This window comes from Butyricimonas sp. (assembly GCF_019423355.1).
In the GTDB taxonomy this organism is placed as follows: Bacteria; Bacteroidota; Bacteroidia; order Bacteroidales; family Marinifilaceae; genus Butyricimonas; species Butyricimonas faecihominis.
In genome coordinates this window covers 57672-115342 of sequence record NZ_JAHZBP010000002.1, presented here as the reverse complement: position 1 = coordinate 115342, position 57671 = coordinate 57672, and the positions used below count along the sequence as shown (strand labels likewise).

The window sequence follows — 57671 nt, the reverse complement described above, 5'->3', positions numbered from 1 at the left end:
GGGAATCGAGAGGCTTAATTCTTCGGGAGTGGCTCCCATCGGCATCAATAGGATGTCTTCGTTTACCCATCCATCCAGTTGTTTTAAAAGTGCCTGTATTTCGAGTACGTCGTTTTCCCCGGAGTAAACGAATTTTAGTTGAAAGTCTTTTTTGTTTTTACGGGCATACGTGATAAATGATTGTATAGCCGGGATATTAATGCGGGTCTTGTTGTGGTGGTCCATATGAGGTGCAGGGGGAACAGAGCCGGATAATTTTGGGGAAAGACTAAAAAAGTCGATCATCTCGGCACATTCTTCTACATAAAGCGTGGCGTTGGTTTCGACGGTAATATGAAAATGGGACTCTTTTTTTAATTGTAGGCACAATGCCCGGACTTTATCCGCTTGCAAGAATGGTTCGCCACCTGTGATTACGATATGATCTATGTTTCCCCGGTTATGCCCTATAATTCGCACGATCTCTTCCACGGGCAGGGAGAACGAATTCTCTACTTTAAAGGCTGCGTATGCCGTGTCACATTCGCAAGTATTCCCGGCAAGTGTTTTCCACGTGCAATGGAGGTTACATCCGGCTAACCGAATAAACAGGGAAGGTACACCGTTTAATTTTCCCTCGCCCTGTATCGTTCCTGCAACGTGCAATCCCGAGGCGGGCAGTTCCTTTAGCAATTTACCGTCCTTGTCTTTCGTGATCGGGAAAATACCATCCTTTGCCAAATGTAACATACGTGAGTTTCTTAGTTTTTATCTTTTATCTTAATTCCTTCCCACCACTGATCATTTTTCCATTCTTCCCGGATTGCCTCGGAAAAACGGATGTCGTGAACATTGAAATTCACGAGTTTCAAGTCTTCCCGGAAAGCCTCGGCATACCCGGTTGCCGTTTCATGTACCCGAACGGAGGAGAGTTGTACGTTTCCTTCCCCGTTTTTATGCTCCGTGTTTTGCAGGATTTTGTCGATTAGGTAAAGGAATAACAATGCATATCCTTCAGCAGAAGGAGAGACGGGTATTTCAGCTACCCGGCGGTTGTATTTGTATACAAAAGTCTTCAACTCGTCGGATTCTTCCTGCCACAACGAGTAGGTATGGTCGAAACTATCCACGAGTTCCTTCACCTTATCCAGTAGCACGAAGTCCATCACCATGTATCCCCGGTCCAGCTTGTCGGACGTGATAAATACTTCCACGATATACGAATGTCCATGAATGTTCTCCCGGCAACGGTGTGAAGAACAATTCCGCACGATGTGTGCCCCCTCGAATTTGAATAACTTTCTAATTACCATTTATCAATTTTAAATTTTAAATCCTACTAATTTATTGATTTTAGATTTTAGATTTCCACCCACGAAGTCCACGCTTTTTCAATCGTAAATCGTAATTCATAAATCATAAATTAAATCGGTTTTTTCATTTTCAATTCTCCATTTTTCATTTTCAATTAGACAACGGGTCTTTTATTCCCGCCTCTTCAAATGCTTTGGCCCGGAGAAGGCAGCTATCGCAGGTACCGCAGGGTTTTTCGTCGCCGCGGTAACAAGTCCAAGTGAGGCTGTAATCAACTCCTAAACGATTCCCCAGACGCACCTCGTCGGCCTTGGTCATGTGCATGAAGGGAGCGTGAAGGGTGATTTTTTGTTTTTTCTCGGCACCGAGAACAGTTCCTAGGTTAATGGTTTGTTCCATGGAACGGATGAATTCTTCCCGACAATCCACGTACCCGGAGTAGTCAACCTCACTGACCCCGATAAAGATGTCGGTGATGTCGAGGGCGTCCGCGTAGGAGGCCGCCACGGAAAGAAATACCATGTTCCGGGCAGGAACGTACGTGTCCGGAATGGTGGTTCGATTTATATCCCCATCGTGAATGTCCATCTTCTCGTCCGTGAGGGAACAACCATCCCATTGATTCAGCATGATTTTCACGAATTTGTGTTCTTTCACTCCGGCGGCTTTTGCCACGGCTTTTGCCGCTTTTATCTCTTTATCATGTTTTTGCCCGTACTCGAAAGTGATGGCGTATAATTCATTAAATCCTTGCTCTTTGGCAACGTATAGGGCTGTCGTGGAATCCAGTCCCCCGGATAATAAAACAAGCGCTTTTTTCATGATGTTCTTTTCTCCTGTTATTTATAAATACAAAGGTAATATATTTCGGGTTACGATCAACAGAAAATGAAGAGGGGGATAAACAAGACTTTTTGTCAGTTTTTCGATAGTCGTGAATCTTGCCGTGCAGTATTATTCCCGTTCGTTTCGGTGTTCTTGTCATTATTTTTACTTATGTAAAACTTTTTTTATTTACTATTTTTTGTCGACAGTGTGTTCTATTTTTCACCTATTTATTTTATATTTGTCAGATACTAATATTTGAAAATCGAAGAGTGTTCATCTTTTTAATGACTAATTCATATTTGATATGTTTGGAAAGAAAAAGAATGAAGATGACACTGAAAAAGTAATGAAAGTCAGTGCTGACAACCTGACAATGATAACAATAGGGACGATAGTGAAAGGGATAATCACTATTGCTGGAGGATTACATCTGGAGGGAACGTTAGAGGGAGACATTATTTGTAAGGGAAAAGTTGTGATTGGTCCACAAGGAAAAGTCAAGGGAAATGTGAACTGTGATACTGCGGTGTTGTATGGTTTGTTGCAAGGAGATATTCGTGCGACGAATGAGCTGTACATGAAATCCGGGTGCATGGTGAAAGGTGATGTTTACACGCGTAAGCTGGAAATAGAGCCGAATGCCGGGTTCGATGGTGTTTGTAATACCACCGGGATGAATGCACCCGTGAAGGAAAAAAACACCAAAATGGAAAAGGTCTTGGTGGTAGAGGAGAAGTAGCCCTAGACTGTATTCTCTTAAAAATAGACTTTTAATTTTCTCATGGTTTGGATGTACGATTTTATGACAAGTGAATGGTCGGTTGTTGAAATGTTTGCATAAATAGCTAGTTGGCACGTGTTTGGTCACGTGTCAATTGGGGGTAAATTATAAAACACTTAAATTGAAATCTAAACAGATAGAAAATGAAACGAGAATTTTTAACACAGTTTATGGAGCGACTTATTGTCGAGTTGGAACGGGAGCAGCGGGATGGTACTGCTCATGTTTATCAGAGTACTTTGAAACGGTTGAAGAAATTTGCGAATGGACGTGAAGTTAGTTTTAAGCAATTGACCCCGGAGTGGTTGTCTCAATTCGAGCGGAAACTGTTGTCCGACCAGTTGAAGTGGAATTCTATTTCAACGTATATGCGGACGCTGAGATCTGTTTATAATCAAGCGGTTGAGCGAGGGATAGCCTCTTATATACCCCGTCTTTTCAGCCGGGTGCATACCGGGATCGATTGTCAGGTGAAAAGGGCGGTTTCCCCGGAGGTAATCTGTCGGTTGATGACAGATAAAAAGCCTTTGCCTGAACGGCTTTCTTTTACCCGGGATATGTTTGTCCTGCTGTTTTTGCTTCGAGGGATGCCTTTTGTTGACTTGGCATTCCTGCGTAAATGTGATTTACAGGGGAACGTGATTGTCTATCACCGGCACAAGACGAGACGAAAACTAACTGTTGTGGTTTGTCCGGAAGCGATGGCCATTATAGAGAAATACAAGGACATGTATCCTGATTCTCCTTATTTGCTCCCTATTATTCAAGATCCCAAGCAGGACGAGTACCGGCAGTATTCTCGGATGTTGCGCCTGCATAACTACCGGTTGCGGCAGGTGGGATATTTCTTGAAGATCAGAGAGCAATTGAGTACTTACGTGGCACGTCATACTTGGGCAACCACGGCGTTGCGACAAAATTATAATTCCAGCCTGATCTGTGACGCGATGGGGCATTCATCGGTAAAGGTGACCGAGACTTATTTCCAGCGTTACCGGGAAGATGAGGTAAACCAATTGAATAATGCACTTGTGGCCTTTGTTTTATCAAAGAAGGTGTTGTGTTGAGAATAATATAGGAATTATGTGATATCAAGAAGGTAAATGTCTGACAATTAGTCAGAAAAAAATCCGTTACTTTGTAGGTAACGGAATCTTTTAATGAGTGCAAATTTATATATATATTTTTATTATTTCAAATAATGCGACGATTATTTTTCAATAGATGGTAAAATAATTCAATTTTTTTTGCGTGATAGTTTTTTTGGAGACAAAAAAACTATTACCCACCTCGATTTTCTGAAAGATGGGCGGAGTTTAGATCGCCTTCCTCGGACTACAAAAATTCATTATATAAATAATAACCCGCCGAAAGACCCCTTTTTATTTTAAATTTTATGTTTTACCGTTACCTACAAAGTAACGGTAAATTTAAATAGTGTGTAGTAAAAATTTTTGATGACATTCTGTCAGATTTCAAATGTTAGGTAATTTTAAAGAATGGGTTATGAAAAAAAGATTTAGTTTATTATGGTCATTGCTTGCAATGGTAGTAGTGTGTGCTTGTTCAAAGAGTGGTGGTTCGGATTATCCGGATCCAGAAAAAGCCGGTTTAACGTTTCAAGTTACTTTTGACAAAACCGGAATGGAAGGTAGAGCTCCGCAATCCACGGCAATTCCAGAAACTTCATGGTCAAATATCAAACAATTACAATTCTTATTGTACAACACGTCCGGTCAAGTGGTTTATTCAACCATCGTGAACCCGACAAGTGCATTGACTACTTTCACGTACACGGACGTACCGGTAGGTACCGGTTACACGTTAGTTGCTGTTGCGAACGTGAAAAGTTCTTCCGATGCAATTACCACTTATTTAGATGGAGGTACAACTCCAACGGAATGGACCATGTGGAATGTGCGTCAGAAGACTCTCCCGAATTTGGTGATAGAGCATAAAGCGGGAGACTTCCCGACATTCTGTTCGTCTAAATTGACCACCGCGGGTAATACTGCTTATACCGAGCCGTCAGAAATTTTCATGGGAGCATCAGCGAGTTTTGATGTTACAACCGGAATTACTACTACAGTACCGGCCATTGCTCTGAAGCGCGAAGTTGCCATGTTGCGTGTTCGTTTGAACGTGAAGGATAGCGAGACGGATAATTTGAACACGGTTGATTTCACGAAAGACGCGTCTATCATGATCTATCGTTTACCCGACAACATGAAAGTTGGGGCTGCAAACGCAGGTGGTGTGAGTTCAACGTCAACCGATGCCAATATATTGGCCGTGAAGGACGGTACTATTTTCAACACGGCTAATCCTACTTCAGGATATGATCCGAAGGTTATTTTGGGTGGTAATTTCACCATGTGGAGAGATATTATCGTGTGGCCGAATAATGGAGGACGTGCTGTTAATGGTGCATCAACAGCGGAAGCATCTACCGATCGGCAGTACTTTATCGTTGTTTCCGGACGTGGAGCAACGGGTCATATTTTGGCAAACGGGGATGAAATGGCCGCTGACGGTCCGGTTTACTGGTCCGGTTTGATCAAGGAGAATTTCACGCCGAACACGATTCGCGAAGTGAATCTGACCTTGCGTTCAGGAGGTACCACGGACGTACCGACCAAGCCTAGAGAAGAAGGTGGTTTGACAATCAGTGTCGGTACGCCGGAGGCTTGGAGTAGTAATATCGTGGAATCAGCACTTACACTGTAAAAGAATTCCTTTTTATACACTCAAGATGATTGCCTGGGAGCGGGATCCTCTGCTCCCGGGGAATCTGAAATCAGTGTAAAATCAACAAAAATATTAAATATGGGAAAGAACAGACTTCTCATAGTATTTACGGGTGTGATTATCCTGCTCCTGCTTGCGTCATGTACCTATGATTATTTTAAAGATGAAACCAATTACCAAGTTTACGTACCCGAAGTGGTGGATAATAAGGTTAGTGACTGTCGTGTACTGGTTTATGACGAGACCGGAGTGTTGGTGGGAGCGCGTTACGAGGCTGCCCCGTGGAAAGATCCCCGTATGAGAGCAGGGTTGTTTAGTTTTAGATTACCCCCCGGTGAATATAAAGTCTATTGTTATACCAACACGGATAGTCTTTCATTTGTGGATGAACAACAACTGGAAACCTCTGCTTTTATGTTGAATAACAGCGATTCCGGGGAGAATCATTACGTGCATCCTTCGGACGTGTTGTTCCAGAAGTTTGTACCTGTGATTGATCATCCGGGAATTTTGCGTACTGACACGGTCGAGTTGGAATATTACACGGGACGTGTAACCGTGCGTTTTAAAAATTTTCCGGGTGATGTGTCTCGCATAGCAAACGTGCAATTGTTGGCAGAAGGGGCATCCACCGTGCAGTATTTGAAACATGATACGATAGCCGGTCGGCAGACCTCGGATGACCACATGTTTCATTTCGGAGAGTTACCGGCACAGACGACTGCTGATTACTTAGAGGTGGATCATCGTTATTTACCGTCTGTAGAAGGCGAATTTATGAGACTGAATTATACATTCCTTGATAGTGACGGTATTGCTGTCAATCATTTACCGGTGGAAGTGAAAGATAAACTGACCGGGTTGCCACTCAGGTTATTACATGGTCAACGAATCATTATCGAAATCGATTCTTACACCGTGATTAAAGTTACGATCGTGGGATGGAATGAAGATATAGAGAGTGGTAATACAAACATGGAATGATGCAATATTCATGAATAAAGAGAATACTATGAAACCAGTTGTACGATATATTTTACTTGTTTCCGTTTTACTTTGCTTGTTTGGTGGGGTGCGGGCGCAAAGTGTCAAGGTAAATATACCTTTATGGTTGACCGGTTCACCTAATATCGGTTTTGAATACACGTTAACGCGACAACTTACAGTGAATGCCGAGGGGGCATGGTTACCGTACATGTTTAAAAAGAACGAGGAGGTTTTCCGCGTGTTAATGGGAGCCGCGGAGTTGCGGTATTATTGGAACCCGCAAAATTTTTACACGAATGATTCATGGGATGGATTTTATATCGGTCCTTACGCCATGTATGGCAATTTTAATATCGGGTTATTGAAGCATAATGACCCGCTTCGAAGCCATCGCCGGAAAGGATGGGGGGTATCGGGAGGTATTACTTTCGGGTACAAGTTTGCTTTTAATTCCCGTTTGGGACTGGATTTGAATCTCGGTGTGGGGTATGCTCATTTCCAGTATGATAAATATAAACTAGGAGGAGAATACGTGAAGTTCCCGCTGGAACTCAAGAAGACCAAACAATGGATTGGTCCGACGAAGTTCGGAGTGAGTCTTACATACAATATATTCCGCTAGTATTACAGATAAAATGTTGCTGAAAATGAGAAAAAAGAAGATACACATTCTCTTGTCGGTTGCCGTGTTCCTTTTCTTGATGGACGGGGCAATTCCAGTCGAGGCGCATGAACGAAAGCTGGGACGGGTGGAGAGACGGGCTGACCGTAATTTTGTTAGACAGAAGTTTAATAAAGCGATGGCGCAGTATGAAACGGCTCTTAAAAAAGAAGAGAATCTGCAAAATCAAGCCGCTCTTCACCTGAAGATCGCACGCTTGTATTTCATGGTACGGGATTATAGTTGGGCTATCGGGCATTACGAGAAGGCGATGGAGCTGGAACGGGATTTGTTCCTCGTGGATGACGTGTGTGATTACATTGATGCGTTGCGTTTCCAAGGTCAGACACGGAAAGCCGAGGCGATTTGCTTGGATAATGCCTATAAAGATCAGTATAGCAGGTACCAACGCTACCAAAATACACTGGAGGCTCTTGCCATGCGTCATTCCGTGCAGGAATTTCCCGGGTTCACGGCCAAACGATTGGCTTTGAACACGCCGAATGCCGAGTTCTGGATCGGGAATTACGGGGAACAACCTTTCTATGCCATCAGTTACAGTAAGTTTAACGATCCCGGGAAGTTGTTTTTCCATCGTACTCACTATTACGAGTTGAAGGAGGCCGGGGAGAAAGTGATGTCACAGAAATCACCGAGATATTCCGATTATTTCCGGAGGATTCCGGTGGATTTGCAGAATGGACCGGTGACGTTTTCACCGGATATGCAGTTGATGGTGACCACGGTGATCGAGTACGATAAAAAGAATGTATCGGTGGAGATGGTGGACAAAAAGCATCGTCCTTTCCGGACTAAATTGTATTATTCGGTGATCAAGAACCAGAGTAAACGTTTTGGAAAGTACATTCCGGTTTTCCCGCAAGACCCAGAAAATTCGTATGCTCATCCTTACTTGTTTAATGACGGAAAATCATTGTTGTTCACTTCTGATATGCCGGGAGGATTCGGTGGATTTGACTTGTACGTCGTTCATTGGGACGAGGAGACGCAAGAGTGGGGAACCCCGATGAATTTGGGGGCGGATGTCAACACGGAAGGGAACGAGATTTTTCCCTTGCTTTACGAGGGACGTCTTATTTTTTCATCTAACGGGTTACCGGGTTTCGGTGGGTATGATCTGTTCAATGCCAACTACGATCACGAGGGAGTAGTTCCGGGCAGCGTGCGTCATTTCCCTTATCCGGTGAATTCGGTTTTCAACGACTATTTTATGTGTCCGCTGGATTTGCGAACCGCTTATTTCGTTTCGGATCGGGAAATGGAGTCCCGGGATGATATTTATTATCTGCAAACCGATGAAGATTTGGGGACCCAACAAGGAGACCCTCATTTCGGGATGAGCGAGGAAAACGCGATTTTGGGCGGGGCTTTGTTACTGAACGGGGCCACGGAAACGGTTACCAAGGAAACTATTTCACTAAAACGATATGCACCGGAAGGTTTGCTAATGACTCTTTATTTTGATTTCGATTCGGACAAATTGACCCGAGAATCCACTCAATGCCTAGAGCAGTTTATCAATGAAATGGGTACCTACTATTTCACCGAGTTGAGATTTGACGGTTTCGCGGACGAGATGGGTAGTGATAATTACAACTATGCCCTGTCGGCTCGAAGAGCAAAGAGCGTGGCCGAGTTTTTACGGGATCATGGTGTAAATATACAATTCAATATAAAGGCTCACGGCAAGGTGAAACTTTCTCCAGAAGAGATGAAGGAAGAAATGGGAACTCAGTCGGAGGGAAATATTGACTGGATCCAAGTGAATCGTCGGGCAAGACGTGTTGAGATATATCATAAGAGGTAGAATTAAAAAGTAAACGATAATATGAAGAAGACAAGAATTCATGGAGTGTGGATATTGTTCCTGTTGAGCGTTGTCACTTGTTTGCAGGTGAAAGCTCAATATATGCCGGTGGTGTTCGATAAGGTGTATGGTGATAAAAATCAGATTCAACTGGTTTGTCCGCTGCCCGGTGATGAAGTAGCTTTAGTAGGTAAAGAAGGTCAGAAATATAACCTGACATGGGTGGAACGGGAAGGAGACGTGGTCTTTTCACTTCCTTTGACGGGTTTTACCGCCGTGAACGAGATAGCGGAGTTGGATAACAACCGGGTTTTGGTGGTAGGACAGTCTACGATGCCGAATGTTAAAGGTAAAAAAGATAGAATCACGTTGTGCGGGCGTATCGCTGTGGTTGAACGCAACGGACGTATCGTTACCGATATTTATGCCGGGGATCAGGGCAGTAATTTCCTGAAAGGGATGTTGTTGCGGAGCGGGGCGTTCGTGGTGTCCGGTTCGGAGCCGAAAGGAGCGGACGGTCGTCAGGGAATCCTATTGAAACTGGACCCGACGGGTAGCGTGGTTTACCAGTATAAAAATGCCGGGGGTGGTTATTGCGACCAGTTCGCGGTGATGGGAAATTCGATTGAATACATTTGTGCGGCGTTCTCTGCCGGAAAGGATAAGGAGCAGGCTCTCGTGGTTCGTCTGGATGATAAGGGAAAACCTTATTACATGACGGCGATCCCGGCAAAACAATTTGTCGTGACCGGGTTGAATGCCAATATTAATGACGGTTCGGTACTGGTGATCGGTAATTCGCCGACAGACGGGGGGATTATTTACAAGATTCGTCCGGAGGGGGACATCGTGTTTGCGAAGAATATGATTCCCGCCAACCAAGGGGCCGCTATGCTAGATCATCTTCAGGTGGCTCGTAATGGTAACATTTTGGTTGGAGGTAGTGGAAGTCAAGGATATTACGCTTTGTTGCGTAATGACGGAACAGCCTTATATTCGGGTACGTCCAAGGGGAATGTACGGGGAATTGGGATGAACCCGGCAACCGGGGAGTCCGTGGTGACGACATACGACATGGGTGGACGTAGAGGTACGTTTATACGTATTCACCCGACCGGGAAAGTGGAGTTCGAGCGTTCACTGGATGGTAATTTTGACAAAATGAAAGTGACTAACAGCGGGGAGATTTTATTGTTATCTTCTTCTGAAGGACGGGTTTGTATGTTTTCGTCCACGGGTGAAAAGGAGTTTGACCGTTACGTGACGGATAATAAACCGACGGCTTATCGTCAGGCATATACCGCTTCATCCGGGGAGTTACTTTTCCTAGGAGCGGGAGGTCGTCTCGTGAAACTGGGACATGGTCTTTATGTTTCGGACGTGAAGATCACGAAACCGGTGAACGGAATAGCCACGGCTATTTTTACCGTGACTCTGACCGGGTATGCCACGACGAAAGAAGGCGCACCAATTCCGGTAAGCGTGGGATATGCTACCCAAGAGAAAACGGCTAATATCGCGAATAATTTTACACCGGTGAAAGGAAAGCTTTCGTTTACCCCATCTCGGGGAACGGCTGACCGTTATCTGGTAAAACAGGATATAGAGGTGTCCGTGAAAGCGAATAATTTGATCGAGGGGATGAAAGAGTTTGAACTCGTACTTTCGGATGCACAGCAAAGTTATCTGGTGAAACCCGTGGGTAAAGCGGTGATCGAGGATCAACAGGCTGTTGTTAAGATGGTTCGTACGGAACAGGGAGAAGAGGGAACAAAAGATATTTTATACGAACTTGGATTATTCAAACCGGATGGAACTCCTTTGACGAACTCGACGGGAGCCAATATCATCGTGGATGGTATCTACGGGGAAGGAACAGCCGATGCTCTTGACTTTGATATGGGATTAACCCCGAGAGTGATGTTTGCCAATGGATCACAGAAATCATCGTTCTCTGTGAAAACGTTAGAGGATACCCGTTATGAATTACCCAAGACGGTCGTGATTAACTTTAACAAGGTACATTGCCTGAGTGGTTCGAACGTGGCTTTTGAAGGGGAGTTGTTGAGTTGTAGCGGGGTGGTTGTCGATCAACCGGCACGTTTAATGATTGCTTCCCTTGGCGATCACAGATTGAACAATAACGTTGTATCGGGATTCTTCACGGTGTCTTTGGTGCGGGCTTCTGACGGGGCTTTGCTTACGAATGCTACCGGAAGTGATGTTATCGTGAATTGTGTGACGGTTCCTGATGCTTCGGCTAAAGAAGGTAAAGACTTTGTATTCACGAATATGCATGATCTCCGCATCAGTGGTGACGGGAATCATAGTTCCGCGAACGTGTATGGTGTGGTGCTATATAGTACGGATGCAGCGGAAAAACAAGTGAAGTTGAAGATCAAGTCTGTAACTCAACCCACGGGTGCGCAACCGATCAGTGTTTCGGATGCGGAATCCTCGGCCGAGTTCACGATCCGTAAATAAACAGATTCTACTCCCTTCGGGGAGGTAGTGAATGAAAAAAGAGAATTATGGCAGGAAAATATATAAACATATTGTTAGCGGGGTTATTGACTATTCTCCTATCAGCTTGCTCGGACGACAGGGATTCCCTGTCCGGGCAAGCGAGTGGAGATCCTCTACTGACTTTCAACATGACGAGAGCGGGAGGGGATATTGTCAGTAACACGTTGGTCTATCTTTTTGATGGACAGGGAAGTGATGCCGGAAAGTTCAACCATAAGGTTCAAGAGGTAACTTACGGCCCGGATCAACTTTCGATGACTGTTGCTGCCGGGACGTGGAATATAGCTTTGGTGACTGCCAATACTGATTTTAGCAGTGGATTGATACAACCCGTGTGCAGTGTCGCTCGCGAGGATTCGAAGATGTGGGAAACACAACCGGTGGGAGGAACATTGCCTTCCATGCCGGAATTACGTACGGCCAGCATTGACGGACAATTGGTTGTTGGCGGGCAGGATAATTCGGTTGCGGGAACGACGATCTTGTCACGGAATGTGGCCTTGGTGAAGGTGGTTATTGCGGATGCGGGCGGATTGGATGTGAACGGGACGCATAATTTTGAATTAAAAGATGTCCCGACTACCCTGAACTGGGAAGGCGGGTTATTCCCGACGGCAAAGAATCCTAGGGTAAGCACGGTGCCGATGACCGGGATTTTCCGGGTCAAGGATAGCACCTCGTTACCGGGACACCAGCGTAGTGACACGTTGTACTTCATTATCCCGGCCCATAAAGGGAACGATTACTTGAATGCTAACCCGAAGGACACGACGGAGAGCCACATGAAGGTGAGTGTCGACTTGGCTTGTGAGGGTGGAAGTCGCTTTCAAAAAACAGATGTGGTCATCCCGCGGGTTCCCCGTGTAAACGGAATATTACTCGTGCGTCTTCTGGTAGGTGGAAAGTTGGATGTGACGGCTGATGTTTTGGGTTGGGAGGATGTAGAATTGAATGCCGACTTGTCCCAAACCCAGCTTTACACGGACAAGGCGTCCGTGGGACTATCGCATAAAGATACGCTTTACGTGAACACGAATGCCCCGGATTTCACGGTGGATTACCCGGCAGGAGGTTGGATTACTTCCGTCCGGAAGATTGCGGATAACGGGGTTGAGATCACGGCTAACGTGGATACTTACGTGGATGGGCAGCCTCGTAGTTCTTATATCACGGTCAAGGCGAATAACGTGACGAAAAAGATTCCTGTGACGCAAAGACCGGACGAGGGAACGATTACAGTGAATAACAAACGATTGGTTTTCTGCCCGAATCTTCACACGAGCAAACAAGTCGAGATCACGAGTACCGGCGGTAACTGGAAATTCCTGACCACGAATCCCAGAAAGGCTACCGCAAACGTGCAGAGTGGAAATGCCGGGATAAGTAACGTTAACTTCACCCGTTCTTCTGTTGCTTATAACAAAACTTTGGACGAGGGACACCTTGTTTATGGCGATACGCTTGTCATCGTGAAGAATGTTATGACGTTGGATACAGATACGATTCGATTGGTGAATTGTTATATCTACGTGGATAATGATAACACGATTGACGCTGTTGCCCCGCAAGGAACAGCAACGCAAGCCGTGACGAACTCGCAAGATGTGATTGTATATGGTGGAACAAAGATGATCGAGAATTTTAATCCTCAACAAGCTTGGATTCATGATATTTCTTGGGATCCGATCGGGCAAATACTATCATTCACGACGGATCGTAACACGGGAAATGCTAACCCAGAGGATGACGATGAACCTCGTTCGGGAACCATGACATTCAGACATGCTTCGTGTCCGGATTATGTAGTAACGGCTAATGTTTATCAAGATATAATCGTGACGATACCGCCTTTCCATTACTTTGTTGTGAAGTTCACTTGGAGTGGTTCTACGGATGTTGATATTGCCGTGGAGTTTACCGGAAATCATCTTACAAATGTAGGTAATAATAATAGTCTATATGATAAAATACCTGTTGGATTTGGTATGCAAGCTAATAATCCCGGAAAAGGGGTCACAGGACCAGGTGGAGGTGATAATAATGGAAGAGAGTCTTTTGCTTATAATGGAGGAACTCTCTTGGAATGGGGGGGAGATGCCACGAAGGGACAAGGAGAAACAACATTTTTCAATGCTCCATTATTTGAAGGGGATGCTAATTCTCCTCGTAAAATAAAATTGGAGGTTTATGCTATTTGGTATACTTCAAGTAAACCATCCAATACGGCTATGAATTTTCATATGTACGCATATGAGAATGGTACGATGGAAAGGGGTACGAATGCATCTGGAGATAATAATAAGTTTAATTTTTATAATAGGGGAGGTACTCTCCTGTATTCAGAAGGTTATGCTATAACCGTTGCAAGTTATGGGCAAAGTAAAGCTAAAACTTACACAACTTCCTATGGGCATATAGCTACAATTACTTATGATAGGGTGAAACATTCGGCTTCGGTTTCTGTGCATGTTCCTAACACGAAATTGACGACTACTAGGAGTATGAATACGAATGTGGTTGAAACTTCAAGTGAAGAGGTGATTGTAGAACCTGAAATGATTGGACGTGATGAAAATGAGAAAACCATTTATGCTGAATAAATGTTGTAATTAAATTAATGGAATAATACTATGAAATCATATCTCAAAATAATACCATATTTAATATGCATATTATTCGCCTCTTGTGCCAGTGATGATAGTCATCCTATACAGACACCTCGTCAAGTGAATGTAGCTCTTACTGTGACTCTGCCAGAGCCGGAAAACGTACAGTCGCTTGCTCGTTCCTACACGGACAGCGAGATCCGGAATGTGGACGTGCTGGTGTTCGACGAGGATGGGAAGTTCATGGAGCGGGTGAAGGTGGATGGCGGGGAGTTGACACCCAGCGGGACGGAAATTTCTTTCTCGATACGTTTGGATGCTACTTCGAAACGACGTGTTATCCATCTGGTGCCTAATGGGCGGACTCCTGACGGGGTGACTGACCGGCTGAATTTCGGAGACATTACCCCCACGATGACGGAAAGTGCGGCCATGCTTGCGCTAAAGACTTCGACGTTTGCGGGAACTCTGGTGGATAACGTGATGCCTTTGATCATGTGGGGACGTGTTGAACTACCGACGGGAATTAATATCGTGACGAAGGCGGATAACGTGAAGTTGTTACGTGCCGTGGCTTGTGTACAGGTAAAAAAAGGTGCGGTTGACGCCACGAACGGATTGAATGATTTTACCGTTCAAAGTATAACCGTGAACAAGGGCGCCGATTGCGGCTACTTGACCCCGACGAATTATTCAACAACTATTACTCCCGTGACGGGACGTCCTCTTTCCGGTAGTACGTTGAATTATGCGAATGGATGGTCGGACGGGGAAACCCCTTCCTTGTATATTTACGAGCGGAATTGTACGTCGGGCGATTACATGGGCGTAATCATTAAGGCCAAGTATAAAGGGAAAGAGGGGTATTATAAAGTGGTGATGGTAGATAATGTAGGTACTCCCTTGAATGTCGTGCGGAATCATCGTTATATCATCACGGTGGTCAGCGTGAACGGTCCGGGATATGCCAGCGTGACTGATGCGATCAATTTTGCCCCGTCAAATGCCTTGAAGGTGGAATTGACGGATGAAGACGCTGATTTCCCTTGTATCGTGGCTGACGCCCAACACCGGATGACGATGTCGAATAACGTGTTTAACTTGTATGGTACAAACCAAACGACCTCTGTTGCTAACGGTATTGAAATTTGCACGGTGTATTCGAGCCGAGGTGTCACGCCCGTGGTGACGGGAGGAACAACTTGGCTTACCGGTTTACAAGTCCAACCGTTGGGAGGTAACAAATACAAGATTGTCGGAAACTTCGTGGGAACGTCTACTCTTGTATCCACAACTTTGACAATTACCTGTGATAACTTGTCCCTGTCTGTTGAGGTTAGTTGGAACCCGGAAATCTCCACTCAAAAGGATGGGGATTCGTATGTTCTGGATTTAGTAAATACAACAAATCATAACTGGACCATACAGATTATGAATCCATTGTCTACTACCTGGTTGGCTTTGCATCCTACCGCCAGCTTGCCTGTAGCCTTCCCGGGTGTAGACGGTTTTTTATCGGAGCTTAATAGTAATTATTATACTCATGCTTACCTGCATATCGGCTTTGGAAGTAACAGGAGCGGGATGGTGCAGATGAGTTCGGTTGTTGGCGGTAAGACAAAAGCGTGTAAAATAATCATTGTTCAATAAAATTCATATGTGTATGGAACTGGAAGAGATATTGCAAAAGGAAAAACGGAATGAAGAATATATTTTTCTTTATCAAGAGGATGGGAATTGGTATGCTTACGAGCATTCTGCCTTTTATTGTTATTCTCTTCTGGGGATGTTCGATGTGGATTGGTTGACGTGTACTACCGGGGTGTCTGAACAAAGGATTATCCGGATACGTGTTAACAACTTGGATCGACTTTTATACACTTCTTCGTTACAATTGATCCGGAAACAGACAACGGAATGCGTGCTGATGTGTAAGATTTTGTGTGGAGGTTTCCATTATTGGCGGGGAATGATCGAGATGAAATTCCAAGGATTACAAAAAGAACGGGTTTAGACGTTAATAAGATCTTCGTAGTTTACATAGTTGAAGGACTGGTTTCTATATAGTATAGGAATCGGTCCTTTTTTTACCCGATCATTTTATGATAGAGGATAATTTTATTTTTTATGATTCATAGGTTTGTTCATTTGAATTTCTAATTTTGTGATTGGATTGAAAATTGTATTGATGCCAAAGAGGGAAGAACAGTTCTTACAACGGATAAATGCGAAGCAGCCGGAAGCTTTTCGTGAATTATTCAGCGAGTTTTATAATTCGCTGGTTCTTTTTGCGATGGGGTTTGTCGAGCAACAGGACGTGGCGGAGGATATTGTGCAGGAGGTGTTTATTGCCGTTTGGGAACGGGATGCCCAATATCCGACTTACAATGCTTTTCGTAGTTTCCTCTATAATTCGGTGAAGAATGCCGGTTTGAATCATTTGAAACACAAGAACGTGGAGGAGAAATATCTTGCCTCGTTGAATCTTGAGGATGAAGGGGATGATATTGATTTGAAAATGATGGAGGAAGAGTTGTATCGCTTGCTATTCAAGACGATAGATGAACTTCCGGATAAATGTAGAAATATTTTTCTATTGCACTTGGAGGGAAAGGGAAACGAGGAGATCGCTCTTTTGTTGAATTTATCCATATTAACGGTTAAAACACAGAAAAAACGGGCCATGTCATATATTCGGGAACGTTTGGGACGGGTGTATTTCGTGATGATGTCTTTGGGAATAATCTGATTTTTTTTGTTTGGTAATCTATTGAAAATGAGTTGTCCGTAAAGAATTTTGCTTTTTGGATGAAATTTCTTTTATTTTTTGTACCTCTCTTGAAATAGGTTGTTGTTCTAATTATAGAAAAAGGATAAGCAATGGATGATTGTAAATTTAGAATGGTTGAAATAATGTATCTTTATTTGTCCGGGGCAATTACGGATGAAGAGATGCAGGAATTGCAAAAATGGTTGGATGCGGCACCGGAAAACCGAGCCATGTTTGACAGGGTTTGTAAGGGAAAGGATATTTTATACAAGTATAGAATGTACAAGAAAATTGACCATAGAGCAGCTTACGAACGTTGTGAAAAACGAGCCGGTATAAAGAGAAAGAGTATCGGAGTGTGGTTGAAATATGCGGCGATGCTATTACTTCCTTTGGGGACGATCTTCGTGCTATTAAGAAATAATGAACACGAACAACCCGTGGAGGTTGCTACCGTGGATATTCTTCCGGGAGAAACGAAGGCAACCCTGATTCTGGCAGATGGGAAGTCGGTGGTGTTACAACATGATACGACCCGTGATATCATCGTGGGTGAGGGAGTGAACGCGAAGAATTCCGGTAGCGGGATCGTGTATTCTGCAAATGGAAATGAGAAGAGGAATTTACAATATAATGTATTACAAACACCGAGGGGTGGGGAGTACCAAATCACGTTGGCAGACGGTTCGATGGTTCAATTGAATTCTGGCACTCAATTGAAGTTTCCGGTGGTGTTTGATAAAGAGAAAAGAGAGGTATATTTAACGGGGGAGGCCTTTTTTGAAGTGCAGAAAGATGAAAAGCGTCCTTTTTACGTGATTGCAGACGGAATCAAAATCCGGGTGTACGGGACGTCTTTTAACGTGAACACGCATGATAAAGAACGAGTGCAGACGGTATTGGTGGAAGGATCGATTGGATTGAGCGCTGAAAAGGGAGGGCCGGAATACCGGATGAAACCTTCACAACTGGGAGAATACAGGCGGACGGATGCATCCGTGAACGTGAAAACGGTAGATATTGAACCTTATGTTTCTTGGAAAGATGGCTTTTTCGTGTTTGAAAATCAAACCATGGAACAGATCATGAACACGCTTTCTTTGTGGTATGACGTGGATGTTTTTTACACGAACGAGCAATTAAAGAATTTGCATTTTACGGGACACGTGAAACGTTATGATCAGATTGATAATATTTTAAAAGCAATTAAAAGTGCGGTTGGCGTCACTTTTACAATAAAAGATAGAACGATTTGTATTTCTAAATAAAAAACACCGGAAGGTGTTCGAGACCTTCCGGGTATTTTGATAACCTTGATAAGTCATGTTGGCGCATTTCTTATCACTAAGTAAAAATTTATAATGTTCAAAGTTATGAAAAAAAAATCAATTATGTCCTTTTTTTGGCGACATGGAGGACAAAAAAAATGGTTAGTTATGAAATTGACTGCACTATTTATTTTTGTGTTCTCGTTCACCCTTGTTGCTAATACAAGTGCGCAGCAAGAACGAGTAAATTTGAATTTAAAGAATGTGTCTATCCGGACCTTGTTCGGAGAGATTCAAAAACAAACGGCTTTGTCTTTCGTGTATAACATGGAACTGACACAACATTTGGGACAGGTATCTGTGAAGGCAAAACAGGAGGCCGTGGAAAGTGTTTTGAATCGGGTTTTAGCGAACACGGGGCTTTCCTACAAGTTCGAGGGGGACATTATTGTGATTTGTGAATCAATCCCGACACAGCCCGTGCCAAGCGAGCAGAAGAAAGAAATTGTCATTGAAGGGAAAGTGGTGGATAAAGATTCAATGGCAATTATCGGGGCAACCGTTTTGGTGAAGGGTACGACCTTGGGTGCTGCAACGGATTTGGACGGTAATTTTAAATTGACCGTGCCGAGTGCCGAGAGCATCGAACTGGAGTTTTCATTCGTGGGAATGAAAAAACAATTTGTGAAAGTGAAAGGTTTGTCGAATCCTGCCCCGCTGAAAGTGGTCATGGAGGACGAGGCTGTCGGTGTAGACGAAGTTGTGGTTGTTGGATATGGTGTTACTGCAACAAGAGATTTGACCGGACAGGTGGCCTCTTTGAACGAGGAACAATTAAGTAAGAAAACCGCAACCAATGTGGAGACCATGTTGCAGAATGCGGCAGCCGGGGTTGTTGTTTCTCTGGCATCATCCAATCCGAGCGAGAAGATTCGGGTACGGGTTCGTGGTGAGGCTTCGTTGACGGGAGATAACGAGCCTTTGTACGTGGTGGATGGTATGCCCGTGACTTCCGACGTGATGAGTGCGATCTCTCCATCGGATATTCAATCCATGGACGTGTTGAAAGATGCATCTGCAGCAGCGATTTACGGTTCCAGAGGCGCTAATGGTGTGGTCATCGTAACTACGAAACGCGGTAAAAGTGGAAAGCCGGATCTGAATGTAAATTATGCTTTTAGCGTGGATTCGAGAATTAATAATTTCTCCACGTTGGATGGGGATGAGTTTCGTGAGTACGTGCGTTATGTGGCAGAGCAGACACTAAAAGTGGACCCTTCCAATAAAACGGCAAATTCTATATTGAAAGAGGGTAGTACGGATTTGAAGTCCGGTAACACGGATTGGTATAAAGAGTTGAAACGTCCTTCTCATCGACATGATTTGAATTTATCTGTTCGTGGTGGGGGTGAACATTCAAATTATTATATCTCTTTGGGTGTTTTGGATTATCAAGGAATGGTTGAGCATGATGATTTTACCCGTTACACGGGACGTATAAACCTGGACTATGATATTACAGATTTCTTGAAGTTTGGAACATCGACCACGTTAGGATACACGGATGTCAGCTCTCCGGGTATTTCTTTGTACACGGCTATTGGGTTCCGTCCTGATTATCCGATATATAATGAAGATGGAAGTTATTACAAAGAAGGAAATTCATTTAATCCTGTTGCACAGAATAATGCAAAAAACTATAATGATAATTACAGTATTTTGTCCACGTCGTTTTTGGAATTAAATATCTGGAAAGGATTGAAATTAAAGACTACGTTATCATTGAATCAGAATATGTCTTATTCGGAATCTTATAAACCGACCTATTTGACCTCAGATAATAAAGGGTATGGAACGGAATCTACAAGTCGTTCGTTTACTACGGTTTTTGATAATACGTTGTCTTGGGTAGGGCGTATCAATGATATTCATGCTTTGGATGCCGTGGTTGGTATTTCATTTGAACGTACGAAAAGACGTGGTTTTGGAGTAGATGCTAAAAATTATCCGATGGATAAGGTTTTGACGGGAATCACGAATGCCAGTGAAATTGTGCGTAAAAGTGGAAGTGGTACGGTATATGGCTTGCAGTCTTCTTTTGCCCGTATAAATTATCGTTTACTAGATAAGTATTTACTTACTTTCACGGCTCGTTATGATGGTTCTTCCTCTTTTGGCTCCAATAATCGGTATGGTTTCTTCCCCTCGGGGGCTATTGCTTGGCGTGTGAGTGATGAGAGTTTTATGAGAAATGTCAAGTTCCTGGATGATTTGAAGATTAAATTCAGTGTAGGTAAGACGGGAGTTCAGAACTTTGATTTGGGAAGTTATGCTAATAAGGATTTATATTCAACAGGTAGTTATTTGGATAATCCTTCCATTGTGCATAGTCAGCTTGGAAATAAAGATATTAAGTGGGAAACTACCGTGCAATATGATTTGGGTATTGACTTCTCGATCCTACGTTCTTTACTGAGTGGTAGTATCGCATATTATCGCAAGAATACCGATGATTTGATTTGGACTTACACTCCGCCTTCAAGTTTGGCCGTAGAACCTATCCCAACAAACGTGGGGTCTGTACGAAATCAAGGTATTGAAATCTCTCTTCGTGCTAATTTGTTACGCGGAAAGAAAGATTGGAGCTGGGAATTAGGATTGAATGCTTCTCATAACCGGAATAAAGTGCTGGAGCTTGTGGAACAAGGTGAAACAGATAACGGAATGGGAATTACGATACAAGGGTCCGGAAACCAAGTGTTGGCAGAAGGACACGCGATGGGTGCATTCTTTGGTTATCAATATGAAGGAATTATTCAGGATCAGGCCACAATTAACGAGTTGAATGCCCAGGCTGTGGCTGCCGGCAAAAATACTTACAATGGGTCTGGTTTACGTCCGGGGCACTTGTTACTTCGGGATGTGGATGGAAACGGTTACATTGATAATAAAGACCGAATGATTATCGGTTCTCCGGAAGCAGACCTTATTGGAGGATTAACCTCGACATTAGCTTATAAGCGTTTGAGTTTATATATGCATTTTGGATTCCAGATAGGAGGGAAGAAATTGTTTAATAAAACATTACAAAACTTACCGAATCAATTGACCGGATTGGTGGATTATAATTTGGATAATCGTTGGAGTGAAGATAATAGAGATGCTAAATTACCAGCCATGTATATTGGTGATGGGGTTGCTCCAAATACTTCTTTATCCTTATTTAACGCCTCTAATCTTCGCTTGCAGGAACTTCGTTTATCCTATGATATTCCAAAATTGTGGGGAGGTAAATATTTGAATTCCGGAGAGATTTATTTCACGGCAAATAATCTTTTCGTGATCACGGAATATCCGGGACAAGATCCGAGTACGATCGGTTCGGCGACTTCAAATTATGGTTCAAATTATGAGAATTGGAATTACCCGTCTTCACGTACGTTCTCTTTTGGTGTTAAACTTAATTTCTAATTATTTTGAGTATGAAAAAAATACTGATTGTATTTTCAATTATAATAGGTCTTACCAATTGTCAATTGGTGGATGTGTTGGAACAGGATCCAATGTACGAGTTGGATCTTGAAAATGCGATAACCTCGCCTGAAATGGCAGAATTAGCTTTGACCGGTACGTATGGTTGTTTACCGGCAAAAAGTACGAATTATACGTTTGCCACATTGAGTGGTAGTTTTATGTCGGGAGCTTTATTACGTCAGAATTTTATTACTTCCGGGGTTGCTATTTATTATTCAGAGAATTATTTGCCGACTCTTTCCTATAGTACCTTCGGGGATGAAGAGTGGGGATGTGATTATGAAGTCATTAAGAATGTTAATTATTTGTTGCAAGCCTTGGAGAAACTTGATGATAGTGAATTCAAGGCTGGTAGAAAAGCAGAAATTATCGGTGAATGTCATTTCCTTACGGCATTGTCGTATTTTAGATTATTGCGACAATTTAGTGAGTTCTGGGATGAAAATAGTAATTATGGTATTTTGATTCGGGACGAAATACCCTCGGTTTCTAATGCAGTGAAAGTGCGTGCTACCGTTGCTCAAAGTTACGAGGAGATTTATAAGCACTTGGAAATAGCTTTGAATCAGGCTCCGGAATACACGACTTCTACACAGGCTTCCGTGCAAGCGGCAAAAGCTTTGAAGGCTGTCGTGTTATTTTATCAAGGAAAATATAGTGAAGCCGCTGTTGCTGCAGACGAGGCTATTACATCGACAAATCCTTTAGATCCTAGCTATTCTAATGTATTCACGAATGCGGAGACATCAAAAGAGGTTATTTTCTGCCGTGCTTTTGGTACGGATGACGTGTCTGATGTGTCATATTTTATGGAGAAAGCTTTTGGTGCCACCGGTATTTGGGGACCGTCAGAAAGTTATATGAATTTGATAGAAGGAGATCCCCGAAAAGATTTGGTTACGGAGAATAAAGATGTTGTTTATAACGGAGTAACCTATAATGTGAATACCGTGAAAAAATTATATATCCCGGGAGAGGGTGTTCCTGTAATATTTTTACGTACTGCAGAATTGTATTTGATTAAAGCCGAAGCTTTGGCTCGTAGTAATGCTTCGATTGCTGATGCTTGGGCTCCGATTAAAGAGTTGCGTAACCGAGTAGGTGCTGATGTGACAGAGCCAGCCAGTCGAGATGAATTGATGGACGAAATCTTTAAAGAGTGGTGGATCGAGATGGCTTTTGAAAACTGGCATGAGTGGTTTGCTACGCGGAGATTTGATCGGTTGCTAGAGATGAACAAGAGTTTGGCAGAGCAATTGGAAGATGAACAGGAAAAAGATAAAGAAGATGAGGATGGAGGTAATAGTTTCGAGCAAGCATTCTTGCAGAAATTAGAGTGGAGAAAGATTTATAATATCCCAACATCAGAGATTAATGCCAACTCTGCATGTGAGCAAAATCCCGGATATTAAAAGAGATGATTATGAAACAATTTGTATATATTGTATTTCTTTTATTAAGCCTTCATGTTTCGGCTCAAACAGAGAAAAACTACGGTATTCAGTTTTATCATGGAACTTGGAAAGAAGCGTGTGATAAGGCTAAAGCTGAGAATAAATTGATATTCGTGGATTTTTATACAAAATGGTGTGGTCCCTGTTTAAATATGGCGGAGAATGTATTCATTCTCCCCTTTATTGGCGATTTTTATAACACGAATTTCGTGAATATGAAAATTGATGCCGAGAATGGGGAAGGGGTGGAGCTTGCCAAGCGTTATGGCGTGAATTCTTACCCAACCTATGTGTTTGTGGATCCCAAGAACGGTGATGTGGTACATCGGAGTAAATCTCGGCAGGAGGCCGAACAGTTTCTTGCCACGGGAAAAAGTGCGTTAGTACCGGAATTGCGTTCCGGTTATCTAATTGAAGAATTTGCTAAAGGGCGTGACGACCGGGAGTTCTTGACGAATTATATTCATTATAATGCCTCGATTTATGAACGAGAGAATGTGCAGAAGGCTTTTGAGATGTTGATCAAAAAGGGGGCAAAATTAACGGATTCGGATGTCTGGGATATATTTAAAGCTAATATAAGAGGTACAGATAATCCTTATTTTCAGGAATTAGTGAAAAATTATGATGTTTTCGTGAAGGCTTTGGGAAAAGAGGTTGTGGATAATAAGCTGTATATGGAGACTCGTAATATTTCTTTGGAAGAATTAAATAGGTTACCGGAATTTAAGGGGAAATCCTTGAACAAGTATCTGGTACAAATTAATGCCTTGGTTCGAGATAAAAAATATGATGAAACTGATGCGTTGATCCGTGCCACGATGGCTGATACGTCTATCAATCAGCAGGATTTTATAGAACAACTTCGTTTTATTGTACGTGGTAGTTACTGGTCCCCGGAGACTCCGGTAGAATGGTTGGGCAGGTGCGTCTCTTATCTACAATATATTGCTTATAACAGTGATGACCGTCAAGATCCGTATATTCATCAAGAATATGCCGCTTTATTGGAACGTTTGATTCGTTTGACTCCGGGTGCGGAGAAGGTTTTCCCGAAATCAATCATGGAGAAACCGGAATTCGGTGCAAAAGAATATAGTATGCGTCCTAAGAATCTGGCACAAAAGCCAACGCGAAAGAAGAAATAGTGTGTGATGTTAATGTTTGTAGAGGTCTGTTTAACAACAAAATCGTTAGACAGACCTCTTTCTTATTTATTAAAATCTAATTCCTAATGTTAGCCTGAATTCGTTATCTTTGAATTTCGTTTGAAATTCGGGTGATTCAATTACTTCTCCTTTTGAGGTTTCGTAGTAATAGAATAGACCGTTTAATTTGGAATTCTTGTGAAGATAGGCAAGGTCTGCGTAGAATACTCCAAAATTTAATCCTAACCCCCCCGTGATTGTTTGAATGTCATTCTTTTCATTCATTTCTCCTTTCGTGTAGGGTGAGGCAGAATAAGCATAACCACCTCGTAGACAGAATACGCTATTAAATCGATATTCTGCTCCGGCACGGAAATTATGGGTACTCTTGTAAATGGCTTTTATCGCATTATTAGTTTCTAAATATTCGTTTTTGGCACCATCATTTGAGTATTTCGCCGTGGTATAGTCAACATATTCATAGTCAAAACTGATAATAGCTCTTTGGCCTAGAACTGTTGCGGCACTTGCCATAAGTCTCCACGGTGTTTTTAATTTGTAGGAGTAATCTGTCCATGCACTCTCTCCATATTCAAATTTTTCCGTAGGTTTGGCGTCTTCAACCGGAAGTTCTGTGAATTTGGCTGAAACATTATTATTAGCATAAGCATCGAGATCGTAATATGTAGGTGTATGAATGGCAAAACCTAAACGGAGAACAGGAATCGGACGATATATAAAACCTGCTTTGAAATTTATCCCGACACCACTACTTGTAAAGTCTTGGTACATACTAAACTTTTCCAGTTTGTTATTTGTTTCTCCAATAATTTCTTCTGTGTACACGGAAAATGATTTGTAATGTAGTGATTGAATTCCTAAAGTTATACCAAAGTAAAATTTGTCATCATAATTAGCCCCTGCCGATATGGCATATTCACTTTGAAAACCCCGTTCTCTTGTGTATTTATAATGTTGTAACTGATCAATACTTCTAATTGGAGTTTGGTAGTCATAGTCCTTGTTTTCTAAAGCCTCCGGGCTTAAGTAAAGCATGTAAGCATCATAAGCAAGTCCTGTGGTAAAATCATTTAATTCTTGCGGGGATAAACCGTCTGCTTCCTCTTTCCATATATTCGATAAGGATGAATCTCCATTGGTTTCATAATATCCTTGGAAAATATTTCGATTGAAATTATTTAGGTTCGTGTAATTAAAACCGATGTTGATATTTTTCCATTTATTACTCATAGGTTGGAACGATAATACAAATCCCAGTCCACCTAACAGGTACATATTTTTTTCATTATCAATCCCCTTCGTTTTTGCGTGAGCAAAATCGAGCATAGATGTAAAACTGATCTCAGATTTACGGAATACTCCAATACCACCTGGGTTTGTGGATAAGGTCGTTAAATCTCCACCTAATGCGCCGAACGCTCCTCCCATTGCGGTAACTCTTGCAGATCCGAATGGGGTTAGCCTAGAGAATCGAAGGGCATCCTCTTCGTTTTGGGCCGAAGCGAATAAGGAGAAGAGGAGTAATGTCGGAAGTATATATAGTATTTTCATAGACAATTAATGTTAGTTAGACTTATCTTCTACTACCCGAATTTGTACGTTGAACAGGTCCGCTACCTCCACTGCTAGAACGTGTCGTTGAACTACTTCCATACGAGCTAGATCCGCTGTTTCCTCTGGAATAACTTCCTGATGAATAGCCGGAGTTGTTATGCGATGGATTGTAGTTTGAACCGGACTCGTAACGGCTGCTATTTGACCTAGATTGGATAGCGGAACTTCTTGAAGTTCTTGAATAGGTACTATATGATCGGGCGTTTCTATTCGTCGTGTATTGTTTTTTAGGTGCATACCGAGTAGTTACAGTCGGTTTGCTGGCACCACCCCAATCCGGTCGATGGTTACCCCAGTTCGGGCCGTGATGTCCATGTCCCGGACGGTGTCCCCAGTGTGGATAATAACCGTAATAGTGATTCCAATAGGGATCCCATCCCCATGGATCGTAGAAACCATGTCCCCAACCCCACGGGTTATAACCGTAGTAATTATTCCAGTATGGATCCCATCCCCAAGAGTTACCCCAACCGAACGAAGCTCCCCATCCCCAGCGGTTCCAACCGAAACTTACGTTGTTACTCCATGCGAAACTATCAAAACGAGGATCGTTCCAAATTACGGTCCAAATGTATTTGGGGTAATTACCGAAAATTAATTGAGAGTATAGTCCCACGTTCGAACTGCTGGGGAACCACCAGTAGCGACCGTCAATCGTGTACACGTTCCAGTCGGAGCTGAACGAAAGATTCTGGGCAATTTCGTACCCGTTTCCGAAATAGGCGAAACCTTCCGGGTAACGATTCATGATCCGGACACATTCTTCCAAATCATTTTCACTACCTTTAAAGCCTCCGATCCAGTACCCGTCGTCTGCCGGAACAGCAATCCGGTTAACAGTTTGTCCGGTTCGGGCCTCTTCTTTTTGCACCTGTTTTTCAGTTGCATAACGAGCCATACCGATGGAATGAGATTTTGGATTTACACTGTTATCTATTTCCTTCGGATAAACTTTATCATTGTTCGTGTTTTTACTGATTTGAGAACTAGAAGAAGTATTCGAGGTAATGTCCACTCCGGTCTTGTCTTTAATTTCTTGAGCGAAGAGGGAACGTTTACCGGGAACATAGTAGATATCATCTTCCTGCGCTCGCGTAAAGTTTTGCGAGGAAGAGCAAGCTCCTAATAGGATTGCTAATGCTGAAAAATATAATGCTATCTTCATAGTAATAATATTAATTCCTTTCTTGTATGACAAATTCATTGACGATTGGTTTATTTACTTCTAACAAAATGCGTACCATTCATTCGTTGCTTCTTTGTTATAAATATACGTGTGCGGCTTGTTTTGTATTCTATGTTATAAAAATAGAAAATAATAATCGGATTTCCTAGTTTTTGTTTTAAATTTGCTGCTGTTTTATCAAAAAATAATGAGATGGCTAAGTTTTTAACTTCAAGAGAAGAAAATTATTCGCAATGGTACAATGATCTGGTCGTAAAGGCCGGATTGGCCGAGAATTCAGCTGTAAGAGGATGTATGGTGATTAAACCTTACGGTTATGCCATATGGGAAAAAATGCAACAGCAATTGGACAAGATGTTCAAGGAAACAGGACATAGTAATGCTTATTTTCCGTTGTTAATTCCCAAATCATTCTTTTCAAAAGAAGCTGATCACGTGGAGGGTTTCGCGAAAGAATGTGCGGTTGTAACTCATTATCGATTAAAAAATGATCCGAATGGAGGTGGGGTAGTTGTGGATCCTGCTGCCAAATTGGAAGAGGAATATATCATTCGTCCGACTTCTGAAACGATTATTTGGAATACTTATAAAAATTGGATTCAGTCTTATCGTGATCTTCCAATTCTTTGTAATCAATGGGCTAACGTGATGCGTTGGGAGATGCGTACGCGTATGTTCCTGCGTACTGCTGAATTCTTATGGCAAGAAGGGCACACTGCTCACGCGACGAGAGAGGAAGCGGTTGAGGAAGCTCAGAAAATGATTCGTGTATATGCTGAGTTTGCCGAAAAATGGATGGCTATGCCGGTGATTATGGGGCATAAGAGTGAAACGGAACGTTTTGCCGGGGCATTGGATACCTTGACTATCGAGGCGATGATGCAAGACGGGAAAGCCCTTCAGTCTGGAACCTCTCATTTCTTAGGTCAGAATTTTGCGAAGGCTTTTGATGTACAATTTGCCACGAAAGAGGGAAAACAGGAATATGTATGGGCAACTTCATGGGGAGTTTCTACCCGTTTGATGGGAGCGCTGATCATGTCACATTCCGATGATAACGGTTTGGTTTTACCCCCGAAATTAGCTCCACTTCAAGTGGCTATCGTGCCTATCTATAAAAGTTTGGAAGGATTGGAAAAAATCCGTCAAACGGTTAGTGGTCTGATGGATAAATTGAAGGCTGCGGGAATCAGCGTGAAATTTGATGATCGTGACACGCAAAAGCCGGGTTGGAAATTTGCCGATTACGAGTTGAAGGGAGTTCCTGTACGTCTGGCTATGGGAGAGCGTGATCTTGAAAACGGTACGATCGAGGTGGCTCGTCGTGATACTTTGACCAAGGAGACATTGCCATTGGAAGGTGTGGAACAGCATATCGAGACTTTATTGGAAGAGATTCAGGAAAATATATACAAATTGGCTTTGGAACGTCGTTCTAAATTGATCACGAAAGTGGATTCTTACGAGGAGTTCAAGACCTTGTTGGATACGAAAGGTGGATTCTTCCTGTGTCATTGGGACGGGACCCCGGAAACGGAAGAACTCATCAAGAACGAGACGAAAGCAACCATCCGTTGTATTCCATTCGATGCTCCCGACGAAGAGGGTAAATGTATGGTAACAGGTAAACCTTCTCATAAGAGGGTGTTGATTGCGAGAGCCTACTAATTGATGATTGTGTGATTTATGATTGCGTGATTCACGTTACGGGATTATAAATCACTTAATCATAAATCATAAATCTAAAATTATTTTATGCTGCCAGTAGTTGAGCGTTTTATCAGGTATGCTAAGATTCACACGGAATCGGATCGGGAGACGGGTTTAGTTCCAAGTACTCCGGGACAATTGCAGTTCGCTTATCTTCTTTGCGAGGAGATGCAGAAAATAGGAATGCAGGATGTTGCTGTGGATGATTACGGGTATGTTATGGGTTTTGTACCTGCTAATGCAGATAGAGAGTGTCCTTCGATCGGTTTTATCGCTCACATGGATACCAGTCCGGACATGACGGGCAAACACGTGAAACCTCAGATTATAGAGAATTACAAGGGAAATGACGTGTTGTTGAACAAGGAAAAGGGATTCACGCTGTCACCAGATGATTTCCCGGAGCTGATGAATTATGTCGGAACAGATTTGATTGTTACGGACGGTAACACGCTTTTGGGGGCGGATGATAAAGCGGGAATTGCCGAGATACTGACGGCCATGGAATATTTGATTCAACACCCGGAAATAAAACATGGACGGATTGCTGTTTGTTTCACTCCTGATGAAGAAATCGGTGAAGGAGTAGATCATTTCGATTTGAAAAAATTCGGGGCTAAATTCGCCTATACTTTGGATGGTGGTGAGATTGGTGAATTAGAGTGCGAGAATTTCAATGCTGCATTGGCTCGTTTGACTTTCAAAGGACGTAATTTCCATCCGGGATATGCCAAGAATAAAATGGTCAATTCAATTAAAGTGGCTAATGAATTTATGGCTAGTCTCCCTAAAAAAGAAGCACCCGAATATACTTCCGGCTACGAAGGTTTCTTCCATGTTTATTCCATTAAGGGGACAGTAGAGGAGACATTGTTGGAGATATTGATCCGTGATTTTGATAAGGAGCGTTTTGAATGGAGAAAAGACGTGATTGAAAATGGAGTTCGGGAATATTCAAAGAAGTATGATTTACCGGTACTTTTGGAAATGAAGGATCAGTATGCAAATATGAAAGAACGTTTGGAACCGGTGAGATATATCGTGGAAATAGCTAAACAGGCCATGGCAGAACTGGGTATTAAACCTTTGATTGTTCCTATTCGCGGTGGTACTAATGGGTCAAGATTATCATTTATGGGATTGCCCACGCCGAACTTATCCAATGGGGCACATAACGGGCATGGACGTTACGAGTATATACCCGTGTCTTCTATGGAGAAAATCGTGAGCGTGATTGTGAAGATTTCCGAGTTATGTGCTAAAATATAAGTGAGAAAAGCACTTCTTCTGAAGCAGGTTAGAAAATAACCTGCTTTTTTTATAACAAATCTTTGTTGTTTTACGTTTATCAGTCAAAAGATATTAAAATTTAAACCTAAATAATTTAATGAGAGTATGATGAAAAGATTCTTTGCTATTGCCCTATTTGTATTGGGTTTAGGACAATTGTATGCGCAACCGGTAAGAGATACCGCATGGACAAAAGCCGGTTACTTCGGGTTAAAATTAACGCAAGTAAGTTTGAGTAGTTGGTCTGCCGGAGGTGAGTCTGCCTTGGCATTTGATAGCCAGATAACATATAGTGCCGATTTTAAACGAGATCGCCAGTTGTGGCAAAATCGTTTGGAACTGGGATACGGTTTGACGAAAAATGATGGTAAGAGTGCCCGGAAAACAAATGATAAGATATATTTCGCCTCCACTTACGGGTATCAGATTTACAAGACACTTTACTGGAGTGCTTTGTTGAACTTCAACACGCAGTTTGCGAAAGGATACGATTATAATATCGAGGATTCTGACTTTATTTCAAAGTTTATGGCTCCGGGATACTTGATGATTGGTACCGGTGTTACTTGGAGTCCAAATAAGATATTCACGGCCACTTTTACTCCGGCCTCTTGGAGGGGAACTATTGTAGCCGACAGTCGTTTGTCAGATGAAGGGGCTTTCGGTGTGGATAAAGGAAAACATCTGTTATCCGAGTTTGGTGCAAACTTGAAGGCAGAGGTGAATTACGAGTTTTTGCCTAATATGAAGGTTTATTCTCGTCTGGAATTGTATTCCAATTATCTGGAAGATCCTCAGAACGTGGATGTTCGCTGGGAGGTTCAATTAAATATGGCCATTAATAAATGGTTCTCAACGACTTTATCAACGAACCTGTTATATGACAATGATGTAAAGATCGCCCAAAAAGACGGTACGGCGGGTCCGCGGGTCCAGTTTAAGGAAGTGTTGGGCGTGGGACTTCAGATTAATTTCTAAGAGCTGATTTTGATATAAAAAAGGGTTCAGAATTTCTGAACCCTTTTTTTATATGTTGATAAATAAGGTTATTTTGTCACTCTTTCAAGCCATTTCACCATACCAAGCATAACTCCCATAGATACAAGGCATACGATCAAGAATACTGACCAGCATTGCCAGATCGGCCATGAGTTGTACATGAGAGGACCAATCCAAAGTAGAAGGTTACCAAGAGCGGTAGCAGCAAGCCACAAACCTTGACACAAGCCAAGCATACTCTTTGGAGCAACTTTTGATACAAACGATAATCCAAGAGGAGAGATGAACAACTCTGCAACTGTCAGGAAGAAGTAAGTAACAATAAGAACCCACCAATGAGCTTTTGCTGCCATTTGTTCTGCAATAGGAAGACCTCTGAACGCGTCTGCAGAAGGATAACCTTTCATGATTGAGAAAACAGCAAGGAACAAGAATGCCAAACCTGCGATGAACATACCGATGGCAATCTTTCTTGGGGTTGAAATCTCTTTACCGCGTCTTGCAAGGAATCCGAAAATTGCCATAATCATTGGAGTAAGGACAATAACAAAGAACGGGTTGATTGCTTGCCATACTTCAGGAGCAACTGCAGAAGAGTCTACGAAGTCACGTGCAAAGAATGAAAGGGACATACCGTTCTGGTGGAATGAGAACCAGAAGAAGATAACGATACCCAAAACAGCAAATAATGCATACATTCTCTGTTTAATCTCTTTAGCCATAGCAGCTTTTTCCTCTGCCGTGTAAGTTACACTCTGTGCTGCGGCTTTCTTTGCCGGGTTCGGGAATGTTTTTTGTGAAACGAAGAAAATTACAAGAGAAATTAGCATGGCTGCAACAGAAGCAATGAACGAGTAGTGAATACCTTCATTGAAAATTTGCAGGTATTGGAGACAAGAAGCTGTCATATCGCTGATAGCTCCACCGGCAGCAGTCATAAGTTGTTGTAAGTTGGCAAGAGCCTCGGGAGCCATATTGGCTGCATTATTAATGTACTCGTGACAAAGAGCAGGAAGTTGTGCGTTATAAGACAACCCGTTTGCACCTAACCACCATTGGCGTAAAACCGGAGCAATGAACGGAGCGATTAGACCACCCACGTTGATAAACACGTAGAAAATCTGGAAACCTGAATCTCGCTTGTCTTTTGCGATTTTGAGAGCTTCCGGCCCTTGTTTTGCAGCCTCAGCTTCAAAATTATCATACATTTGACCTACAATTGCCTGCAAATTACCTTTGAATAAACCGTTACCGAATGCAATCAAGAACAAGGCAACACAGGTAAGAGTCAATAACCAAGTTGTATTTTGCGATGTCGCGAGGATTGGAACAGATAGGATAATATACCCTATTGCCATAACTACAAGACCCGTCTTAATGGTACCTTTGTAGTTTTGCGTGCGGTCAGCAATAAGACCTCCGACAAGGCTTAAAATGTAGATGCCGGCGTAAAAAAAGGAATAAATGGTACCACTGGCGGCTTCGCTCAAACCAAATTTAGAACATAGGAATAACACTAGCACGGCATTCATGATGTAATAGCCGAAACGTTCTCCCATATTACTTAGAGCCGCGGTGAGCAACCCTTTAGGATGATTTTTGAACATAACTTTTGTTTTTAATTTGTATTGGTAAATAATTAAATTTTTTCGTTCACGCTAATAGTGTGCAAATATAAATTATTTTTTTATCTTTAGTCATTGAAAACGTTTGAAACCTATCGTCATGTTGAAGAATAATAAAATTTTCAAGACATCGGATTTACAAAAATTGGATAAATATACGATTGAGAATGAGCCGGTAACATCGTTAGATTTGATGGAGAGGGCGGCTACTGTTTTTACAGAAAAATTATTGATTTTTTTCCCCAATAGTCATATTTTTAACATTCTGGCCGGTTCCGGAAATAACGGGGGAGACGGGTATGTCGTGGCAAGATTGTTGTGTCAAAACGGATTGAATGTCAAGGTCTTCGGTCTGCATGAAAACGATCATCTCTCTCCGGATTGTGCCGTGAACAGGGAACGTTTCATTAATATGGGAGGATGTTATATTGAGGTGAAAAATCCGGATAATTTGCAGCCGGACGAAAATAGCGTGCTGGTGGATGCCATTTTCGGGGCCGGGTTAAATCGTCCGGTAACGGGATTTTTGGGAGATATAATTCGTCGGATAAATGGTTTGTCCCATCCGGTTGTGGCAATAGACATGCCTTCCGGTTTAATGGGAGAGGATAACGGGGAAAATAACGGGGCGATTATAAAGGCTGATTACACGTTCACTTTTCAATTTCCTAAGTTAGCCTTTATGTTCCCGGAAAATGTAGTTTACGTGGGACATTGGGAAGTGCTGGATATTCGTTTACACCCGGTTATCTTGCGGGAGTATCCTGCTGCTTATTATTATCTGACAGAAGAAGTAGTTACATCCCGGTTATTGATTCCGGCAAAGTTTTCCCACAAGGGGACTTTGGGTAATACCTTATTAATAGTAGGCTCTTATTCCATGATGGGGGCAGCCGTGTTAGCAGCCAAGGGGGCTATTCGGTCCGGAACGGGACTGCTTTCCGTGCATGTTCCCCGTAAGTTGAAAGAAATGATTCATCTCTCCGTGCCGGAGGCATTAGTTGAAGTGGATCGGAATGAATTTTGTTTTTCCGGTGTAGACAATCTTTCCCGTTTCCAAGCGGTCGGGATTGGTTCGGGAATCGGGACTTCACCTGTCACGGCAGAAGGAATCCGTCAACTATTATCCGTGTGGCGAGGAAAGATCGTGTTGGATGCAGATGCCTTGAATTTGTTGGCAGCGGATTCCGGATTACTGGAACTTCTTCCGGATGGAGCAGTGCTGACCCCTCACCCGAAAGAATTTGAAAGATTAGCAGGAAAAAGTGTAAATGATTTTGATAGATTAAATAAATTAAGCACCTTTGCACGTCTACACCAAGTGTATGTCGTGCTGAAAGGTGCGCATACAATAATAGCTACCCCGGAGGGTGAATGTTACTTTAACATGACAGGTAACCCGGGAATGGCTAAAGGAGGAGCGGGGGACGTGTTGACGGGTGTTATCGCCGCTTTACTGGCAAGTGGTCATTCTCCATTAGATGCAACTATGATTGGAGTGTATGCCCACGGTTTAGCTGGAGATCTGGCTGCAGAGGAGCAGGGAATGAGAGGAACACGTGCCGGGGACATTGCTGATAAACTGGGTTGGGTGTGGAAAAAGATGGAAACATATAATATGGCTAAACAGCGATAGAAAGATGAAAAAGTTATTTTTTATAATCGGGTTAGTGGGATTAGTATCCCTGTCTGTTTCGGGACAGAAAAAGAGAGAGTTGACCACGCAGGTGTCAGTTGATTATACTTTACCAAAGATCAGTTATGACGTGGTTGTTACCATGGAATGTAGCCGTTTGATTCCGGGGCCTTTCCGGCAGTATGCCGAACAACAGTTAGGTGTTTCTCCGGAGATCACGAGTGAAGGCGAAGAGTGGACGATTAAGAATATCAAATTTATTCCGCGGGCCTTGCCTGATCCGAAAGCTTCTTATACCGTGAATGCTATCGGAGAATATAACTCTATTTTGTTGAATGTAACTCCTGAAGGCTTTTTAGCCGGTGTGGGAAGTGGCAACACGAACCGAACTCGTGACGAAGAGATTGTTTACGAGGAAAAAGAGAAAAGCGTGGGGACAGGTATTAATTACGTGTATTTCGGTATTCGTTCCACCCAGAAGGAAGTACTTGATTCCAATTTCACGGAGATGGAAGTTGAAGGAGAGATGCGCCGGGTATGGGACCCGATAGAACGTCACGTGTTAAAAGAAAATAAAGATTACGTGGATGAGATCACGTCAGAGATATTCAATATTCGTAAAAAAAGATTGGAATTATTGGCCGGAGGTTCGGCCACGGCAGAGGCTTTAAAAGCTCTGGATGAACTTGAGGCAAATTACATGAGTTTGTTCATGGGAAAAAGGGAAACCCGTGAAGTGGTTAAAACCATCTCTTTTATTCCGGAAAAAGCCGATGAATCGATCGTTTTGTTCCGTTTCTCCGCGAACGACGGGATTACGGCAAAAAACAACGTGTCTGCTATCCCTTATATTGTTGAATTGAAAAATATCTATGTTCCGAAGAAAGATGCCCAACAGGCTGGGAATTCCCGTCCGGTGCCGTTTCTCTCTTATCGTGAACCGGCTGTTGCCGATTTATGCTTGCTGAAAGGAAAAGAGACCGTGATGACGGTTCAGAGTGTCATACCACAACTCGGATTCATCAAGCAATTCCCTTTGGATGTCATCAATAACGAAGGTATTTCCATTGATTTCTACCCGCAATATGGTTCGATAAAAGGTATAATGAAAAAATAAGTTTGATACACTTTTAGATCATGGCGGCGATTAACGAAAAGGGGTTATTGGGTAAATTTTTGGTGTGGCGGGTCCGTTACATCAAGGAAAAGCAATTTATTGTCATGTTGAGTATTCTGGTCGGTATCGTTACCGGCTTGGCGGGAGTTGTGCTGAAAAATATGGTACATTTTACACATATGTTTTTCACGGAACGAATGCAGGTGGACAGTGGTAACTTGCTTTTCTTTATATACCCTTTTATCGGAATATTGCTGACGACATTATTTGTGAAATTTTTCGTGAAAGAGGGAATCAGTCATGGTGTGACAAAGGTATTATATGCTATTTCCCGTCGCAACAGTATGATTAAACCGCACAACAACTATACCTCGATGATTGCCAGTACCCTGACCATCGGTTTCGGTGGATCGGTCGGGACGGAGGCTACCATCGTGTTGACCGGGGCGTCCATCGGTTCGAATCTGGCACGCTTGTTTCGGATGAACTACAAGGTGATGACCTTGATGATCGGTTGTGGTGCGGCAGGTGCCATTGCCGGGATCTTTAAAGCTCCGATTGCCGGGATTGTATTCACGATGGAGGTGTTGATGCTTGATCTGACGATGGCCTCGTTGGTACCGTTGATGTTCACGGCTATTACCTCGTACGTGGTTACATTCTTCCTTATGGGGGATGGTTTCGTGTTCTCCTACCAGATCACGGATAAATTCGTGATGGCCAATTTCCCGTACTACGTTATACTGGGCATCTTTGCCGGGGTGTTGTCTGTGTATTTCGTTCGGATGAATCTCCGGGTAGAACAATTCTTAGGGCGTATCAAGCATACATGGAAAAGAATAGCCATCGGTGGGGCCTTGTTAGGCGTCATTATTTTCGTGTTTCCCCCTCTATACGGTGAAGGTTACACGGCTTTGGATGACATGATGGCCGGACATTCCGATAAATTATTAAATAATACTTATTTCTTCGGTTTCCGGGATAGTGCTTGGATGATGATCCTTTTCGTGGTCGGGTTGATATTCGTAAAAGTAATTGCCACGGCTTTAACCAATGGTAGTGGGGGTGTTGGTGGTGTTTTTGCACCGAGTCTGTTCACGGGTGGTGTTGCCGGGTATTTGTTGGCGATGTTGATTAATATGAGCGGAATCCGTATCGTGGAACCCAGTCATTTCGTCTTGGCGGGAATGGCGGGAACGATGTCCGGTGTCATGAAGGCCCCGTTAACAGCCATGTTCTTGATTGCCGAGATTTCGGGAGGTTATGCCTTATTTCTACCTTTGATGTTGACCTCGGTTATTTCTTACCTGACCAGTCAAGGGATGGAACCTTATTCTATTTATGCCCGTCGTTTAGCCATGCAGGGAGACTTGTTGACTCATAACAAGGATAAAGCCGTGTTGACTTTGATGAAATTGAACAAGGTGGTGGAAACGGATTTCAAGACGATCGAGGTGGATGCGACATTAGGTGATCTGGTAAAGGTGGTTTCCAAATCGAGCCGGAATCTATTCCCTGTTTTGAATTCCAACCAGCAATTGTTGGGGATTGTCTTGCTGGATGACATTCGTAAAGTGATGTTTAATCAAGAATTGTATTCAAAAACCTACGTGCGGGATTTCATGACAACGCCTTCCGTGGTGATCGACATCAATGACTCGATGGAGGTTGTTATGAAGAAATTCGAGGATTCGAAAGCGTGGAATCTCCCTGTCCTTCAAGATCATAAATATATTGGTTTTGTTTCTAAAGCGAAGATATTCAACACGTATCGAAAAGTGTTGATTCATTTCTCCGATGATGAATAGTTTTTAGTGTAACAATTTAGATCGTTTTGCGTTATTTATGGCGATACGTTAGATTTAATGTGTCTAAATAATTTCTTATTAGGAAAAAGAAGTTGTATTATTAGAAATAAACTATATATTCGCGGCAAAAATAAGAAATTACATTAAAAACGATATAACTATGTATTGGACACTAGAACTTGCCTCTAAATTGGAAGATGCGCCTTGGCCAGCATCAAAAGATGAGTTGATAGACTACGCCATTCGTTCCGGGGCACCTATGGAAGTGATCGAAAATCTTCAGGATATCGAGGATGATGAAGAAATATTTGAAAGTATTGAAGATATTTGGCCAGACTATCCGAGTAAAGATGATTTTTTCTTTAACGAGGACGAGTATTGATTTATTCGTGTAAATGAAAAGATAACGAACCACCCCTTGCGGAGTGGTTCGTTGTTTTATATAGCAACATGAAATCTTCCCCATTGTTTGGGAGTGAATATTTATTTTTCATCATATATGGGGATTGTCATTTTTATTTATAAATTTGATATTTGCATCCGTAAATTGTTAAAATCGATAGAGGCGTTTGGTGGTTTTGAACAGATCCAATTTTGAGGATGGGTGTAATACTATAATAAAAGGTTATGATGGAGTCCATGGAAATATTAGTAAAGCAGGTGTCGAGTGGAGACAGGAAGGCGTATGCGGCTTTATTTCATGAATTTTACACTCCTTTGTTACTTTATTCCATAAAATTCACGAGGAATAGGGATGCCTCGGAAGATATTGTGCAGGATTTTTTCTGCCGTTTGTGGGAGGACCGCAAAAGATTGATAAATGACAAGTCCTTTCATGCTTATATTTATAGTTCTGTGCGGAATCGTTCGTTGAATTATTTGAGAGATACCCATTCTGTTTCTATTGAGGGGTTTGAAAAACAATCTGATGAGGATTTCTTGCGGGAGATGATGGAAGAAGAGGTGTATCGGGAGTTGTATGCTGCCATTCAGAAACTGCCTGAACGTTGTCGCCAGATTTTTTTATTGAAACTGGACGGGGAAGAAAATCAAAAAATTGCTGATATGCTTCAAATATCAGAGGAAACCGTCAGGAGTCAGTTGAGAAGAGGTAAAGAGTTGCTACAAAATAATGTTATCAGTTTCTATGTTTTAGGGTTAATATGTTATTGGTGTGATTTGTGAGTTCATCTTTTTGGCATTGAAGGTTCATAAAAAGATAAATGTTTGAACTGTTTTGATAAAGTTCACAAGTCGTGTTTATCATGTTATCAAATTATTATTATATACTTATTGTCATGTTAATATTTACTATGTAAGTATAATATATTATTATAATGATAGGAGCGGAATAGGGGAGGAATGGGAGCGGAATGGGAGCGGGTAACATGATGATAAGAATTTGGTCATAATTTTATAACATTTTGTTACACTTGATGCCTTGTAATTATAGAATTTGTGGGAATAATGTGCTTTTGAGTAGGTTTTGTATTTATTATTTTGTAAATCAGTGTGTTATTAGCCTTGGTAAATAATAAAGATTATTTTTCCCCAAAAAATAGGGAAATGATTTGCACGTTTCCTTGTTTCGTGTGTATGTATGGTAAATATGATGTGGTATGAATGCGGATAACGAGAAGATCAAGCGTATAATTGTTAAGTCTGTTTTGGGGACTTTGACAGAGGAGGAGAACTTTGTATTGGAGGAATGGTTTCAGGAAAATGACCGGAACCGGGTTCTCTATCAAAAGTTATCTTCTACTGTCGAATTGAAACATAAGTACAAGCAATACGAGAATATAGACGTGGCGGGGGCTTTCCGGAGAAATCAACGTCGTTTGTATCAGAATGTTCCGAATAGGGTGCTGAAAAGGATTCTGCCTTATGCGGCGGTCGTGTTACTTTTGTTTGGTGGAGTTTTTTGTTTTTTGATGAATCGTTCCGGGGAAGTTCGGGAGGAGGTTCCGGTTGCACTGTCGGCAGGCGGGAAATATGCGGAATTAATTCTGGCAAACGGTCAGAAGGTGGACTTGCATGAGGGGATGGAAATGAAACTTCGAGAAAGGAGTTCCAATATTCAAGTAAAAGGAAATGTGGTTTATTATGAGGAGAATAAAGATAGCGTGACGCTCGGCGAATACAACATGATTCGTACCCCGTTAGGGGGAGAGTATTCCCTAACGCTGGCGGATGGTACGAAAGTTTGGTTAAATGCGATGTCTGAATTACGTTATCCGGTGGCATTCGGGGAAGGCGTTCGGGAAGTAGAGTTGAAAGGAGAGGCTTATTTTGAAGTGGAGAAGAATGAAGGCAAACCGTTTATCGTGAAGACGGACGAGTTCAATGTTAGGGTGCTGGGAACCTCTTTTAATATTTCAGCCTATTTAGACTCTCCGTTGGCTCATACCACGCTTTGTAGTGGGCACGTGAGGATCAATGACCGGACGAACCCGGGAAAAGAGGTCGATATTTTGCCGGGCGAACAGTTATTATTCCATCGGGATAACCGGGAGATGAGCGTTCGGGAGGTTGATACTGACGTGTTTGTCTCTTGGCGGGAGGGATTTTTCCAGTTTGATAATAATACCGTGGAGGAAGTTTTCACGATCCTGCAAAGATGGTATAATATTCAGGTTTTTTATGCTAACGTGGAGGTTCGGCAGGAGCTTTTCACTGGTAAATTGCCTCGTTTTGACAATCTTCAGATTATCATAGATTTGATCGAACGGGTTTCCGACCTGAAAATTGAGGTAAGAGGGAAAATGATTTATATAGATAAATAAAAAAGATCGGCAGAACAGCTAACCACAACCTTCTGCCAATCTCATGCGATGTTTAACAAAGTAAACTCTACAAATTTATGAAAAAAAAATCAAAATGTAGGGAGTTGGTCATTCCTTTAAAGGGGAATAGGACATTCCTTGCCATGAAGTATTTGATTATCTTGCTTGTGGCAGTTAATTTAAACGGATTCTCGGAGGTGAAAGCCCAGCGGATTGCGGAGTACGAGGTGGAAAATGCAAATTTGAAGACGTGTATAAAGAAGGTAGAGCAATTGACGGGGAAGGGATTTCTTTATAATGGTAACGAGTTGGAACGAGTGGGGCGTGTAACTTTACACTTGAAGGACGTGGGATTGGATGATTTATTGACGAGAATATTGCAGGGGAGCGGGTATACTTACGAATTGGTGAACGGGGTTATCGCTATAGTCAAAACGAAGGATGTTCCCCGGAGAGAGGTGGAACAGGAACGTTTGAAGGGACGGGTGCTGGATGCTTACGGTAATGCTCTTCCGGGCGTGACGGTATTGATTAAAGGTACGAACATGGGTGTCGTGACAGATACTGCCGGGCGTTTCACGCTTGCTGTTCCGAAGGAGAGGGAAATCGTGCTGGCATTTTCGTTTGTCGGGATGGAAAAACAGGAGATTAAGATCGTTGATTTTCAGCGGGAAATAAACGTAGTGATGCGAGAGAAAGCGGGGGAGCTGGAAGAGGTGGTTATCACGGGATATGGCGAGACCACGAAACGTAAGGCTGCCGGGTCCGTGGCTGTTTTGACGAAAGATGCTTTCGAAAACAAGATCCCTACCTCGGTAGATGATATTTTGCAGGGATTAGTTGCCGGGGTTGCCGTTAAAGCTACCTCCGGGCGTCCGGGCGAGTCGTCGAAGATCAGGATTCGCGGTATAAACACGATACAGGGAGATGCCGAGCCTTTGTGGGTTGTTGACGGGGTACCCTTGCAGGATGACCTTCCGGAAATTGATACCGATCAGATTAAATCCGGTAATTTGAACCAGATTTTCGTGAACGGGGTAGCGGGAATTAACCCGAGTGATATAGAGAACGTGACGATATTAAAGGATGCGGCTGCGGCAGCGATTTATGGTTCACGGGCTGCAGGCGGTGTGATCGTGGTCACGACGAAACAAGGACGTCCCGGGAAGATGAAGGTGAATTATTCGATGAGTTTAACGATGGGATTAAAACCGCAACGGGATGCTAATTTGATGAATTCGAGAGAGAAGTTAGCTTGGGAACAAGAGTTATGGGACGAGTTCTCCGCGGATGCTTTTGCTGCCAGTGCCCCTCACGTGGCGGTTGTCGGGATAACGGGAATGGTTCGGGCAAATAAACTGGGACGAGACGGTAAACTTTGGACGGATGAAGGATTCGAAGCGATGAGCGTGGCAGAACAGGAGGCCTATTTAAATGATTTGGCATCCCATTCCACGGATTGGTTTGACGAGTTGTTCCGGAATTCTTTCGAGATGAATCATCACTTGTCTCTTTCCGGTGGTGACCAGAAGTACACGTATTATTTTTCTATGGGATACGCTTCCCAAGAGGGTTTGGTGCGTAAAACCGATTATGACCGTTACAATCTGAATTTGAAGTTACACATGATGCCTTCCCCCAAGATTACAATCGATGCGACTGTTAAGGTGTCCCGTTTGGTTTCGGGTTCTTATTCCGGTAGTGTTGATCCGTTTTCTTACGCTTATTTTGCTAACCCTTACGAGCGTCCCTATAACGAGGACGGGAGTTACCGGGCGGATATGACTTACCAGAATCTGTCGGCAATAAATGATGGTGATATCAGTACGGATTTGCTCCCGTCTAACGGGTTTAATGTTTTGCGGGAGATTGATGAAACGTCAGGTAAGAATGACAAAATGACAACTTCCGGTTCTTTGAATTTGAGGTATAACATTACTAGTAAGTTGGCTGTATCGGGATTGGTTTCTTATTCCTACGATCATAATAAATCGGAAGACGTGATTGGTAAAGATACTTACGCGGCTTTCACGGACCGGCTCTATTTTGACCGGACGAATGAAAACTGGACTCCTTACGGTTCTATCACGCAAACCGCCTCTTCCGGTGATAGTTATGATGCCCGGGCTCAGGTGTCTTACATGGATACATTCTGGGATAAGCATACAATTTCGTTATTAGGGGGAGCGGAGTTACGAGGGAATAAGTCCAAGCGTTTTTACACGAAACGTTACGGGTACGATCCGGATACCGGTAATTTTTCCACGCCTGTGAATCCGGATCCGGATGGATCGGATGCGTCTTCTTATGCCAATTTAATGGATGATTTATCCGGGCAGTCGATTAAGGAAAACACGTATGCTTCTTTTTATGCCTCTTTGGATTACACGTTTTTGGATCGGTACATTTTGAACGCGGCATTCCGCACGGATGGTTCGAATAATTTCGGTAGTAAGGAGCAGTTTAACCCGACGTGGTCATTGGGGGTGGCATGGCATCTGGATCAGGAGAATTTTATGGCAGCATTACAACCTTATATCAGTCGGTTAACTTTGCGAGTGGCCGGTGGATACACGGGAAATGTCGTTCAAGGGGTGTATAAGCAGTTAGTGATTAAATACGGTTCTTCCTACTGGAACGGGGAAAAAACCGGGAGTATTGATAAGGCCCCGAATTCACGGTTGCGCTGGGAGAAAACAAGGGATATGAAAGTGGCTCTTGATTTCGGGTTGTTTGATGACCGGGTGAGCGGGTTGGTTGAGGGATATTACCGGAAGAGTTTTGATATTATTTCTAATTCGGCTCTTTCAAGTACAACCGGATTCAAATCAATTGTTTATAACGCGTCTGATATTGTGAATAAAGGTATTGAAGGTACGTTACGGGTGGCGGCGTTGAAAACTCGTGATTTTGGTATTGACGTGGGGGCGAATGTCGCTTGGAATTACAATAAATTGGCTCGTTTCCGTACTTCTAACGGTGCGACGTTGGTGGACGGTAGGTTTGAAGGTTACCCGCAGGATGGAATTTACGGGGGAAAGTTGATCGGTATTGATCCTTGGACGGGACTTTATCTTTACAAGTTGAGACCGGATGCCGATATTAAGGAGACTTCCGATTTGAACGAGGTGAAGAATTATCGTTATTATATCGGGACGCAGAATGCCCCGGTGACGGGTGGTTTTAACGTGCAATTCACGTACAAGAATTTGAGGCTGAACGTGGGGGCTTCTTACGCTTGCGGGGGGAAGACCAGTAGTTTGATGAATTCCCCGGCGACGTGTGACAAGGTGGCTTGGTATGGAAACGAAACGCCTCAATCCGCTTACAGTGATTTGTATCGTAATCACTTGAACGTGAGCAAAGACGTGACGAATCGGTGGACGCAAGAGCGTACGACAGGGGTGAAATATCCGCGAATAGTGGATTATTTAGGAGAGTCTTTGTCGTTGGGGACTTATAACGCGATGTATGCCTCTATTGTGAACGGTGCTTTTTATGAGAGTAATTCTTATTTGAGAATCCGTGATATTACGCTTTCATATAATTTGCCGAAACCGATGCTGCAAAGGATGGGATTATCTTCTTTGATGATGTATTTCACGATGAATAATTTCTTCACGTTTACCGGCTATTCGGGAATTGATCCGGAGACTCCGGGAGCGACTTATCCGGTTACCCGTTCGATGTCTTTCGGTTTGAGTGTCGGTTTTTAGTTTTGAAATTATTAAAAACAATGTCTATGAAAGGTTTGAAGTTATATATGATGGTGTTGATTGTAGGAATGTGTTGTTCCTGTGATGAATATCTGGAGGTGAAAAATTACGGGCAGGTTTTGCCTGAAACGGACGAGGATTATGCCACGCTGATCAATAATCAATTGTCCGCGATAGATAAAGGGACTGCCGGGGCCGCGAATATGCTGGGGTCTTTTGCTTGGATGATCGAGTTGGAATGTTATTCTGATAATCTGAATACCAGTTTGATGACAAGTAACGCTTTATCATATATTTATGTGGGTACGAATGTTAATTCGGCCCAGTATAGATTTATGAATTATTATAGCCTTATCAAGGATTATAATATTATTATAGATAATCTGAAGGAGCGAGACACGGAGTTAGGGAAGAAAATTCTGGCAACTGCCTACACGATGAGAGGGGTGATGTATTTTAACCTGATGCGTGAGTGTTGCGAGGCGTACGAGAAGGATAGGGCCACGGAAATCATGGGTGTCCCTAACGTGGAGCATTTTGATATAGAGGCTAAACCGGGGAGAGGAAATATTCAAGAGTTGGTGAATTTTATTGTTCAGGATCTGGAAATGGCCATCCGGATGAATCAAACGGATGAACAGTATCGTTTCACTGCGGATGTTGCTCGTGCTTATCTTGCCCGGACTTATTTCTGGGCTCAGGATTGGAAGAACGCGATAAAGATAGCAAAGGAAGTTTTAGATAAGTATCCTCTTGTCGAGGGGGATGAATACAAAGAGATGATCCAGTCCCCACAAGGAAAACTAGGGAATATGCTATTTCGCACGTTTATCACGGGATCGCTAACGACGTACAACCGGAATTTGAAGAATGTCAAGACTCGCCCGGTGAATATGTCTCTGATTAATCTGTTCCCGGAAAAAGAACGGGATATTCGTTACACGACGTTTTTTGATTCTGAATTTTTTAGCACGAAAGGTATTCGGGTTTGCGTTCGTGCGGCTGAGATGTGTTTGATTCTTGCGGAGAGTTACGCTCATTTGTCAGATACTGACAATGCTCTGATCTATTTGAATTTGTTGCGTTCCAAGCGGATTGCCGATTATGTTCCTTATACGGTAGCCACGTTACCGACCGTGAACGAGAGTGATGTGATAAAGACGGATGCTACGGGTGCCAAGTTAACCCCTTTGATGTCAGCTGTCTTGAATGAACGGAGAAAGGAGATGTTCATGGAGGGGGATCGTTGGTTTGAGTTGAAACGGAACGGTTCTCCGGAATTTTGGGTGGGTTATAATTTCGTGAAGTACACGACCGAGAAGTATCTCTACACGTTCCCTCTCCGAAAAGCCGATCTGATTGCTAACGAGAATTTGGTGCAGAATCCCGGATATGAAAATCTTTAAAAAATGAAAGCTATGAAAAAGATATATTTTTGTTGTGTGATGTTATGTATGTTTTTTTGCTGGGGATGTGAAAAACCGAATGAATTGCCACCCCGTGAGGAGGCGTTTAATGATATGGACTTTACCCTTCCGGCATTACCTCGGTTGACAGATGCGGAAAGGGATATTATCGCTGCCCAAAAACAAGCGTACGAAGAAGCTATCGGCGTGCGGGCTGTTTCCAGTAGTAACCAGTAAATGAGATGACTATGCAGAATATATTAAGATTGATCGCTTTGTTTTCGGTGATCGTGTGTTTCACGGCTTGTTCTGAGGATGACGATGATGCCCGGACGGTTTCTTTCAAAAGGGCTGTTTATATACTATCTTCTAATCAAGCGATAGAGGTTGAAATCGGGTTATCCGAGGTGGCGGAACAAGAGTTGACCGTTCCTTTTGAAGTTTTCGGTACGGCAGTTGAAGGAGAAGAGTATTCGTTATCGGCTCACGAGTTCGTGGTGGCTCAAGGGGAAAATTCGGCAAAGGTGGTGATTACTCCCGTGGATAACGTGTATTCAGACAGGCAGATTCGCTTGGAACTGGCGGATGTGCCGGGGTATGCTTTTGGCAACTATCGGGTTGTTTTGATTCCTGTTGAAACGAAGGAGGTGATTACAACTTCCTTTGCGGCAGATGCATATATCTTGAAGAGTTCCTTGACGGTTTCCATGAATCTGTTTATCGGGGGTACAAGTTACACGCATCCCTCTTACCCGGTTACCGTTCCGTTTGAGATAGATCCTTCTTCGACGGCCGTGTTGGGCACTCATTTTGAGATTGAGGGCGGGGGCTTGGAATTGGTGATGCCGACGAAGGGTTCGTCCGCACAGGTAAAGATTAAGTGTTTGAAAAAAGAGGTGGGTAAGGATAAAATCGTGCTGCGTATGTCCGACAGTGATTTGCATTACTTGGCAGGGGAGAGGAACCGGACGACAATCACGATTGATGGTCCCACGACCTTCAAGGATTTGGAGGGAACGTGGCGGATGGATGGATTTACAAGTCTTACTCACGTGAAGAATTCCGTTTTTGATGAAGATAAATCCGATTTGGAACATTTACCGGAGAATAATCCGCAAACGGATAAACTAGTGTTCACGTCGGGAACCACGAATCGAATGGATGTTAGCTTGATCACGGGTGATTTAGCTCATTATTTAAGAAATTGTGACCTGACGTCCGTGAAAGAGGAAGAGGAGTACTTGTATGAAATGGGGGATAACCCGCCTTTTGAATCCGTACTGACGATGGAGATGAGCGAGGCTAACGTGAATTATTCGGCCACGAATGTAAGTTTACGTAAAGCTCAAGTCGGGTTCCGGGTGTTGGATGGTGGGAATACGTTGGAATTGCGTATTTTTGATTACGAACCGACAGATTTTTTACAGAGAACATATAATGATAGAAAAGTTTCTTCCGCTTTTGGTAAGGAACCGATGAAGCAGGATTTTACGCTGGTGTTTAAGTTCGTGAGGGAAAATTAGAGAGATGTTTAGGTGTTGAAAAAAAGCAGGTTACAAGTTTGAATTTCGTCAACTTGTAGCCTGCCTTGCCGGAGGCATGGCGTTCAGTTTGTTATAGTATGAAATCACAAATTGTTTATTTATGGGAGAAACGATTGTTAAAGTAGAGAAGTTGTCTCATCGTTACAGCGTGCAATGGGCTGTTCGGGATATTAATTTTGAGATCACGAAAAACGGAATATATGGTTTGCTAGGTTCTAATGGAGCCGGCAAGTCAACGATTATGAATATTATGTGCGGGGTGCTGAAACAGACGGAAGGGAAGGTGTATATTCAAGGGGTTGATCTGGCGGAAAATCCGGTTGATGCTAAACGACATATTGGTTTTTTACCACAGAAACCACCTTTGAATATGGATTTGACGGTTGAGGAGTACTTGAGCTTTACGGCGAATTTACGTTGGATTCCGGCAGCAGAGGTTGCTCGTGCGGTCAAGGCCGTGATGGGGAGGTGTGATATTACACATTTCCGCAAACGGTTAATCCGGAATTTATCCGGAGGGTATCAACAGCGAATCGGGATCGCGCAAGCTATTATCCATAACCCGAAGTTCGTGGTGCTGGATGAACCGACAAACGGATTGGACCCAAACCAGATCGTGGAGATCCGGCATTTGATTCAGGAAATTGCCGAGGAGCGGACCGTGATTCTTTCCACTCATATTCTGTCGGAGGTGCAGGCCACGTGTGACTATATCCGAATGATTGAACAGGGTAAGCTGGTGTTTGCCGGAACGGTGAACGAATTCGATAATTATATTGTTCCGAATACGTTGTTTGTTTCTTTGGCTGCGGCTCCCCCGGTGGGAGAATTGGCGGCTATCCCGGGGGTGTCAAGAGTGGAAGAATTAGGCGGTTCTGATTACCGGGTACATTTCACGGATAAACGGGATGTCACGAATCGCATCGTGCAAACCAGTGTGGCTAGGGATTGGGAGTTGACGGAAATTCGTCTGGAAAAGAGTTCATTAGATACTATTTTTGCCGAATTGTCAAAAAAGTAGGATGTGATACACGCTAAAAAATATTGAGATGAAGACATTGAGTATGATATATAAAATTTCTAAAACAGAGTTACAGACTTTGTTTTATTCCCCGATTGCTTGGCTGATTATCGTGATTTTCACGTTTCAGACGAGTATGGGATTTAGTGGGGTGATGGGCGATTTAGTGAAAAGTCAGGAATTGGGCTATGGGTTGCAGAGCGTGACTAAAAATATTTTTGGTGGCTGGATGGGACTTTTTTCCACGGTTCAACAATATCTTTATTTATATATTCCCTTGCTGACGATGGGATTGATGAGCCGGGAGTTTAGTAGTGGGGAGGTTAAATTGCTATATTCATCGCCGGTGACGAACACGCATATCGTGTTAGGAAAGTTTTTGGCGATGATGGTTTTTGCTTTGGTGCTAGTTGGGATTCTTCTCGTTTATGTTATTTTCGGGTTGTGTACGGTGAAATCATTTGATTTGTCGTTAACGCTTTCGGGGTTGTTAGGAATCTATTTATTGATTTGTGCTTATGCAGCAATCGGTTTGTTTATGTCCTGCCTTACTTCCTACCAGATGGTTGCCGCGATGGGTACACTGGCTGTTTTGTCCGTTTTGAATTTTATCGGTTCGGTGGGTCAGGACATGGCGTTCGTGCGGGACGTGACCTATTGGTTGTCTATTTCCGGGAGGGCGGAAGAGTTTATTAACGGGTTGATATGTAGTGAGGACGTGCTTTATTTTATCGTGGTAGTCGTGTTATTCCTCGCGTGGAGTATTATCAAGTTACAAGCTGATCGGCAGAAAAAGGCGTTGAGTGCTACCGTGGGGAAGTATGTTGGTATATTTGGGATTGTAGTGTTGATCGGGTATTTTTCTTCTCGTCCGGTTTTTAAAGTTTTTTATGATGCGACCCGCACGAAAGTAAATACATTGACTCCTAATAGTCAGGAGATTGTGAAACAACTAAAGGGAGGGTTGACGATTACGACTTACACGAATTTATTAGATGAAAATTATTGGATTGCTTTGCCGGGTGCAATCAATACAGATCTGGAACGTTTCGAGAAATACCTTCGATTTAAGCCGGAAATCAAGATGAAATACGTTTATTATTACGATAAGGTGAAGAATGAGGATCTGGATAAGCGTTATCCGGATATGAATGACGAAGAACGGGCGAGAGAATTGGCTAAAGGTTTAGAGATGGATTTCAAGATGTTTCTCTCTCCTGAACAGATTCGACAAAAAATAGATCTTTCTTCAGAAGGTAATCATTTTGTACGCCTGATAGAACGGGAGAGTGGGGAAAAGACTTTTTTGAGGGTGTTCGATGATAACAAGCGTTTGCCTTCCGAGGCGGAGATTTCTATCGCTTTGAAAGGATTGGTGACTACAAATATGCCGAAAGTGGGGTTTCTGATCGGACATGGGGAGAGGGATAGTAAGCAGGACGGAGATCGGAATTATAATCGTATAGCTCAAGATAAACCGTTTCGGTATTCGTTAATTAATCAGGGATTTGCTTTCGAGGATGTCACGTTGGAAAAGGAGATTCCTACTGACATTTCTATTTTGGTGATTGCTGAATTGAGGAGTCCTATTACGGATGAGCAGATGAAGAATCTGGATGAATACGTGGCTCGTGGAGGAAATTTATTGATTGCAGGAGAACCGAATCGACAGGAATATATGAATCCGTTGGTGGAACGTTTTGGGGTTTCTTTCATGCCCGGTTGTCTGGTGGAACGAAATGAGAATTTCTTGCCAAATTTTATAAAAGCACGTCCTACTCCGGAAATTTGTGAATTAGCTTACGTGTTTGAAGGGTTATTGGAGAAGAATCGTTGTGTCACGATGCCGGGGTGTACGGGATTGACTTACTCGGAGGGGAAAGGATTTCAAGTGATTCCTATGTTGGTAAGTGATTCGGTTGGAAGTTGGAATGAATTGGAAACAACGAATTTTGTCGATGATTCGGTGAGCTTGAATCCCGCTATCAGTGAGGTCGAAAAATCTTACCCCACGGCTTTGGCATTATCGCGTACGATTGGAGGTAAAGAACAGAAAATCGTGATTCTGGGTGATGCGGATTGTATCAGTAACGGGGAAGTCAGTATTTATAGAAAGACGGTGAAGGCGTCTAATTTTGCCGTAATTGCAGGGGTGTTCTACTGGTTGTCGGATGGGGAAGCCCCGATTGATATTCGCCGTCCGGTTCCGCCTGACGATACGGTTTATTTGAGCCAACGTGCCATGAATGGGGCTCGAATTGCTTTTATGTGGGGGTATCCGGGGGTGTTGTTGTTGATAGCTGTTTTTATCTGGTTAAGAAGGAGGGGAAGATAAATGTATATAAGAAATGGTAACTTCGTGGAGGTTACCATTTTTTATTGTTCACTCAGCACGAATATATTTTTAATTCCTTTAATAAAAAGTTTAATTTAATCTTTTATATTTGCATAAAAGAATGAATGTACATGGTTGTGGATTATTCGGAAGATAGGGAAATGTTAACGTTATTGAGGCGTGGTGAAATCTCTGCATTTGTAGATATATACACCACGTACTTCGATGCGTTGCTGAATTATGCCGATCGTTTGCTGAATGATATGGAGGCGGCCCGGGACGTGGTGCAACAGGTGTACTATAAAATATGGGAAAACCGGGATGCGTTGAATATTTCTCTTTCTATTAAAGCTTATCTTTTTAAATCAGTTTATCATGGCAGCTTGAATACGTTGGCTCATCAGAAAAATATCCAAAAGTACGAGCAGGAACAATTAACTGATTTCTACTTCTCTACAGTGATACAATCCCCCGAGGCGGAAGAGGCTTTGTGGAAATCGGATATAGAGCTGGCTGTTCAAGAGGCCATCGCAACTTTACCCGAGAAATGTCGGGAAGTTTTCGTGTTGAGTAAGATTGAAGGGTTGAAAAACCGGGAAATTGCCGAAAAACTGAATATTTCGGAAAAAACGGTTGAACGTCATATGTCAATAGCATTGAGTAAGTTACGAGACGAACTGGACTGGTTGTTACAAATTATTTTATTTTTTTCATTTTCTCATTGGGGGTAAAGTTTCCCTCGGCTGTCTTTAGTGTATAAAAGCACGAGAAGATGGACGATAAAAAAATCAATATAGAAGAATTACTGGTCCGAATACTGGAAAACCGGGCAGGTTCGGAAGAAATACGATATTTCTCGAAATGGATGGAGGGGCAGGAAAATCGGGTGTATTTTGAGAAGTTCAAGAAAATATGGAATTTTTCCGCGGGAAGTCACGCAAGTCCGGAAATGCTGGAGGCGGGGGTAAGAGATTACCGTCTGTTTATGGAAAAATCTCTGAAATCGAAAATGCGTGTGACGTTGATGTGGAGGATAGGTTCGGTTGCGGCCGTGTTATTGATGATCCTGTCTTCTGTCTTCTGGTTACGGAAAGACGTTTCGGAGGTTTCTTCGGGTGAAAAATATGTCGTTTCTTCGGGACGGGAAGTTATTTTGAAGTTGGCTGATAACAAAGAGATCATACTTGGTGATTCGTTAAACCTGTCGGGAGTGGCGGGAGAGTGGGTCAGTGTTGATAAAGTGGATCACCGGGGAATCGTGTATAGGATAAAAGATTCGACGGGAATCGAAGAAGAAGAATTGAATTATAATCAAATTATTGTTCCGGCAGGCGAGCGTTTTCTAGTGCAGCTGTCTGATGGAACCAAGGTATGGATTAATTCGGAAAGTGCTTTGCGTTACCCGGCTTATTTTGGTAAAAATATTCGGGAAGTCGAGGCCCGGGGAAACGTGTATTTTGAAGTGGCCAAGGATTCGACCCGCCCGTTCGTGGTGGCATCAAGGGAGTTGACCACGGAAGTGTTGGGAACCCGTTTTGAGGTGAACACCTACGGGGACCGGGATGAGGTGAGCGCGACGTTGGTGGAAGGAAGCGTGCGCGTCGGTGTTGGCAGTCGTTTTGTTGTCATCAAGCCTAACCAACAATTCACGTTTAACACGAAGAGTGGCACTATCGAGGTGAACGAGGTGGATGCCGCGAGGGAAGTGATGTGGAAGGACGGTATACTGGTGATTGATAACGAGGCTTTCCGGGATGTGGTCTGGAAGCTGGAACGCTGGTATGGAGTGTCGATCGTGAACGAGACCGGACTTGTATTTACCCAATCTTTTAGCGGGGAGTTCGACCGGGAAGATATTCATATGGCAATCGAGTCACTGTGTACAAATTTAAATATTACTTACACGATGGATAAGGATCGAATTATTCTGAAGAGGTAACAAAAAAGAGCATCCGTGCGACCAACACTATTCGATGCTCTTTGCGCTAAGCCTTACTTATTAATAAACTTAACATGACAAAATTATGAAAAAAAACAAGTATTCGTTGTCTTTGTCATTAAAATTTCTCTGTAGAGTCGTTTTATTGACAATTTTTGGGACAAGTTTCTTATTCTTTTCAGTGAAAGGTGATCCGGTGGAGTCACAACGGGTGACGTTGGAGCTGAAAGATGTTTCTCTCTCCGAGTTGTTTCAGGAGATAAAGAAACAGACTTCTTTCAAGTTCTTCTATAACGACACGCAGGAGAAGGAGATGGGGAAGATCACGATCAGCGTGAAGAACGAGACGGTGGAAAACGTGTTGGATCGGGTATTCCAAGGTAAGGAGTACACGTATCGGGTTTCCGGAGAACAGATTATCGTGGTAAAGCGTCAAGAAGCGAGAAAGCCAATACAAGAAGTGGTCATCGAGGGAACAGTCTTGGAAAGGGATTCGATGCCTATTATCGGGGCCACAATCGTGTTACAGGGAACGACAACCGGAGTAGCAACCGATGTGAACGGTAAGTTCCGGTTAGTCGTGCCTATGGACGACGAGATTTATATCGAGGTTTCTTTTCTGGGAATGAAAAAACAGGTGCATAAAGTGTTGGGATTACCGACCCCGAAACCGATGCGGATTGTGATGCAGCCGGAAACGGTGGGCGTAGACGAGGTGATTGTGACCGGATATGCCAATATTCGGAAAGAGAGTTTTACAGGTGCAGCCACGACGGTGACAAAGGAGGATATTTTGAAGATTTCTCCGAGAAACGTGATTGACGTGTTACAGGTTTTTGATCCTTCGTTGCGTGTTGTGAAGAATAACGAGATGGGGTCAAACCCGAATGCGTTACCGGAGTTCTATATTCGTGGGCGTACCGGAATGGATGGGGTGAAACAGCTTGATCTTCTTGAAGCACAACAGGGAGGGAGTGTTTCAGAATTTTCATTGACAACTAATCCCAATTTGCCCGTTTTTATTCTGGATGGTTACGAGGTGAATGTCCAGAAAATATACGATATGGATCCGAACAGGATTGCCAATATCACGATTTTGAAAGATGCCGCAGCGACAGCCATGTACGGTTCTCGTGCCTCAAACGGTGTTATTGTGATCGAAACGGTAACCCCTGAATTGGGTAAATTGCAGGTATCTTACACGTTCAATGCTTCTCTGACGGCTCCTGATCTTTCTGATTATAACTTGATGAATGCGAAAGAAAAGTTAGAGGCCGAACTATTGTCTGGTTTGTACGATCTTTCCAAGGCTAATGATATGACGGCTTATGTCATGAAGAAAAACTATATTACACAGGGTGTTGATACCGATTGGATGTCACAACCTTTGCAAAATCAATTTAATCACTCTCATAGTTTGTATGTATCGGGGGGAACGGAAGGGTTTCGGTTCGGAGCAGACTTGAGCTATAGTCATGAGGGGGGAGTTATGAAAAAATCTTATCGTAATCGTATGAGTGTTGGGGTATATGTTGATTATCGAGTGGGCAAGTTACAGATTCGGAACCATGTGTCATACGACCTTGCCAAATCATCAGATTCTCCCTATGGCTCGTTTAGTGACTACACGAAACAACAGCCTTATTATGCCATACATGATGAGGACGGGAAACTGAAACAAACCTTGGCTACCGGTATTCCGAATCCTCTTTACGAGGCAACTTTAGGTAACTTTAGTCGTGGAGAATCCACGAATTTAACGAATAACCTGAGTTTTTACTGGTTTATCAGCGATCATCTCCAATTACAAAGTCAATTCTCTGTTACGAAAAGTGATACAGAAGACAATAATTTCACGGACCCTTTATCAACAAAGTATAGTTCTCAAGATAATCCTTTTACTCGTGGGGATTTGTCTGTTAGCAGTACGGACAATTTTAGTTGGAACGTGAACGCATTTTTGGCTTATAATAATTCGATCGGGAAGAATTATTTGAATTTGTCCTTGGGTATAAACGCTCAAGAGAATCAAACGAGTAGTTTATCGTCTCAATACAGAGGATTTCCTTCAGCAGCTTTACACACGATAGGACACGCCAAGGAGATCGTGAGTAAACCTTCCGGTGCGGATAACAAGACCCGTTTAATGGGAATCTTTATTTCCGGGAACTACTCTTGGGATAATATTATTCTGGGGGATGTGTCTATTCGTTTTGATGGTTCTTCCGAGTTTGGTTCCGATTCACAGTGGGGGTCTTTCTGGTCGGTTGGTGGTGGTATTAATGTTCACAATTTGAAGTTCATGAAGGCTCTCCCGTGGCTTAATCAATTTAAAATTCGCGGAACCTATGGTGCTACCGGTAAGGTGAACTATCCTCCTTATGCAGCACGTGATACTTACGAGGTTCTTTTTGATGACTGGTATTCCACGGGTGTCGGGGCTACCCTGCAAGGTATTGGAAACGAAAAGCTCGTTTGGGAGAAAACCAACACGACGAATATCGGTTTTGATCTTAGTTTTTTCCAAAGCAAGTACAGTTTAACTTTCTCATGGTATAACCGTCAGACCGTGGATATGATTACAGATGTTACCATTCCGTCTTCAGCCGGTTTCACTTCCTACAAGGATAATATGGGGGAAACTCGTAATCGGGGATATGAAATCAGTTTAAGTGCTACCATTCTTAATACGAAGGATTTTGGAGTAAATGCTTTCATTAATTTCGCTCGTAACGAGGGGAGATTGATGAAAATATCCGAATCTTTGAAAGCATATAATGAACGAGTGGATGATTATTTAACGTTACAACATACGGCATACGCGAATTCGGCTGAAAAATCCGAACCGTTCCTAAAATATGAAGAAGGTGGTTCCTTGACAGCTATTTATGGGATGAAATCATTGGGAATTAATCCTGCGGATGGGGAGGAATTATTTGTAGATCGTTCAGGGAATGTCACGGGGAAATGGTTATCATCCCAGCAGCAGATTATCGGAAATACAGAACCCAAAGGGCAAGGATCGTTCGGGATCAATATTCGGTGGAAACGTTTGACCCTGTACACGAGTTGCATGTACGAGTTCGGAGGGCAACAATATAACTCAACCTTGTTGGGTAAAGTGGAATGTGTTGATTTATCTTCGTCCAATGCGGATAAACGGGTATTGACGCAACGTTGGCAAAAGCCGGGTGATGTCACACCTTTAAAGAATATTGCCAATCGGAAGCTGACCACCCAGTCGACCTCCCGTTTCGTGCAGGATAATAACGAGTTCACGATCAATTCGATCTCGTTATCCTATGAATTCAATCCTGAATGGGTGAGACGTATCGGGTTGGATGTCCTTCGAATACAGGCTAGTACGAACGATTTGGGTACATTCTCCTCTATTAAGCAGGAACGAGGATTGGATTACCCGTTTGCCCGTACCTTTAATTTGGGTTTAAGTGTTAGTTTCTAAAATCATTCGCTTATGAAAACGTATAAAAATATATTATTGTCCGGTTTGTTACTCTTTTCCCTTTCTTCTTGTTCCGATTGGTTTCAAGTGGAACCGGAAAACGAGATTGCTAAAGAAGATTTATTTTCCAGCTATGATGGTTACAGGACAGCACTAAACGGTATTTACCGGAACTTGTCCGGAACATCGCTTTACGGGCAGGACCTTTCGTTTGGTTTTATTAGTTTGCTCGGTCAGAATTATGAAGTCCCTTCTTGGCTAGCTTTGTACCCTGAATATTATTTTCTCGGTAATGCTATAAATTATAATTACGAGCATAATAATATCAAAAGTATCACTCAAGCTATTTGGGAAAAAGCGTATAATACCATCGCTAATTGTAACGTGCTTATCCAGAATACAGAGGCACACGGGAACGACTTTTTCTACGAGGGTGAAAACGAGAAAAATATTCTTATCGGGGAGGCGAAAGGGCTTCGGGCATTGATGCATTTCGATATATTGAGGTTATTTGCCCCGGCTCCTGTAACGGGAGATGATGCGGCTTATGTTCCTTATGTAACGGTGTATTTGACTTCACACCCGACCCATCTGCCAACATCCGTGGTGCTGGATAGTATTATCAGTGACCTGAAACAGGCACAACGGCTATTGGCTTATAACGATACATTGTATAACTATAAAATGATGGAAAGTGCGAGTATGCGTTTTGATGGTAATGTAACAGGTACGGCTCTTGGTGGTGATTTTTTTGCATACCGGGGAACTCGTATGAATTATGTTGCAGCGACGGCCTTGCTAGCTAGAGCTTATCAATACAAGGGAGATCGGGCGATGGCTTATCAATATGCTCAAGAAGTGTATCGTTTCCAAAGTGAAAAAGGTTGGTATCGTTTTACTCCCGAGGGGAATATCAGTAACACGAATGTTCAATATCGCCGATGTAAGTTATTTGATGATATTTTATTGGCTTTTTATAACACGAAAATATTTGACGTTTATAATGACTGGTTCCAATCGTTTTATTCGTCTTATTCACAATTCCCGATTAAGAACAGAACGAATTTGTTTACGGGGGATTTGGCTGACTTTAGGTATCGTTATTTGCTTCACGAGACCGGGTATTCCTTGAAGTGGGTTCCTGTAACGGATGCCAGTGCTTTATGGAATATACAGTATCAATATCCTCTTTTGCCTGTTATGCGTATGAGCGAGATATATTACATCATGTGTGAGTATTTGGCCGAGACGGATTTACCACGGGCAATTAATTTACTCAATACCTTGAAAATAGCTAGAGGTGCGGCCGAATTAAATACTTCCTTGACAAAGGATGAATTTCTGGATCGAATGTACATGGATGCCACACGTGAATCCATTGCTGAAGGGCAGACTTTTTACTTGTATAAACGACTGAATAGGGATATGTACAACGGGGAATACCCGATTGACATGAGTGGTGGAAAATACGTGATACCACTCCCGGACAGTGAAACCATCATCCAATAAAGAATAGGAATTATGAAAAATAAAATATTAACCATATTAGCATTGGCCCTTTTATCGATAGGGTGTGATAAAAGGGAAATTCCCACGTATAACACGGGAAGGCATTATATCGAATTTGAAAATGCGACGGTCGATTCTACTATTTTCACGTTTATCTATCATCCATATGATGAATATTACGACCTTCCGGTTGCCGTGAAGATTGCCGGACAGGATGCAGATCGGGATTTAATTTATAAGATATACGTGGATGAGGAACTTTCCACGGCGGAAACCAAACACTACACTCTGCCGGAGAAGACGGTTATTCGTCAAGGATTTTACCATGATACCTGTTATATTCGCCTAAACAAAACGAGCGATCTGGATAGTAAGAAGGTAAGACTCGTGATTCGTTTGGAAACGACTTCTGATTTAGCGATAGGTAAATTGGAGAATTCTGTGGCTATTATCCAATTTTCGAATACCGTTGATCGGCCGGAATGGTGGGATTCTAACGTGGAACAATATTACTTGG

Annotated in this window: 41 protein-coding genes (2 of these 41 cut by a window edge); 35 read left to right on the top strand and 6 right to left on the bottom strand. The window is 42.8% G+C overall.

Features of this window, described 5'->3' with window-relative positions:
* From QVC79_RS03145 to queC, 3 genes are all read right to left on the bottom strand, one after another.
* A protein-coding gene (locus QVC79_RS03145) for a 7-carboxy-7-deazaguanine synthase QueE (RefSeq protein WP_270593829.1) crosses the window boundary here: on the bottom strand, positions 1 to 729 show its 5' portion. It extends 87 nt beyond the left edge of the window; only the first 729 of its 816 coding nucleotides appear in the window; its start codon is at positions 727 to 729; the stop codon falls past the left edge of the window.
* A gap of 11 nt (positions 730 to 740) precedes the next feature.
* Entirely contained in the window at positions 741 to 1292 is a 552-nt protein-coding gene (locus tag QVC79_RS03140; RefSeq protein ID WP_270593830.1) for a 6-pyruvoyl trahydropterin synthase family protein, read from the bottom strand.
* 151 nt (positions 1293 to 1443) lie between these two features.
* Positions 1444 to 2115 carry a 7-cyano-7-deazaguanine synthase QueC gene (queC, locus tag QVC79_RS03135; RefSeq protein ID WP_124316238.1) on the bottom strand — a complete coding sequence of 224 codons (672 nt, stop codon included), beginning with the start codon at positions 2113 to 2115 and terminating at the stop codon, positions 1444 to 1446.
* A 310-nt stretch (positions 2116 to 2425) separates the two neighbouring features.
* On the opposite strand from queC, the gene QVC79_RS03130 reads away from it, so the two are divergent.
* The 15 genes from QVC79_RS03130 to QVC79_RS03060 all read left to right on the top strand — a co-directional run bounded on the left by QVC79_RS03130 (position 2426) and on the right by QVC79_RS03060 (position 24432).
* The gene (locus QVC79_RS03130; RefSeq protein WP_124316635.1) at positions 2426 to 2860 is read left to right on the top strand and encodes a bactofilin family protein; all 435 of its coding nucleotides are present in this window, start codon (positions 2426 to 2428) and stop codon (positions 2858 to 2860) included.
* A gap of 185 nt (positions 2861 to 3045) precedes the next feature.
* A complete protein-coding gene (locus QVC79_RS03125; protein ID WP_270593831.1) occupies positions 3046 to 3969 on the top strand; it encodes a tyrosine-type recombinase/integrase in 924 nt (307 codons plus the stop codon).
* 439 nt (positions 3970 to 4408) lie between these two features.
* Complete coding sequence (locus tag QVC79_RS03120; protein WP_124316637.1) at positions 4409 to 5629, top strand: FimB/Mfa2 family fimbrial subunit; 1221 nt, start codon at positions 4409 to 4411, stop codon at positions 5627 to 5629.
* A gap of 99 nt (positions 5630 to 5728) precedes the next feature.
* Positions 5729 to 6634 carry a FimB/Mfa2 family fimbrial subunit gene (locus QVC79_RS03115; protein ID WP_270593832.1) on the top strand — a complete coding sequence of 302 codons (906 nt, stop codon included), beginning with the start codon at positions 5729 to 5731 and terminating at the stop codon, positions 6632 to 6634.
* Positions 6635 to 6662: 28 nt separating this feature from the next.
* Positions 6663 to 7259 carry a DUF3575 domain-containing protein gene (locus QVC79_RS03110; protein WP_124316639.1) on the top strand — a complete coding sequence of 199 codons (597 nt, stop codon included), beginning with the start codon at positions 6663 to 6665 and terminating at the stop codon, positions 7257 to 7259.
* 25 nt (positions 7260 to 7284) lie between these two features.
* Positions 7285 to 9126: an OmpA family protein gene (locus QVC79_RS03105; protein ID WP_270593833.1), complete on the top strand. Its 1842-nt coding sequence runs from the start codon at positions 7285 to 7287 to the stop codon at positions 9124 to 9126.
* 21 nt (positions 9127 to 9147) lie between these two features.
* Positions 9148 to 11610: a Calx-beta domain-containing protein gene (locus QVC79_RS03100; protein WP_270593834.1), complete on the top strand. Its 2463-nt coding sequence runs from the start codon at positions 9148 to 9150 to the stop codon at positions 11608 to 11610.
* Between the two features lie 47 nt (positions 11611 to 11657).
* Positions 11658 to 14252: a BACON domain-containing protein gene (locus QVC79_RS03095; protein WP_270593835.1), complete on the top strand. Its 2595-nt coding sequence runs from the start codon at positions 11658 to 11660 to the stop codon at positions 14250 to 14252.
* Between the two features lie 30 nt (positions 14253 to 14282).
* Complete coding sequence (locus QVC79_RS03090; RefSeq protein WP_270593836.1) at positions 14283 to 15908, top strand: FimB/Mfa2 family fimbrial subunit; 1626 nt, start codon at positions 14283 to 14285, stop codon at positions 15906 to 15908.
* Positions 15909 to 15921: 13 nt separating this feature from the next.
* Entirely contained in the window at positions 15922 to 16272 is a 351-nt protein-coding gene (locus tag QVC79_RS03085; protein WP_270593837.1) for a hypothetical protein, read from the top strand.
* Positions 16273 to 16446: 174 nt separating this feature from the next.
* Positions 16447 to 17007: an RNA polymerase sigma-70 factor gene (locus QVC79_RS03080; RefSeq protein WP_124316644.1), complete on the top strand. Its 561-nt coding sequence runs from the start codon at positions 16447 to 16449 to the stop codon at positions 17005 to 17007.
* Between the two features lie 131 nt (positions 17008 to 17138).
* A complete protein-coding gene (locus tag QVC79_RS03075) occupies positions 17139 to 18296 on the top strand; it encodes a FecR family protein (RefSeq protein WP_270593838.1) in 1158 nt (385 codons plus the stop codon).
* Positions 18297 to 18464: 168 nt separating this feature from the next.
* Positions 18465 to 21767, top strand: a complete 3303-nt coding sequence (locus tag QVC79_RS03070; RefSeq protein ID WP_270593839.1) for a TonB-dependent receptor — start codon at positions 18465 to 18467, stop codon at positions 21765 to 21767.
* 11 nt (positions 21768 to 21778) lie between these two features.
* A complete protein-coding gene (locus QVC79_RS03065) occupies positions 21779 to 23242 on the top strand; it encodes a RagB/SusD family nutrient uptake outer membrane protein (RefSeq protein WP_270593840.1) in 1464 nt (487 codons plus the stop codon).
* Between the two features lie 11 nt (positions 23243 to 23253).
* Complete coding sequence (locus QVC79_RS03060; protein WP_270593841.1) at positions 23254 to 24432, top strand: thioredoxin family protein; 1179 nt, start codon at positions 23254 to 23256, stop codon at positions 24430 to 24432.
* A 69-nt stretch (positions 24433 to 24501) separates the two neighbouring features.
* Here QVC79_RS03060 and QVC79_RS03055 read toward each other — a convergent pair whose 3' ends face one another.
* Both QVC79_RS03055 and QVC79_RS03050 read right to left on the bottom strand, forming a co-directional pair.
* Positions 24502 to 26004 (bottom strand): OmpP1/FadL family transporter, encoded by a 1503-nt coding sequence (locus QVC79_RS03055; RefSeq protein ID WP_270593842.1) that lies wholly within the window; start codon positions 26002 to 26004, stop codon positions 24502 to 24504.
* Between the two features lie 22 nt (positions 26005 to 26026).
* Complete coding sequence (locus QVC79_RS03050) at positions 26027 to 27232, bottom strand: hypothetical protein (RefSeq protein ID WP_270593843.1); 1206 nt, start codon at positions 27230 to 27232, stop codon at positions 26027 to 26029.
* A gap of 213 nt (positions 27233 to 27445) precedes the next feature.
* On the opposite strand from QVC79_RS03050, the gene proS reads away from it, so the two are divergent.
* The 3 genes from proS (at position 27446) to QVC79_RS03035 (ending at position 31231) form a co-directional block, all read left to right on the top strand.
* Positions 27446 to 28921: a proline--tRNA ligase gene (gene proS / locus QVC79_RS03045; protein ID WP_124317117.1), complete on the top strand. Its 1476-nt coding sequence runs from the start codon at positions 27446 to 27448 to the stop codon at positions 28919 to 28921.
* An 87-nt stretch (positions 28922 to 29008) separates the two neighbouring features.
* Positions 29009 to 30232, top strand: a complete 1224-nt coding sequence (gene pepT, locus QVC79_RS03040) for a peptidase T (RefSeq protein WP_124317118.1) — start codon at positions 29009 to 29011, stop codon at positions 30230 to 30232.
* Between the two features lie 129 nt (positions 30233 to 30361).
* On the top strand, positions 30362 to 31231 hold the full coding sequence (locus QVC79_RS03035) for a DUF3078 domain-containing protein (RefSeq protein WP_373289707.1): 870 nt from the start codon (positions 30362 to 30364) through the stop codon (positions 31229 to 31231).
* Between the two features lie 68 nt (positions 31232 to 31299).
* Here QVC79_RS03035 and QVC79_RS03030 read toward each other — a convergent pair whose 3' ends face one another.
* Positions 31300 to 32859 (bottom strand): peptide MFS transporter, encoded by a 1560-nt coding sequence (locus tag QVC79_RS03030; protein WP_270593845.1) that lies wholly within the window; start codon positions 32857 to 32859, stop codon positions 31300 to 31302.
* A gap of 118 nt (positions 32860 to 32977) precedes the next feature.
* Here QVC79_RS03030 and QVC79_RS03025 point away from each other — a divergent pair, with 118 nt between their 5' ends.
* From QVC79_RS03025 to QVC79_RS02945, 17 genes are all read left to right on the top strand, one after another.
* Positions 32978 to 34513 carry an NAD(P)H-hydrate dehydratase gene (locus QVC79_RS03025; protein ID WP_270593847.1) on the top strand — a complete coding sequence of 512 codons (1536 nt, stop codon included), beginning with the start codon at positions 32978 to 32980 and terminating at the stop codon, positions 34511 to 34513.
* Between the two features lie 4 nt (positions 34514 to 34517).
* Positions 34518 to 35630 carry a DUF4831 family protein gene (locus QVC79_RS03020; protein ID WP_270593849.1) on the top strand — a complete coding sequence of 371 codons (1113 nt, stop codon included), beginning with the start codon at positions 34518 to 34520 and terminating at the stop codon, positions 35628 to 35630.
* A gap of 20 nt (positions 35631 to 35650) precedes the next feature.
* Positions 35651 to 37438 (top strand): chloride channel protein, encoded by a 1788-nt coding sequence (locus tag QVC79_RS03015; protein ID WP_087419945.1) that lies wholly within the window; start codon positions 35651 to 35653, stop codon positions 37436 to 37438.
* 160 nt (positions 37439 to 37598) lie between these two features.
* A complete protein-coding gene (locus tag QVC79_RS03010; protein ID WP_009135471.1) occupies positions 37599 to 37820 on the top strand; it encodes a DUF2795 domain-containing protein in 222 nt (73 codons plus the stop codon).
* 257 nt (positions 37821 to 38077) lie between these two features.
* Positions 38078 to 38623, top strand: coding sequence for an RNA polymerase sigma-70 factor (locus tag QVC79_RS03005; protein WP_270593851.1), 546 nt, complete (start codon positions 38078 to 38080; stop codon positions 38621 to 38623).
* 434 nt (positions 38624 to 39057) lie between these two features.
* Positions 39058 to 40221, top strand: a complete 1164-nt coding sequence (locus tag QVC79_RS03000; protein WP_270593853.1) for a FecR family protein — start codon at positions 39058 to 39060, stop codon at positions 40219 to 40221.
* Between the two features lie 77 nt (positions 40222 to 40298).
* Positions 40299 to 43937: a SusC/RagA family TonB-linked outer membrane protein gene (locus QVC79_RS02995; RefSeq protein ID WP_270593854.1), complete on the top strand. Its 3639-nt coding sequence runs from the start codon at positions 40299 to 40301 to the stop codon at positions 43935 to 43937.
* Positions 43938 to 43963: 26 nt separating this feature from the next.
* Positions 43964 to 45343, top strand: a complete 1380-nt coding sequence (locus tag QVC79_RS02990; RefSeq protein WP_270593855.1) for a RagB/SusD family nutrient uptake outer membrane protein — start codon at positions 43964 to 43966, stop codon at positions 45341 to 45343.
* A gap of 12 nt (positions 45344 to 45355) precedes the next feature.
* Positions 45356 to 45580, top strand: a complete 225-nt coding sequence (locus QVC79_RS02985) for a hypothetical protein (RefSeq protein WP_270593856.1) — start codon at positions 45356 to 45358, stop codon at positions 45578 to 45580.
* Between the two features lie 11 nt (positions 45581 to 45591).
* Positions 45592 to 46866, top strand: coding sequence for a hypothetical protein (locus QVC79_RS02980; protein ID WP_270593857.1), 1275 nt, complete (start codon positions 45592 to 45594; stop codon positions 46864 to 46866).
* Positions 46867 to 46987: 121 nt separating this feature from the next.
* A complete protein-coding gene (locus QVC79_RS02975; RefSeq protein WP_270593859.1) occupies positions 46988 to 47908 on the top strand; it encodes an ABC transporter ATP-binding protein in 921 nt (306 codons plus the stop codon).
* Positions 47909 to 47936: 28 nt separating this feature from the next.
* Entirely contained in the window at positions 47937 to 50243 is a 2307-nt protein-coding gene (locus QVC79_RS02970) for a Gldg family protein (protein ID WP_270593860.1), read from the top strand.
* A gap of 131 nt (positions 50244 to 50374) precedes the next feature.
* Positions 50375 to 50974 (top strand): RNA polymerase sigma-70 factor, encoded by a 600-nt coding sequence (locus tag QVC79_RS02965; RefSeq protein ID WP_270593862.1) that lies wholly within the window; start codon positions 50375 to 50377, stop codon positions 50972 to 50974.
* 41 nt (positions 50975 to 51015) lie between these two features.
* Positions 51016 to 52182 carry a FecR family protein gene (locus QVC79_RS02960; protein ID WP_270593863.1) on the top strand — a complete coding sequence of 389 codons (1167 nt, stop codon included), beginning with the start codon at positions 51016 to 51018 and terminating at the stop codon, positions 52180 to 52182.
* Positions 52183 to 52267: 85 nt separating this feature from the next.
* Entirely contained in the window at positions 52268 to 55645 is a 3378-nt protein-coding gene (locus tag QVC79_RS02955; protein ID WP_270593865.1) for a SusC/RagA family TonB-linked outer membrane protein, read from the top strand.
* 12 nt (positions 55646 to 55657) lie between these two features.
* Positions 55658 to 57154 (top strand): RagB/SusD family nutrient uptake outer membrane protein, encoded by a 1497-nt coding sequence (locus tag QVC79_RS02950; protein WP_124317781.1) that lies wholly within the window; start codon positions 55658 to 55660, stop codon positions 57152 to 57154.
* A 12-nt stretch (positions 57155 to 57166) separates the two neighbouring features.
* Positions 57167 to 57671, top strand: the 5' portion of a protein-coding gene (locus tag QVC79_RS02945) for a DUF4843 domain-containing protein (RefSeq protein ID WP_270593867.1). The gene runs 191 nt beyond the window's last position; the window shows 505 of its 696 coding nt (coding positions 1-505); it begins with the start codon at positions 57167 to 57169; its stop codon lies off the right edge, out of view.

Excerpts from the sequence above, each read along its gene's own strand:
- QVC79_RS03140 (WP_270593830.1), bottom strand. The coding sequence starts at position 1,292 with ATGGTAATTAGAAAGTTATTCAAATTCGAGGGGGCACACATCGTGCGG.
- QVC79_RS03035 (WP_373289707.1), top strand. The coding sequence starts at position 30,362 with ATGAAAAGATTCTTTGCTATTGCCCTATTTGTATTGGGTTTAGGACAA.
- QVC79_RS03130 (WP_124316635.1), top strand. The coding sequence starts at position 2,426 with ATGTTTGGAAAGAAAAAGAATGAAGATGACACTGAAAAAGTAATGAAA.
- QVC79_RS02990 (WP_270593855.1), top strand. The coding sequence starts at position 43,964 with ATGAAAGGTTTGAAGTTATATATGATGGTGTTGATTGTAGGAATGTGT.
- QVC79_RS02965 (WP_270593862.1), top strand. The coding sequence starts at position 50,375 with ATGGTTGTGGATTATTCGGAAGATAGGGAAATGTTAACGTTATTGAGG.
- QVC79_RS03065 (WP_270593840.1), top strand. The coding sequence starts at position 21,779 with ATGAAAAAAATACTGATTGTATTTTCAATTATAATAGGTCTTACCAAT.
- QVC79_RS03085 (WP_270593837.1), top strand. The coding sequence starts at position 15,922 with ATGGAACTGGAAGAGATATTGCAAAAGGAAAAACGGAATGAAGAATAT.
- proS (WP_124317117.1), top strand. The coding sequence starts at position 27,446 with ATGGCTAAGTTTTTAACTTCAAGAGAAGAAAATTATTCGCAATGGTAC.
- QVC79_RS03015 (WP_087419945.1), top strand. The coding sequence starts at position 35,651 with ATGGCGGCGATTAACGAAAAGGGGTTATTGGGTAAATTTTTGGTGTGG.
- pepT (WP_124317118.1), top strand. The coding sequence starts at position 29,009 with ATGCTGCCAGTAGTTGAGCGTTTTATCAGGTATGCTAAGATTCACACG.
- QVC79_RS03095 (WP_270593835.1), top strand. The coding sequence starts at position 11,658 with ATGGCAGGAAAATATATAAACATATTGTTAGCGGGGTTATTGACTATT.
- QVC79_RS02970 (WP_270593860.1), top strand. The coding sequence starts at position 47,937 with ATGAAGACATTGAGTATGATATATAAAATTTCTAAAACAGAGTTACAG.
- QVC79_RS03100 (WP_270593834.1), top strand. The coding sequence starts at position 9,148 with ATGAAGAAGACAAGAATTCATGGAGTGTGGATATTGTTCCTGTTGAGC.
- queC (WP_124316238.1), bottom strand. The coding sequence starts at position 2,115 with ATGAAAAAAGCGCTTGTTTTATTATCCGGGGGACTGGATTCCACGACA.
- QVC79_RS03025 (WP_270593847.1), top strand. The coding sequence starts at position 32,978 with ATGTTGAAGAATAATAAAATTTTCAAGACATCGGATTTACAAAAATTG.
- QVC79_RS02960 (WP_270593863.1), top strand. The coding sequence starts at position 51,016 with ATGGACGATAAAAAAATCAATATAGAAGAATTACTGGTCCGAATACTG.
- QVC79_RS02975 (WP_270593859.1), top strand. The coding sequence starts at position 46,988 with ATGGGAGAAACGATTGTTAAAGTAGAGAAGTTGTCTCATCGTTACAGC.
- QVC79_RS03110 (WP_124316639.1), top strand. The coding sequence starts at position 6,663 with ATGAAACCAGTTGTACGATATATTTTACTTGTTTCCGTTTTACTTTGC.
- QVC79_RS03050 (WP_270593843.1), bottom strand. The coding sequence starts at position 27,232 with ATGAAGATAGCATTATATTTTTCAGCATTAGCAATCCTATTAGGAGCT.
- QVC79_RS03055 (WP_270593842.1), bottom strand. The coding sequence starts at position 26,004 with ATGAAAATACTATATATACTTCCGACATTACTCCTCTTCTCCTTATTC.
- QVC79_RS03060 (WP_270593841.1), top strand. The coding sequence starts at position 23,254 with ATGAAACAATTTGTATATATTGTATTTCTTTTATTAAGCCTTCATGTT.
- QVC79_RS03020 (WP_270593849.1), top strand. The coding sequence starts at position 34,518 with ATGAAAAAGTTATTTTTTATAATCGGGTTAGTGGGATTAGTATCCCTG.
- QVC79_RS02955 (WP_270593865.1), top strand. The coding sequence starts at position 52,268 with ATGAAAAAAAACAAGTATTCGTTGTCTTTGTCATTAAAATTTCTCTGT.
- QVC79_RS03090 (WP_270593836.1), top strand. The coding sequence starts at position 14,283 with ATGAAATCATATCTCAAAATAATACCATATTTAATATGCATATTATTC.
- QVC79_RS03070 (WP_270593839.1), top strand. The coding sequence starts at position 18,465 with ATGAAATTGACTGCACTATTTATTTTTGTGTTCTCGTTCACCCTTGTT.
- QVC79_RS03030 (WP_270593845.1), bottom strand. The coding sequence starts at position 32,859 with ATGTTCAAAAATCATCCTAAAGGGTTGCTCACCGCGGCTCTAAGTAAT.
- QVC79_RS03125 (WP_270593831.1), top strand. The coding sequence starts at position 3,046 with ATGAAACGAGAATTTTTAACACAGTTTATGGAGCGACTTATTGTCGAG.
- QVC79_RS03075 (WP_270593838.1), top strand. The coding sequence starts at position 17,139 with ATGGATGATTGTAAATTTAGAATGGTTGAAATAATGTATCTTTATTTG.
- QVC79_RS03115 (WP_270593832.1), top strand. The coding sequence starts at position 5,729 with ATGGGAAAGAACAGACTTCTCATAGTATTTACGGGTGTGATTATCCTG.
- QVC79_RS03005 (WP_270593851.1), top strand. The coding sequence starts at position 38,078 with ATGGAAATATTAGTAAAGCAGGTGTCGAGTGGAGACAGGAAGGCGTAT.
- QVC79_RS02950 (WP_124317781.1), top strand. The coding sequence starts at position 55,658 with ATGAAAACGTATAAAAATATATTATTGTCCGGTTTGTTACTCTTTTCC.
- QVC79_RS03010 (WP_009135471.1), top strand. The coding sequence starts at position 37,599 with ATGTATTGGACACTAGAACTTGCCTCTAAATTGGAAGATGCGCCTTGG.
- QVC79_RS03105 (WP_270593833.1), top strand. The coding sequence starts at position 7,285 with ATGAGAAAAAAGAAGATACACATTCTCTTGTCGGTTGCCGTGTTCCTT.
- QVC79_RS03080 (WP_124316644.1), top strand. The coding sequence starts at position 16,447 with ATGCCAAAGAGGGAAGAACAGTTCTTACAACGGATAAATGCGAAGCAG.
- QVC79_RS03120 (WP_124316637.1), top strand. The coding sequence starts at position 4,409 with ATGAAAAAAAGATTTAGTTTATTATGGTCATTGCTTGCAATGGTAGTA.
- QVC79_RS02995 (WP_270593854.1), top strand. The coding sequence starts at position 40,299 with ATGAAAAAAAAATCAAAATGTAGGGAGTTGGTCATTCCTTTAAAGGGG.
- QVC79_RS02985 (WP_270593856.1), top strand. The coding sequence starts at position 45,356 with ATGAAAAAGATATATTTTTGTTGTGTGATGTTATGTATGTTTTTTTGC.
- QVC79_RS02980 (WP_270593857.1), top strand. The coding sequence starts at position 45,592 with ATGCAGAATATATTAAGATTGATCGCTTTGTTTTCGGTGATCGTGTGT.
- QVC79_RS03000 (WP_270593853.1), top strand. The coding sequence starts at position 39,058 with ATGAATGCGGATAACGAGAAGATCAAGCGTATAATTGTTAAGTCTGTT.